This window comes from Erythrobacter sp. HA7-11, assembly GCF_055693605.1.
Window position 1 is genome coordinate 110388 of record NZ_JBVFUF010000002.1, and the last position, 55705, is coordinate 166092.

A 55705-nucleotide genomic window follows, 5' to 3' on the forward strand; every position below is an offset into this window, starting at 1 on the left:
CTGGCTGATCTAATGGCGGAGGCCGCCTATTCCGAGCGGCAGGTGCAACGTCTCGTCGAACGCTATTTCGGTCTTCCGCCACAAGCCTTGGCACGCAAATACAGAGCGTTGCGAGCCGCCGCTTTGCTGTCTTTCCCGCACCTCACGCCCGATTATGAAGCCGAACTGGCTGACGCGTTTTTTGACCAGTCGCACATGATCCGCGAGATTCAGAAGTTCGCCGGGCGCACGCCTGCGCGTTTGCGGGACGATGACAATCCTTTCCTTAGCGAAATGATCGATCCGAAGAATTTTCGCGAATTGGATTAAGACTGTTGCGGCGGAAGCGGCACAAACTATCCTCCTGCATGTTTTGCTGATCCGAGAATTAGGGGAGATCATCTATGCGCCGCATTGTCGCAGCTGCGTGTTCCATTGTTGCTCTGTCGTTGGCCGGCTGCTCGACCGCTGGAACGCCGCAGACGGTTGAAAGCACTCCATCGGATCAGAGATTTGTCAGCCCTGCTCCGGCCCCGACGCTGGGCGCGCTGTTCAAGCAATATGACGAAGCGCAGCTGGCGCTATCGCCCGAAGGCAAGGCCTATCGTGGTCGGCGAGATGACGATTATGGCAAATGGGATGATTATTCTGATACAGGCGCTGCAGCCGAGCAGGAATTGCTGCAAAAATATGCTTCCGGAATTGAGTCGCTTTATGATGGCGTGCCTGTCAGCGCTTCGGAGGCGTTGTCGCTTCGGCTTTTCAAGGCAATGGCTGAACGCAGCGCGCGCACCTACAAATACCGCGACAATGTCTTTCTCTTCAATCAGATGCGCGGGGCTCAGAGCACTCTTCCGGCCTTCCTGATCAACATTCACCGCGTCGACAGCGTCGAGCATGCCGAGGCCTATGTGCAACGCATTGCGGGGCTTGGCCCCGTCATCGACACCCTCACCGAAGAGGCGCGCGAGCGCGCCGAGAACGGGGTCATGCCGCCGAAGTGGGTCTATCCCTATGTGATTTCGGATATCGAAAACCTGCTCAGTGCGGGAAGCGACAATGCTGTGCTGCAGGACTTTGAAGCCAAGGTGATGGCCCTGAAAGCGGACGAAACCAACATTCTCGAGATGGCAGGCGCTGCCACCTATCTGCTGGGTGCCGCCGAGCAACAATGGAACACATCAGCAAGGCCCGCTTACGAGCGTTTGCTTGCCGAGATGAAACGGCAACAAGCCATCGCCCCCACCGATGACGGCGTTTGGCGGCTGCCCGACGGTGCGAATTATTACAGTGCGCTCCTGAAAAACTACACGACAACCGATCTGACAGCCGACGAGATTCACAATATTGGCCTTCGCGAAGTCGAGCGCATTCACGGCGAAATGCGGGCTATCATGGACCAGGTTGGTTTTCAGGGAAGCTTGCAAGATTTCTTCCAATTTACCCGGACCGACGATCGCTTTTTCTATGAGACGCGCGCAGCTTACCTTGCCGATGCCAATGCAGCGCTGCGCAAAATGGAAGCCAAGCTGCCGGAATATTTCGGGCGGCTTCCAAGAGCACCAATGGTGATCAAGCCGGTCGAGGCTTTCCGCGAAAAGAGTGCGGGCAAGGCCTTCTACCAAAGCCCCGCGCCTGACGGTTCGCGCCCCGGCACCTATTACGTAAATCTCTACAATCTGCGCGATATGTCCAAGAATGAGCTGGAGGCGCTCGCCTATCACGAAGGCTCACCCGGGCATCACTTGCAACGCGCGCTGCAAACCGAGATGGGCGATCTTCCGCCGTTCCGCCGCTTTGGCGGGGTGACGGCCTACACCGAGGGCTGGGGGCTGTACTCCGAAGAGCTGCCAAAGGAGATGGGCTTTTACACCGATCCCTATTCCGACTTCGGAAGGCTCGGCATGGAGCTGTGGCGCGCATGTCGTCTTGTCGTCGACACCGGAATTCACCACAAGCGCTGGAGCCGTGAAAAGGCGATTCAGTACCTCACCGATAACACGCCCAATCCCGATGGCGATATCCGCAAAGCGATCGAGCGCTACATCGTCTACCCGGGCCAGGCGACCGCTTATACGATCGGAAAGCTTAAAATCATGGAGGTGCGCGAGAAGGCGCGCGCTAGATTGGGTGACAAGTTCGACATTCGCGGGTTTCACGATGCCGTGCTGGAAAGCGGCCCAGTGCCGCTCGACGTGCTGGAAGAGAACATTGACCTCTGGACCGAGAGGGTTCTGGCAAGGCAATAGGCGGGTCAATATGACGTCTGCACTATGCATTTCCTCCGGTTGATGTCGCTAGAATACAATGTGCTATGATCGAACCCGACTATCCTGATGATGAAGGGCCGAACGCGAACGGCCCTGCAGCGCCTATCGCAGAGGCACTGGGGGTGGTTCAGCCGAAGGGTCGCACTGGTTCAGCAGGACCGCCCCAACTTCGCGGTGTTGACGCCAGCACAGAGCATTTCAAGCTGACCTACTTTGATCCGCCACCCGGGCTTGAAAAGTATATTCTTGCGCTGTTCTATGCCCGCTGGGATCAGGAAAAGATTGTTGACCGCCATCCTGGCGCGCTTGGCCAATTGTTTCTTTGCTTGCGCGGCAAAGGCGCGATTCATTTCGACACTCACACAGATTACATGGACCAGGCGCCGGTCTTGTTCAGCGGATACGACAAGGCCGCCCCATTCGAGGTTGAGGGCCCCTGGCGCACGATCGGCGCTTCTTTATCGCCGCTCGGTTGGGCAGCACTGACCCAGCGCCCAGCCAGTGAATATCGCAATCGGTTTCTTCCCGCTGCGGAGTTGCTGGGTGAGGGGGTCAATCAATTCGGCAGCAGCATTGTGGAGCGCTATGCGGACGGCGTTCTAAGCGGTCACGATGCGGTCTTAGAGCTTGCGCAATGGATTGAGGCGCGCCTGCATCCGGTCCCGAAAGAACATGAGGAGCTGATTGGCAAAACCCTCAAATGGCTCAGCACGTCACTGAACCCAGACGTTCAAGCGCTGTTCGATCAGTTCGATTACTCGCGCCGTCAGGTCGAGCGGTTGGTTGCCCGCTATTTTGGCAACACGCCCGCGGCAGTTGCACGCAAGATGCGCGGTGTTCGCGCGGCAAACTTGCTAGCCCAGCCCGACCTGACCGACGCAGCGCAGGCAGAGATTGCAGCCGCCTTTCACGATCAACCGCACATGATTCGAGAGATCCGGTGGTATTGTGGGTACACACCGACCCGGCTGGGCGGTGAGGGCGAGCCGATGCTTTTGACAATGCTGCGAATGCGCAATCTTGACCGGCTGGAGCAGTTCCGGCTGGTGGGTGAAGGCGACGATGCTTGAAATCGGAGCGATCTGCGCGTATTTAAAATAGGACCGATTCAGTCGGATTTAAGAATCACTCGCAACAAGAAGAATTTCGAGCCCGCGTATGCGCCTGTCCAACCTTGCAGATTATGCCGTCATTACGATGAGCCAAGCCGCGACCCATTGCGGCGATGGGCGGGTAAGCGCGGCTGAACTGGCGAGCGAAACCGGCCTGCCGGTGCCAACCGTTCAGCGGTTGGTGTCCAAACTGACTGCGGCTGGTTTGCTGCGCTCGGTGCGCGGCGTCGGCGGCGGTTTGCAGCTCGCGCGGCCTGCGGCGGCGATCACTGTCGCGGACATTGTCGAGGCGGTCGAAGGGCCGATTGCGCTGACCGCCTGCGTCGAGGCGCAGGATTGCGATTACGAAGCGGACTGCAAGATGAAGCCGCATTGGCCGATTATCAATCAAGCGTTGCGCGGCGCGCTGGCGGACATTCCGCTCACGCAGCTGGTGCACGCGAAGGAAGTGGCATGACCGAAAATCTTGACCTCAAAGAACAGCCTGAAATGGATCAGGACGCCAAAGACGCGGCACGCGGCCGCTGCCGAGTACGAACATGGCTGGTCTGCCGACATCGAGACCGAGTTTGCCGAAAAAGGCCTGACCGAAGATACAGTGCGGTTCATCTCGGGCAAAAAGGGCGAGCCGGAATGGATGCTCGATTGGCGCTTGAAGGCGTTTCGTCTGTGGCAGGAGATGGAAGAGCCCGATTGGGCCAAGGTCGGCTATCCCAAGATCGACTATCAAGACGCCTATTACTACGCTGCGCCGACCAAGAAGGTTGAGCTGGACTCGCTCGACGATCTCGATCCCGACATCAAGGCTGTCTATGATAAGCTCGGCATTCCGCTGGGTGAGCAAGAGGTGCTCGCCGGGGTCAAAGGCGCGAAGAAAGTTGCGGTCGATGCCGTGTTCGACAGTGTTTCTGTGGCGACGACTTTCCGTGAAGAGCTGAAGAAAGCGGGCGTGATCTTCCTCTCGATTTCAGAGGCGATCAAGGAATACCCCGAGCTGGTCAAAAAGTGGCTCGGCAAGGTCGTGCCTCAGCGCGACAATTACTTCGCGACGCTCAACAGCGCGGTCTTTTCCGACGGCACCTTCGTCTACGTGCCAGAAGGCGTGCGCTGCCCGATGGAGCTGTCGACCTATTTCCGCATCAATGCCGAGAACACTGGCCAGTTTGAGCGGACGCTCATCGTTGCCGAGAAGGGCTCTTACGTCTCCTATCTCGAAGGCTGCACCGCGCCGATGCGCGACGAGAACCAGCTGCACGCCGCTGTGGTGGAGCTGGTTGCGATGGAAGATGCCGAGATTAAATATTCGACCGTCCAGAACTGGTATCCAGGCAATTCCGAAGGCGTGGGCGGGATCTATAATTTCGTGACCAAGCGCGGGCTGTGCCAGGGCGATCGCTCCAAGATCAGCTGGACCCAAGTCGAAACCGGCTCTGCTGTGACGTGGAAATATCCGTCCTGCGTATTGAACGGTGAAGACAGCGTCGGCGAGTTCTACTCGGTCGCGGTTACAAATAACCACCAACAGGCCGATACGGGAACCAAAATGGTTCACAACGGCAAGGGCTCGCGCTCGACCATCATCTCGAAAGGGATTTCGGCGGGCAAGTCGAACAACACCTATCGCGGGCTGGTGCGGGTCGGGCCGAACGCCGATGGCGTGCGCAACTTCACCCAGTGCGACAGCCTGCTGCTCGGAGATGAATGCGGCGCGCATACCGTTCCTTACATCGAGGTGAAGAACCCCGGCGCGCAGATCGAGCATGAGGCAACCACCTCGAAGATTTCTGACGAACAGATGTTCTACGCGCAGCAACGCGGACTGGACGAAGAAGAGGCCGTGGCGCTGATCGTCAACGGCTTTGCCAAGGACGTGCTGAAAGAGCTGCCGATGGAGTTTGCTGTTGAAGCGCAGAAGCTCTTGGCGATCAGTTTGGAAGGGAGCGTGGGGTGAGCGATTTCTGGCCCGTTCTATCTATTGCGCTTGTCACTTGGTTCTTTGTCGCTTGGCATACAAACTATCGCTTCCAAGCCTTCGAGCGTCGCATTGATGAGCAATTCTCTGCCCTGCAAGAGCAATTTGAGGGGCTTAGGGAGTATTTGTACGAGAACGATCCTCAGTTCGATGAAGAGAGGGATTTGCTCAAAGGCCTCCACAGCGAAGCCAATTCTCGGATATTCGATGGGATGCACCTCATGGAATTGGAGAAAGCTAAGAAAGAAGAAGCACGGCGAACGTTGAATTCCAGATTCTGGGAGCGTGGCTTTAGGTCGCCGCGAGAACGGGGATTCGAAAAATGACCGACCGGAAAACAAATCGAGCGACTTTGGGCCTTAAAGACACCTCCGACACCGCGCCCGCTCTCAACAAGAAGGGTCGCGGGTGGAAGATTTCGGATAAGCGCCTCGACGCGCTCCATGACCGTGCGCGCGAGATGAAGCGCTTTGCTTCGCCCGCCAACAAGGCGCTCGCCAAAAGGTTCGCCGAAGCCGACATGGGCAAATACACCTTCAAACGCTTCGCCGTCGTCGGCAGCGCGATTGTCGACTTCAACTGCCACAATCTCGGCATGGCGATCATCATCGAAGAGGAAGGTGACGATCCCGTCATTTCCAAGCGCCGCGACAAAAGCCTCGAGGAAGTCGGCATTCGCGTGATGCGGATCAAGGCGGCACACATCCTCGAAAACATGGATCAGGTGCTGGAGCGGATCACGATCGGCATGCGGATGCGCATTGGCGACAAGAAAGAAGCTTATCGCGCGCACCGCGAGGCCAACCCCAATCAGGATTACCCGACCCGCCGCGATTCCGGCGATCAGGACCGCAAGTGAATTTGAAGAGAACACGCCAATGCTAAAGATCACAGACCTTCACGCCACCGTTGGCGAGGACAATCCGAAGGCCATCCTCAAGGGCCTCAGCCTTGAGGTCGCGGCTGGCGAAGTTCACGCCATCATGGGCCCAAATGGCGCGGGCAAATCGACGCTCGCCAATGTGCTGGGCGGAAAGCCGGGCTACGATGTAACCGGCGGCTCGGTCGAGTTCGCAGGCGAAGACCTGTTCGAGCTTGATCCGCACGAGCGCGCCGCATCAGGCCTGTTCCTCGGCTTTCAGTATCCGGTTGAGATCCCCGGTGTTTCCAACGTGCAATTCCTGCGCGAGGCACTCAACGCACAGCGCAAGTTCCGCGGCGAAGAAGCGCTGTCGGGCGGCGAATTCCTCAAGCTCGCGAAAGAGAAAGCCGCGCTGCTCAAGATGGATATGGAAATGCTCAAGCGGCAGGTGAATGTCGGTTTTTCCGGCGGCGAGAAAAAGCGCGCGGAGATGGTGCAGATGGGTATTCTCGATCCGAAATTCGCGGTGCTCGACGAGACCGACTCGGGCCTCGATATCGACGCTCTGCGGATCGTGGGCGAGGGCATCAATTCAATCATGCGCGCGCCTGACAAAGGCGTACTACTGATCACCCACTATCAGCGTCTGCTCGACGTGGTGAAGCCCGACAAGGTCAGCGTGCTGGCCGATGGCCGGATCGTGCAGACCGGGGGACCGGAACTGGCACTGCGCCTCGAAGATGAAGGCTATGACGCGGTCATGGCAGAGGCGCTGGCGTGAGCGAGCTCGCGACCCTTCCAACCCGCCATGATGAAGCGTGGCGCTATGCCGATATTTCGGCAGCTGAGGCGCTGGGCGTAGAAGCGCTCAATTCGTGGCGCGAGATCGCCGTCGCGCCCGGCGAGACCTATCGCGAGATCTTTGTGCTCAGCGGCGATGCTGCACCGATAACGCGGCTGCGAGTGGCTCTGGGCGAAGGCGCGCGAGCGGAATTCTTCGCCGTGAACGCGAGCGAGGGATCGGCACGGCTGGAGATCGAAGTGACGCTTGCGAGGGCTGCGCATTTTGAGTTCGGCGGCGTCACCATTGGCGGCGGCGAGGTGACCCGCGAGTTTGTGACCAAGACTATTCACGCAGAGGCCGAGGCCACTAGCAACCAGATTGTCCGCGCTGTCCAGTGGGGCACGGCCACGGGCAATTTCCTTGGTGAGATCAAGGTTGTGCGACACGCGCAAAAGACCGACGCCGCGCAGGATTTCAAAGGCCTGCTGTTCGAAAAGGGCGCGAGCGCCAACGCTGTGCCGCAGCTCGAAATCTTCGCGGATGACGTGAAATGCGCGCACGGCGCGACCGTCGGCCAGCTGGATGAAGCGGCGCGCTACTACATGGCTGCGCGCGGGCTCTCGCCTGAGCAGGCGCAGCGCCTGTTGGTGCAGGCCTTTATCGGCGATGCCTTTGTAGAGCTGGATGACGAAGCGGCGCGCGAAGAGCTTCTCGAAGCAGCGCTGGAAGCGTTGGAGGGGAGCGCGCTTTGAACGCCCCCGCCGCCTTGATGCGCGATCTGCGCGCTGACTTTCCCGGCCTTGTCACGGGTGAGGGTATTGCATGGCATTATCTCGACACCGCTGCGACGTCGCAAAAGCCGCAAAAGGTGATCGACGCGATGGCGCGCGCGTTGGGTGAGGACTATGCGACGGTTCATCGCGGGGTCTATGCGCGCTCGGTACGACATGACGCGGGCTTACGAAGCGGCGCGGCGCACAATTGCTCACTTTATCGGCGGACAAGAGGACGAGATCGTCTTTACGCGCGGCGCGACCGAGGCGATCAATCTCGTCGCCAACACCTGGGGGCAAGCGAATATCGGCAAGGGTGACCGCATCCTGCTTTCGCAGCTGGAACATCACTCTAACATCGTGCCGTGGCAGATGCTGGCCGAGCGTGTCGGCGCACACATTGATGTCTGCCCGCTAACCCAGAATCACCAGATCGATTTGGATGCAGCAGAGGCGATGCTGACAGAGCGGCACAAGCTCGTTGCGTTCGGCCATGTCTCCAACGTGCTGGGCAGCGTGCTCGATGCGCCGCGCGCGGCGAAACTCGCGCATAATGTTGGGGCAAAGCTACTGCTCGATGGCTGCCAGTCCGCGCCGCATATGCCGGTTGATGTTGCGGCGCTCGATTGTGATTTCTTCGTCTTCAGCGCGCATAAACTCTATGGCCCGACTGGGATCGGGGCTTTGTGGGCGCGCAAGACCATCCTTGACGCCATGCCTCCGTGGGAAGGCGGGGGCGCGATGATCGACCGCGTGACTTTCGGGAAGACCACCTATGCGCCTGCGCCTCAGCGATTTGAGGCCGGCACGCCTGCGATAACCGAAGCAATCACCTTTGCGGCGGCTGCAGACTATGTGAGCGAGGTTGGCCTCGATCAGATTCACGCGCGCGAAAGCGTGTTGGTTGAGCGGCTGCGCAAAGAGCTTGGCGCGATGAACGACGTGACCCTGTTTGGTCCTGCTGACAGCGCCGGGATTGTGAGCTTTGCCATTGATGGCATCCATCCACATGATTTGGGCACGATCCTCGATGAAGCGAACGTCGCGATCCGCGCCGGGCATCATTGCGCCCAGCCATTGATGGACTATCTCGGCGTGCCGGCGACCGCGCGGGCCAGTTTTGCCCTTTATTCCAATGACGATGATATTGATGCGCTGCTTGATGGCATTGCGCGCACTCGGAGGCTGTTCGGATGAACAAACCGCACGAAGATAAGGAATTTGTCGCAGCGCCCGCGCCTAATGACGAGGTGGTGAAGCCACCCCGCGCGCGCGTGCAGGATGCTGTCGATCCGGACGAAGGCGCGGATGCACCGCGTGAGCGCGATTATCTCGACGGGTTCCTCGCGAAAAAGCCCGAGGCGGACAGCGTCGGCGGCGCAGGCAGCGATCTGCAGCAAGCGGTCGTTGATGCACTCAAAGAGATCTATGACCCGGAAATTCCGGTCAACATCTATGACCTCGGTCTGATCTACGGTGTCGAGGTTGATGACGAGGCCGATGTAACCGTTACGATGACGCTCACCACACCGCATTGTCCGGTTGCCGAAACCATGCCGGGCGAGGTCGAACTGCGCGCGGCATCCGTGCCGGGCATTCGCGATGCCGAGGTTAATCTGGTCTGGGATCCGCCTTGGGGCCCGGACAAGATGTCTGACGAGGCAAGGCTAGAATTGGGGATGCTGTGATGAGCGATACGAAAGCTACTCTTCGCGAGCGCCCCGCCGCTGTGATCCTGACCAAGGCAGCCGAAGCGCGCATTGCCGAATTGATGAGCGGCGCACCGGACGATGCCATCGGCGTCAAACTGTCGACACCACGCAGGGGCTGTTCGGGCCTCGCCTATTCAGTCGACTATGTGACCGAAGAGGTCGCGATGGACGAAAAGATCGAGACGCCTGGCGGCATCTTCTACATCGACGGCGCATCAGTGCTCTATCTGATTGGTTCGACCATGGATTGGCGTGAGGACGACTTCACTGCCGGTTTCGTGTTCGAGAACCCAAATGCCAAAGGCGCATGCGGTTGCGGCGAAAGCTTTATGGTGTGATGCCTAAGACTGTCGAGCTGACAAGTCGGCTTGACTGCTCAGCGGACGAAGCGTGGGCGCACGTTCAGAAGTCGGCCCTTCTTCAGCACATCGCATCGCCGCTTATCCGGTTCGTGCCGAAAGCTGGTGAGCGGTTTCCGGAACAATGGTCGGAAGGCGAATATCGCGCCTGGATGCTCCTCTTCGGAATAGTGCCAATCGGATGGCAGGCGATCGTCATCTCTCATCCCGAGCCTGAACAGAATACGCGCTATTTGCGCGACAACGGGTTCGGCCCGATGATCCGGCGTTGGGATCACTGGATTGAGATTTCACCCGAAGGGCCAGATACGACAAGATACGTCGATCGAGTGACAATCGACGCAGGCATTCTCACACCTTTGATCGCTGCCTTTGCCCGCGCATTCTACACTCACCGTCAGAAGCGCTGGCGAGCGCTTGCGAAATCAAATTTTGCAGCGCTACTGACCCGTAATTGAATTAAGTCTAGCGCTCAGTGTGTTAGTGTGGTAATGCACTTAGCATGACCAGAAGCACATCACGACCGCAAGATGGCATAGGCGCAGCGATAGCTCTCGCGGTTGGCATCGGTGTGCTCGCGACTGCTGTCGGTAAGGCTTTGGGTGAGGCGAGGGTCAAACCAACGCGCAGACCAAAAGCTGCAAGCGCGAGCTTTCAGCAATGGATGCGGGACAGCAGGCCGCCAAACCGCAAACCTCCCGAAGCGGGAATCGCAGTTCCTGCGGTGCCGCCTAAAGGGCCGCTGCCAATGCAGGGCGGAGCCGGAGCTCCGCTCGATTTCGACGCTTAAAGGTCGCCGTCTTCGGCAAGGCGATCGATCAGACGCTGTTCGATCGGATCGATTTCGCCATCAGCATCGACCATGCCGTCGAGCCATGATTGCTCGCCGGGGGTGACAACATTGCCCTCGGTTGCGCGGCCAGCAATCGTGTGGCCAAGCGGCTTCTTCTTGCCAAAAACGACGCCGAGAGCGTTTGCTACATCGGGCTTTGAATTCGCCATCTTGGCCAAGAATCCGCGAACGCTGGTTGAAGTATCGGCGACGAAAGCCTCCAACTCTTTGGCACGCTCGTGGCTGATTTGCGCATGCGCGAAGTTGAAGCCCTTGAGGTAATTCGCGACGCCATCGACGAACAGGTCGGCCCATTCCGGCGCATTCGCCTCGGCTTTGGTCGCATCCTTGATGCGGAACAGCATTTCAGCGTCGAACCGGCTCACGGTACCGCAGTGCCCATTCCGCCGCTCGCGAAAATAAGGCGGCGCAGCAATTTGGATTCTGCAGCGGTGACATGGGTGTCGGAAAGCTCGCCTCCGCAGCGGGTTGGGCCCACGCCAGTTAGAACTTCGCTTTCGAGCTGCTTCAGCGCGTATGATTTCAGCTTTTCCGGTACATTCTGCGCGCGTTCGACGATCCGCACCACCGCCTCCAGCTCGGCCATGCTTTCGACTTTGCCATCATGGTCGATCTGCCCGATCAGCCAGTCTGCCTCTTCATCGCTGCACATTAGGCGCGGCTCCGTGCCGTTGAGCACGAATTCGCCAATCGCTTCGACGAAAAAGTCGACCCAAGCGGGATCGCGATCAGACAGAACGTTATTGATCGCAAAAATCGCTTCGGCTTCGCCGCGGTGGATTTCCCCATCGCCCCAACCCAGCTGGCGCAATGAAAGCAGCTCATCAGGTGAAATTAGTCCATCTTCGCTGACGCGAGCGGCGAGATCGGCAAACATATGGCTCATAGCGTTTTGGGTCCCTTCCCAGTTCACGCGCGAAACTAGCCAAAGATGCTTAAAACACGGTTACCACCCGCGAGGTCGGCGCTGGGAGACTAACGCGAGCCAAGTTGGCGGATGCAGCTTGCCTCATCGACCTTCGCGCCGTTGGCTGGATCGCGTGCCTCGACGTAGGTGGCGGTTGGTGTCGCCCCGGGTTCTAGCGGATACAGGAAGACATCGAGCACGCATTGATCGCTGGCGAATTGCAGTTTGCGCGCGTCTCCCTCGGACAGATCGAGCCTCGCATCGCCAAAATGCCGGGTGAGCCTGTCCGGTCCGGCGCCGATAAGGCCGCTAACACCTGCGATATTTTGAACCGGTGGTGCCTTGAAACCGCCCTCTGATCTCACCGTAGTGGTTAATCCTCCGGTGCGTGTGACGCCAGGCTCCAGCTTGGTGCCCGCGCGCGGCCCTGTGGCGCAGGCGCTCACCGTCAGCAGTGCGATCATGACAAGGCCGGCGCGCTTCATGCAGCCGTGGCTCGCCTAGCATTGTGGGTCAAATGCGTTCCCGCAGCAGCGCCCAAAACCGGCGCGAGGAAATTCACGAATGGAACCAGCATTAGTCCTGCAATCACTCCGCCCAGCGCCAATCGCTGCAAAGGGCTAACCGGCGAGGTGAGTTCATCGGGTGCCCGATGCCTCAGCCACGCCATGTCGGTCAGCTCGCGGCCCAATAGCACCGCGTTGACTCCAATGAAAACAATCGCCGGACCAATAGCGGTGAAAAACAGCACGACTGCCACCGGCAAGGCCAAAGCGTTGAGCAGCAATGCCCGCCAGGTTCCGCGCAGCGAATTGCTCAAGTCTTCGCGAAACGGCAGGTCACGCCGCGACCTCGCCTGTTCAGGGTAGTGGCGCTGTTCGACTGCGCGCACGATGTCATCAGCAAAGAATTGCAGCACGGCGAGCGCGACAATGCGGAACAGGATCCACATCGCAAACACTGTGATGATAATTGTTGCGAGGAATGTCCCGCTGAACCCGGCAAACAAGCCAGCTCGCGCGAAGATCGCATCGAGCGTCAGATACAAGACGACCCCAAGTCCCGCGAAGATCGCCAAGGTCACCAGCAAGCTCTTGCCCAGCACTTTCAGCACGGTACCGGGTCGCCGAGCTGCGCCAATGCCTTGGACAATGCTGCGAAAACGGCTCCCATGTTTGCCGCGATGGCGACTCAGCGCGTTCAAGTCAAACGTGGATCGTACTTGGCGCGCGGACCGATCCTCGCTAGGCGCTGACGCAACATTCTTTCTCCCAAAAACAGGAACACCCAGTGAGCGAACCCACCACCGAAGCCCGTTATGATGTTATCGCGATCGGCAATGCCGTCGTCGATGTGATCGCCTCTTGCGGAGAGGAACTGATTGACGAGCTTCAGCTCAATCGTGGCGGGATGACGCTGGTTGATGAGGCGCGCGCCGATGAGCTTTATGGTGCGATGCCGCCTGCTCGCGAAGTTTCTGGCGGATCGGCGGCGAACACGCTCGCTGGCCTGTCGACATTGGGCCTGCAATGCGCCTTTATCGGCCAGGTTGCCGACGATCAGCTGGGAAAGGTTTTCCGCCACGACATGCGCGCGACGGGCATAGATTTCGATACGCCTGCGCGGGAAGGGGAACCGGCGACCGGGCGCGTGCTGATCTTCGTAACGCCCGATGGCGAGCGGACGATGAACACCTTTCTGGGTGCAGGCCAATATTTGCCTGCCGAAGCCTTGGACGAAGAGCTGATCGCGAGTGCAAGCATACTCTATCTCGAAGGCTATCTGTGGGATCCCGAAGAGCCGCGCAAAGCCATGCGCCGCGCCATCCAGGTGGCGCGCGACGCCGGGCGCAAGATCGCATTCACGGCTAGCGAAAGCTTTGTGATCGACCGCCACGGAGACGACTTCCGCGAAATGATCGACGGAGGCCTGATCGACATTCTATTCGTCAATGAGAGCGAGCTGGCGACGCTGACTGGTGAAGACGATTTTGAAGCGGGTATCGCGGCGGTTGCGGGCAAGGTTCCGGTACTGGTCGCGACGCGCAGCGAAAAAGGCGCGGTTGCGATTGCGCATGGAGAGCGTGCGGAGACCGCCGCGATGCCGATCGAGAAAGTGGTCGATACGACCGGCGCGGGCGACCAGTTTGCTGCCGGCTTCCTCTCCGGCCATGCGAAAGGCGAGCCGCTGACGAGCTGCCTAAAGCGCGGCGCAATTGCCGCCGCGGAAGTCATTTCGCATTACGGTCCGCGCCCCGAAGCGGACATGAAGAAGCTCATGGAAGAGCGGTTATAGGGTTGAGGTTTGGGTTCTCCCATCCGGGCTAACGTCCTCGCTAAGACATGCAGCATAGCTGCGCCCGCTGCGGGCGGACGCATGCCCTTGCGGTCCGCTCCGCGAAGCGTTTATCGGGCTGACCATGTTGGCTATTCAAGCGGTGCGTAATCTGCGCGCTTGAGGGTAAGCATGTGCTCCGCGATCAACTCGACCTGGTCGGCGTCTAGATCGAAATCCATAACTTCCGGGTAGTTGTGCGCATCAGTTAGCCAGCTTGCCAGCGTGCCTTCGTCCAACCCTTCGCGATTGGCGATAGAGGCAAAAGTTGGCGCCATCGGATTGGGCGAAAGCGCGGGGTATTCGACTGCGTGGCACCCGCCGCAAGCCGCCTGACTGAATGTCAGTGCGCGCTCGTCTGGCGCGGCGGAGGAGGCGACACCGGGCGGCGTGCCATAGGTTTGGCAAGCGGCGAGCGAGAGCGCGATGGGAAGAGTGGCGGCGAGCGCGGCGAAGCGGGTGAGTGTTTTGACCATGCTCGCCTTTGAGCACGGCTTTGTCGCCCACGCTTTGACCGAGATCAAATCGAGCGTTGATTAGCTGCGCGCTTCGCGTGAACCATCTCGGATCATGGTGAGTATTCTTCCAAGCAAATTGTCTCCGCGCCAGCTATCGGGCCTCTGATTATTGGGGTCATCGATATGCAATCCATTTCCCCAGTTCCAGTCACGCGGATTGGCTTCAACCAGCATGCTTGGCGAGGTGTTACACAACTGACGCATCGCCCCGTGATTCTGTTGGAACTTTGCTCGGTTTCCTTCGAACACAATGTGGCAGCGCCACTTGTGCCAAAGCACATCGTCAAAATTTTTCACTTGGGCGCCAAGGCGCTTATGAACAGCAGGATCATCGGTAGTTATGATTTTTCGAGCGACCTCTTGGTCCTCGAAAAGTGCTGCTTTGCACGCCATCATATATTGTTCGGCGCAAACAAATTGCTCGCCGAACAGCTCAAAGGGCGTCGGATGCCATTGGCTGAACACCCCTTTGATAAAAGGGTGAAATTTGGAGTAACTGGAGGGGCTCGGAAGATTTGCTTCTGACAATGAAGGGTTTGGCGGAAACTCAATCATCTATGCGGATTGCCTTGCTTCACGGTCGACTTCTTTCTGGCCGATGTCGCGGCGGCAAAAGCCGCTGGGGAAGATGATCGCATCGACAGCCTTGTAGGCGGCCTTTTGCGCGGCGGTGACGCTTGCGCCGGTGGCGGTGACGTTGAGCACTCGCCCGCCGCTGGCGACCAGCGCGTTGTCTTTGATTGCGGTGCCCGCGTGGAAGACCTTCGCATCGCCCTCCTCAGCCGAACCCAAATCAATCGCGCCGCCCTTGTCAGGCGTGCCGGGATAGCCCTTAGCCGCCATTACTACCGTGAGTGCAGTGGCGTCCGCGAATGTGGCTTCGACACCGGCTAATTCACCCTTGGCGCAGGCGAGCATGATCGCGGCCAGATCGCTTTGCAGCCGCGTCATCAGAACCTGGCATTCGGGATCGCCAAAGCGGCAATTGTACTCAATCAGCTTCGGGCCATCCGCGGTCAGCATCAGCCCGGCATAGAGCACACCGGAATAGGGGATGCCTTCGGCGCGCATGGTCTCGACCGTGGGTCGGATGATTTTGTCCATCACCTTCGCTTGAAGCTCTGACGTCAGCACTGGTGCAGGCGAGTAAGCACCCATGCCGCCTGTGTTCGGCCCGGTATCGCCTTCACCCACGCGCTTGTGATCCTGCGCGGTGCCAAAGGGGAGAATGGCGGTTCCATCGGTGAGCGCGAAGAAGCTCGCTTCCTCGCCCACCATGAATTCCTCGACCACCACCTCTGCGCCCGCCTCGCCAAAGCGTCCGCCAAACATGTCGGCGAGCGCAGCATTGGCGTCGGCTTCGGTTTCTGCGATCACGACGCCCTTGCCAGCCGCCAGGCCATCGGCCTTGAGAACGAAGGGTGCGCTGAACTTGGCGAGCGCGGCTTCGGCCTCTTCTAGCGAGGTCGTGCGGACATAGCCCGCAGTGGGGATGTTCGCGCGGTCGCACAGCTCTTTGGTGAAGCCCTTCGACCCTTCCAATTGCGCCGCCGCTTTGGAGGGTCCGAACACGGGGATGCTCTCGCCGCGCAGACTGTCCGCGAGGCCATCGACCAAGGGGGCCTCAGGGCCAATCACGACCAGGCCGATTGCGTTTTCCTTGCAAAATGACGCCACTGCACCGTGATCGCCTGCGTCGAGCGACACCAGCTCTGCATCCTCGGCGATGCCCGGATTGCCGGGGGCAGCGTAGAGCTTTGTGCAAGAGGGGGATTGCGCCAGCTTCCACGCCAGCGCATGTTCGCGCCCGCCAGACCCAAGTAGAAGGATATTCATGGCTTCCCCGCCGCAAAATGATGATGACAATCCCGGCCTCGTAGCGCGAGAGCGGCAGGGCGACAACGCGCAACCTTTGTCGATCACCGAGATTTCGAATGCGCTGAAGCGGACGGTGGAAGACCGGTTCGGCTATGTCCGTGTGCGCGGTGAGATTTCGCGGGTGTCGCGGCCTCGCTCGGGTCATGTCTACACCACGCTGAAGGACGAGAAATCGAACCTTGATGCGGTGATGTGGAAGGGGAATGCCGCCCGCCTCAACTTCAATCTCGAAGAGGGTTTGGAGGTGATCGCGACAGGTAAGCTGACCACCTATGCGGGTCAGTCGAAATACCAGATCGTCATGGATTCGATGGAGATTGCGGGCGAGGGCGCTTTGCTGGCGCTGCTGGAGAAAACCCGCGCGCGGCTGGCGGCAGAAGGCTTATTCGCCCCTGAGCGAAAGCGCGCGCTGCCGTATCTGCCGCGCACGATCGGCGTGGTGACATCGCCGACAGGCTCGGTCATCCGCGACATCCTGCATCGGCTGGCGGATCGCTTTCCCAGCCACGTTCTGGTTTGGCCAGTGCTGGTCCAAGGGCAGGGCTCTGCGGCACAGGTTGCGAACGCCATTCGCGGGTTTGATGCATTCGAGCATGGCGGCGATCTGCCGCGCCCTGATTTGCTGATTGTCGCGCGCGGCGGCGGCTCGATCGAAGATCTGTGGGGCTTTAACGAGGAAGAAGTGGTTCGTGCGATCGCAGAATGTTCCATTCCGGTTGTTTCTGCCGTGGGCCACGAAACCGATACGACCTTGGCAGATTATGCTGCGGACCAGCGCGCGCCGACCCCAACCGCTGCAGCGGAGATGGCGGTTCCGGTGCGGGCGGATCTCGCTGCAACGCTCGCCGACCTTGCTATGCGACAGCGCCGCGCGGTGCATCGCCCGGTCGAGCTTGGTCGCGAGCGGCTCGACGCGCGGGTGCAGCGTCTCCCAAGGCCTGAAAATCTGTTGCAGGCGCAAACCCAGCGGCTCGATGATCTTGGTGAACGCCTGCAGCGCGGGCTGATGACGCGAGCGGGGCAGGGGCGCGAGGCGCTGGCGGGTGTGTCGTCTCGTCTGTCTCCGATAGTGCTCCAGCGTCTTGCTGGTGATGCGCGATCACGATTGGAGCGGGTGCGTTTTACGCCTGCATTGGTCGAGCAGCCTTTGGCGCGCAAATCAGAGAAACTCGCAGCGCTCGCGCGGCTCGCCAGCCAATTCCATCCCGAAAAACCGCTCGAACGCGGCTATGCGATTGTGCGCGACGCCGCGGGTAAGGCATTGACCGGCAAAGCGCAGGCCGAACGGGAAAGCGCGCTTAAGCTTCAATTCAAGGACGGCACGCTAGACATTGCTGCAGGTGGTGCAGATCAGCGTGAGCATCCCCTCGCGCCTGCATCGCCTACCGCCAAGCCTGCTGCAAAAAAGCGCCGCACCCCGCCGAGCGAAACCAAACCTGAGCAAACGGATTTGTTTGACTGAACCCACATGCTAGAGAGTGAACCATGTTGATGTCATCGGGCGATAAAGCCGCCAAACTCCAATACGGCCCCTCAACCTTCCGGGTGATCCGGCAGGGCCAGCATGTCTTTTGCGCCGTCACCGAAGAGGTGATCCCGCTGGAAGAGCTGCGCTATTGGAGTGCCGAGCGGCAAGAGGCTTATGCAACCTGCGAGATCTCGACCAAGCGTTTCTTGGGCGAGATATGATCGCGGCCTTTTATGGCATCCGCGCCGCTGGCTTGGCCGCGGTTTTAGGTCTTGCCAGCTGCGCATCTGGCGAAGCGGCGACACCGGAAACGGCGGCATCAGACCCCGCAAAGTCTGAGGCGCCCTATACGGCCACGATCAAGGACGCGCGACCCATTCCCAAGCCCGCCAACGAGCGGATCGGGACCGCGCCTTTGTCTGATCTCACCATGGCCCGCGCCCAGCTTCAATTCGCCGGAGAAATGACCCAAGGCGGCTTCATCCGTGGGCGTGTGCCGCAAGGGACAATCTCTGCGATGCTCGGTGAGCAACCCTTGAACATTGGCGCGGATGGTTCTTTCTTCGCCGCATTCGACCGCGACAGTCCGGGCAAATTGACAGTCTCAGCCACCTTGCAAAGCGGGGAGACCGTCAGCAAGGCGATCAATGTCACTCCGCGACAGTGGAACATTCAGCGCGTTAATGTTGCTCGCGGCACTGGTCGGTCGAGCGAGGCCTGGTGGAAGAAGCGCGAGCCGGAATGGCTGGCGATCAAGGAAGCACGCGAGAAAGTCACCGGCGCTGAAGGTTGGAAGCAGGACTTTATCTGGCCGGTGAAGGGCCGCATTTCTGGCCTTTTCGGGCGCCAGCGGATTTATCGCGGCGAACCGGGTTCCTACCACTCGGGAATCGATATCGCGCCGGGTGCGGGTGTGCGCTTTGTCGCTCCTGCCGATGGCGTGGTGGTACTCGCACGCAGCGGGTTCAGCCTTGAGGGTAATTTGATCATAATTGATCACGGTGCAGGGCTGAACAGTGCGTTTCTGCACGCGTCCAAGATTGCGGTGCGCGAGGGGCAGACGGTCAAGCAGGGCGATTATATCGGCAATGTCGGTGCGACAGGACGTGCCAGTGGCCCGCACCTTCACTGGGGCCTCAAATGGCACGATACGCGGCTAGATCCGCTGTTGTTTACAGGCCCACAGTAAAGCGCGTCACAAGCGCAAGGACACCTGGCCGATATGGGGCGCAAATTCCTGATCATCGCGGTTGCACTCGGCCTTGCGCCGGGCACATTCGTGCGCACCAATTTGGCGCCGCTTGCTGACGCTCCGATCGCCTTTGTGGCGATTGAAACTCGCAAGGGCATTGAAGGGCCGCTGACGGTCGAGAACGTCTGGCAGATCCGTTCAGATCATCCTGATATTGGCGGCTATTCCGGCTTTGTTGCGCAAGGCGACGGGCTGTTCTTTGCGGGCAGCGACAGGGGGCGCTTCCTAGATTTTGAATTTGCCGATGATGGCGCAAGGGGCGTGGTCAATCGCCTGGGCTATCTGCCGTGGCGATCTCCCGCTCAGCCATTCCTTACCGATCTGGAAGCGCTGACCAGCGATCCGAAGACGGGTGCGCTGTGGGCGGCTTACGAACACGGCAATGTGATCGACCGGATCAATCCTAATGGCAGCGTGACCCGAGCAAGGCCGAAGGAGATCTCTTCATGGTCGTCCAATAGCGGACCCGAGACACTTTTGCGTCTAGCTGATGGTCGGTTTCTTGTGCTGGGAGAAGCGCCGGAGCCCACTGGTGGTCGGCGCGATCGGCCCGGCGTGCTTTATTCCGGTGATCCGGTGGAGGGAGCCGACGCCATCCTATTCCGCTACAAAAGCACGCCGCGTTATTCTCCAGTTGATGCCGCGCAAGTGCCAGGTGGCGATGTGCTCATTCTCGAACGCCGCGTGCAATACCGCTTGCCTGACGCTGAATTTGACGCACGGATTGTGCGTGCCGACCCCGGTGCAATTGTTGAAGGCGAACAATGGTCAGGTACAGTTGTGCAGACCTTTAGTGGCGAGATGTTCGGCGAGAATTTCGAGGGATTGGATTTCGTCCCCGACAACGACAATCCTAAGGCTGGCTGGCTTTATATGATCGCTGACAACAATTTGTCCGCGTTCCAGCGGACATTGCTGGTCAAACTGCGTTGGCCTGCCGGTGGACCGAAAGCGAAGCAGGATTCTGCCGCTAATCCTAAGCAGACAAAGGAAAAGGCGCGCGAGTAGCACCCGCACGCCTTCCGAATTCTTTTGAGGTCAGATGACCCGAAAGCTCACGCCTGATTAGGCGGCTTTTTCAGCCTTCTTAAGCTCACGCTTCACTTTAAGAGCGCGGGCCGACAGCTTGTCGTCCTTGGTCTTGAGCAGCCAGTTGTCGAGGCCGCCATTGTGCTCAACCGAGCGCAAACCTTGTGTCGACACGCGGAACTTGAAACCACGATCCAGCTTCTCGCTGAGCAACGTTACGTTCTGCAGGTTGGGCAGAAAAACACGCTTGGTCTTGTTGTTGGCGTGGCTGACATTGTTCCCAACTTGGCGACCCTTGCCGGTCAGTTCGCAGATGCGCGACATGATATCTCTCGTTTCGTTCACAATTACGGGCCGCGCGATTCGATTCGGCGCCCTGATTAGACGGGTTATCCCGGAAAGCGGCGCGCATAGCGGGGGTGGGCGAATCGTCAAGCAAAGTTGCGCTGTGCCTGCGTCGTCGCTAGCGCGGCAATATGACGAGATGGCCTGTCCCGCAAGCGATGCAAACAGCTCTCGCCGCTGCGCGTGAAGCCGCTGGGGTTGGCGAAGTGCCCGTGGGCGCTGTCGTTATGCGCGGCGATGAGGTTCTGGCAGTTGCCGCCAATGCGACGCGAACCCCACCTGATCCAACCGGGCACGCGGAGATACGCGCGCTGAGAATGGCAGCGGAAAAGCTTGGCGATGAGCGGCTCACTGGCTGCGATCTCTATGTGACATTGGAGCCTTGCGCGATGTGCGCTGGCGCGATCAGCCACGCACGGATTGCGCGGCTTTACTACGCGGCAAGCGATCCCAAGGGCGGCGCGGTCGAGAATGGCGCGCGGGTATTCGAACAGGCGCAATGCCTGCACCGGCCAGACGTCTATTCGGGCATGGGCGAAGCAGAGGCGGCGGAAATATTGCGCGCATTCTTTCGTGTGCGCCGGTGAAAGAACGGGACAAAATCGCCACCCAAACGCCGCGGTGATCGGCGCAAGCACAAGCCGGTTTGTCGCGCATCCGTTTGATACACGCGATATGCTGTTACGCTGGTTTGTGGGAGGCTTGTCATGAAGACAGCGTTGCCGTTTGTGTTGCTTTTGTCGGTGGCCTGCCCTGCATTGGCCAACCCTGATAGCGTGGCACCTGAAGGCTGGGACCGGTCAGAAAACCGCTCTTTAACAGTTTATCAGTCGAACCCGCGCGGCGAAGTCATGGTGTTTCGTACCTTTGAAAACACCAGTAATATTGCCAACGGCGTGGAGCAATTCGCGAGCACGATGACGGGCAATGCAGACCGAGTGGTGATGGCGCGCGACCGCATGTCTGGCCCTTTGTATGTGCAAGACATTGAATACATCCAACGCGGCGTGACCATGCAGGCGCAGATCATTGGTGTTCAGCAAAGCGGCAACAGCGTGCTTGTTATGGCCTATCTTGCTGCCAAGTCTGCTCCCAATCTCAATCAGCGGATGGAGGGAGCCAAGCAGCGGATGGCGGCGCTCGCCGATCCCGATGCGAACGCTTCCGCGGCATCTTCCAGTGCGCCTGCAGCGCGCCCAGCACCTCGCACTGTTGTATCCACTCCCGCGTCTGGCCAAAGCGCGCAGCGGATCATGTTCGAGCTGAAATACAGCTATGGCGTCGGCGGGGCGGTTTACCCAACATATGATCTCGTCGCGCTTCTTGATGGAGGCACGGCAGCAAAACTCGGAAGCTATGCCGTGGATGCGGTTGATGTCGGCGCGATCCGAAGCGCCAAAGCCTCTCATGTTGGCACGTGGAGAAATTCGGGCCGCAATGTCCAGGTGCGATGGTCCGATGGCGACACGTCGGAGCTCAAACCCACCGTCGGCCCGCCAACCGCTTTGCCCGCTTCACGCTTCCTCTCTGGCACCTATCAAGCAATTGGAGGGGGAGGGAATACGGCACTGGGCGGCCAGGTACTGACTGCGCAGGTCAAGCAGTTCACCTTTCGCAGCAATGGCACTTTTAGCCAATCGAGCAGCAAGTCAGCTAGCTCTGGTGCCGGTGCAGCAAGGTCGCGTTCCGGCAATTCTGGGCGATGGTCGCTCGATGGTTCGACCCTGACCCTGCGCTATGGTGATGGTCGAACAGTGCGCACTTCGGTGTTTTACAGCGGGTCTGCCAAGCCACGTGGCAAGTTCGTACCGATATGGCGTGCTTTGGATTGGCGGCGAGGATTACAAGCGGGTGCGCTAGCGATTCTTCTACGCCGTCTCCAGCCACGCAATCGCATCATCCTGATCGTCGAGGTCAAACGCCTTGATGTCGGCATCAACGAGGATGCTGGTGAATTCGGCATAGCGACGGACCCATTTGGGGCCACCGACGACGGCGTAGCGTTCAAGCTTGCGTGCGATCTCGAGCTTTCCTGACAGCACCTCGCGGCTCAACAATCGATCCAGATCAAAACCGTGCCAATGTTTGATGACCAGCATCAAGCGCTTGCAGTTGGGGTCCTCCAATCGCGCGCGGACCATGGCGATGCCGCGCTCCGATTCTTGGCGGTCGAGCCGACCAGATAACTCGTAGGCGGCGATATGGGGTTTGCCCAAATCCAGCTCGTGGATTGCACCGGTGTGCGGAGCATCAGCTTCTTCCAGAATCCATGCGCGGGCAGCATCAGCCTCATCATCGTCGTAGACCTCGTAATTGATGCCGGGCAGCAGCGCGCTCTCAAGCCTTGCCGCAGTCCGCACCCAATCATCGTCGGAAATGACCGCTATCCGATCGAGGCCATAGACCCATTTCATCAAGCTCGGGATATACGCCATTTCCACGCTGACCGCTGACAGCGAAACATCGCCCAGCGCGGTTATGTCTATCAGCAGGTTGCCGCCGCCGCCTGCTTCCAGCTGTTCCTTGGCGAATTTGGCCATCCGTTCGGCATCGGCTTGGCGGAATTCTTCGATTGCCACCATGCGATGGGCCTTGTCTGAGATTTGTTCGATTTCGATCATGCGGAAAGGCTGACAGGATCGCCAGAGATCTGCATTGATCGGGATCAAACAGCGATCACATCCCTCGCCAGATTTTCGCTTTCACTCCATCGCGCGCGCCAAAGCGGCCTGCATCGCAGCGGGTCGGGCGGAAGCGTGTGTTGTAGCAGATGCGCAATTCCTGCAGCCATCCGCGCGAATTGAGCTTTACGCCAACAGCGCTCGCCTGAATGCCGCCATTGGCATCGGCAAAGGCTTGGCGAATGCGGCCTGCGGTCAGGTCATCCTCGCGGCTGATCCGGTCAAAATCGGGGATGCGATAACTGTCCCACAGGATGCGTGTGACCTCGAAATAGGTCTCCGGACGCCTGGTCATGCAGCTGCCGTGCTTGGCCCATTGCCGCGCGATTAGCCGGGTCGATGGCATCATGCACATATTGCGACGCGCCTCTGCCGGTGTCAGGCGACCGCGCGTCGGGCACCATTGCGGCCAGCGGCCATTGGCGCTTTGCGGCCAGAGGCCATGAACGACGAGGCCAAAGCGTCCATTGTCGCCCGAGCATTGGGTGCGATGCGCGCGCTGTCCCTCGCGCGGCTTGCAGAACTCCGGCGACCAGCTCAGCGCCATAGTGTAGCCGGTGACGGGCGTGGTGCGGGTCTGGCCGTTGGGCGTGACCGGCGGAACAGTGGAGACTTGCGGCGCGCGGCATTGATAGGCTTGCGCGTGGGCAGATGCGGGCACGATGATCGCAAGAACGGCAAGCGTGGAGCCAAACCCTCTAGTCAAACTCATGCGCATCAACCCCTTTCCTGCTTGCGAACCAATCATTCGCGCCTTGCGTGAACAACAGCGCCACGGCGCCCAGCGAGATCAGCTGCCCTGTGAGAATACCCGGAAATGCATAGAGCATTGGTAGATTGGTGATGACAAGCGCCACTTTCACGGCTGTCATGCCGACAATGAGCCAGCGGGCGAAGGGGCTCGCGATCAGCCAGACGAGCGCAATGGGGATCAACTCGATCGTGAACCATGCTGAGCTCGCAACAATCGTCCAGTCCCGGTTCCATTCCAGGCCCAGGCCGAGCGCGGCCAACGCCTCTTGCTGTGCGGGCAGATCGAACAGAGCCGTTACGAGGTTCCATGCGGCGAGGCCTAACAGAATGGCGGCAAAAGCATTGATCCCGGCAGGGCGCGGCCCTTTCTGGATCATCATAGCGGGGTGAAATCCAACCCGATATCCGCAGCAGGCGCGCTCTGTGTCAGCCGCCCGACTGAAACGTATTTGACGCCCGTCGCAGCTTTGGCCTTGATGGTATCGAGGTTGATTCCGCCCGATGCTTCGCACGGCACGCGGCCATCGACCATCGCGACCGCCTCGCGCAGAGTATCCGGTTCCATATTGTCGAGCAGCAGGTGGTGTGCACCTGCCTGCAAGGCCGGTTCGATCTGGTCGAGCCGGTCGACCTCGCAAATGATGTGCTCGACGCCTGCTTCTGAGGCGCGGCGCACTGCCTCACCCACGCTGCCTGCGACAAGGACGTGGTTGTCCTTGATCATCGCAGCATCCCACAGGCCCATCCGGTGATTGTTGCCGCCGCCCATGCGTACAGCGTACTTTTCAAGGTGACGCATGCCGGGGATGGTCTTGCGCGTGTCGAGCAAGGTGCAATCGGGATTGTCCATCGCGGTCACATATTCGCGCGTCATGGTGGCGATGCCCGAGAGGTGCTGCACCGTGTTCAATGCGCTGCGTTCTGCGGTCAGCATGGCGCGGGCATTGCCAGTGAGGCGCATCAGGTCCGCGCCCGGCTCAACCGTGTCACCATCGCTGACGAGCAATTCGATTTCCATATCGGGCTGGAGCGCACGGAAGAACGCTTCGGCAATGGGCAGGCCCGCAACCACGATCGGATCGCGGCTGTCCATCACGCCGGAGAAGCGCGCATCGGCCGGGATCACGCTCTCGGATGTGACATCGCGCCCGCCGCCAATCATGCCCTCGCCAAGGTCTTCCGCAAGTGTGTCGCGGACAAATGCGTCGAGATCGAAACCAGTTAACTCGAATTGAGACATTGGAGCTGTGTGAAGCAGTCCCTTGTTTTCCGCAAGCGCATCCGCGCTCGCGATGTCCTCGCTCATGCGATCAAAGACCGCATCGCTGTGGGCGGGCAGAAGGCCCTTGCGGTTCGCTGCGCGAACCGAGCTACCGCCACCAAGTCATTATAAATAGGCTGGTCGGAGCGAATGCGCAGCGCCGAGGATGAGGGCGCCGATGCGCCCTCACACAACATCAATGCACAAAGCGCGCCACAACGTCACGGTAGCTGCGCGACACCTTCACCTCTGCACCACTATCCAGCACCAGGAAGCATTCGCCATTGGTGTGCGGCTTAACCTGACGCACTTGGTCGAGATTGACGATCGTCGAACGGTGCACGCGCTGGAAGGTGCGCGGGTCGAGTCGGCGCTCCAAATCTTTCATCGTTTCGCGCAGGATCAGCGAATTGTCGCCGGTGTAGATGCACATGTAGTCGCCCGCGGCCTCGATATGCTCGATCGAGTCCACCTCGACGCGGAAGATCTGCCCGCGATCCTTCACGTTGATCAGCTTCTCGAAGCGCTCGGTGTTTTCGGCTGCCGCTTCACAGAACTCATCGGCCTTGTCTGGCGCAACTTCAGCGAGCACATTTTTGAGCTTGTCAGCCTCGTCTGCCGATTTCTTCTCGGCAATGCGCTGACGCACACGCTCCATAGTATCGGCGAGCTTGTCCTCATCGACTGGCTTCATCAGATAATTGACCGCATTGGCTTCGAAGGCGCGGATGGCGTGCTCCTCGAATGCCGTTACGAACACGATCAAAGGCGGTTCGATTTCCATGATGCCTTTGACCACGGAAAATCCGTCAAAGCCGGGCATCTGGATATCGAGAAAGACCAGATCGGGCTTTTCGGTTTTGATCTTGCGGATGGCTTCGCGTCCGTTCGAGCAGGTGTCGATCACTTCGACATCCTCGAACGCCTCGAGCCGTAATTGGAGGCCTTGCGTGGCAAGTTTCTCATCATCGACAAGGATAGTGCGGATAGTCATGTAGCTGGTCCAATGGCGCGTTGGGGATTAATGCGAATCGCCGACGCTGGCTGGGGGTTGGTGCCGGGGGCGGCAGTATCGGCTTCCGCGGGGTCGGAGCCGATTCGGGGGTCGCCTTGCGCTGCGGGGGCAGTCACAGGCTGATCTTCGGTTTGAAACGGTATGTCGATCGTCACGATAAAACCGCCATCAGGCTGCGATGTGGTTTCGAACTTGTGATCCGCGCCATAGGCCTGAGCCAAACGGTTGCGGATATTGGCTAGGCCGACGCCGGTTGAAACGGGCTGATTGGCTTTGTCGAGCTCATATTCGATCAACGATTGCTGCACGGGCGTGTCCGCGCCCGGTCCGGTGTCTTCGACCATGATGCGCAACCGCCCGGCCATAATCCGGGCAGACAACGAAATCTTCGCACCTTCTTCTTGCGGACCGACTGCATATTTGATTGCATTCTCGATCAGCGGTTGCAGCAGCATTGAAGGGAGCAGTGCGTCCATTGCATCATCTTCAATGGCAAATTCGGTGCGCAGTCGGTCTTCAAACCGCATCCGTTCGATATCGAGATAGAGCTGCAGCGTCTCGACCTCTTGCGCGAGAGTCACCTGCGCGCCCGGCTCGGAAATGAGTGTGTGCCGCAAAAAGCTCGACAAGCGCGTCAGCATCGCATTGGCTGGCTCGGTCTGCTTGAGCAGCACAAGAGTGCTGATCGAATTGAGCGTGTTAAACAGGAAATGCGGGTTGAGCTGGTAGCGGAGCATCGCAAGCTGAGCGCTGGTCGCCTGTGTCTCCAATCGCTCAAGCCGGTCAGCCTGTTCCTCGAGCGTCAGGAAGTAATTGATCGCGTAATACAGCGCGCTCCACCCGCCGAGAAAAGCGAGCGGAATAAACGACAGGCCGATCATCCGCTGGATGAAGGAGGTGTCGCTGGCCCCGCCAAGGTAAATGCCCTGCACCCATGCATCCACTGTCGCATGGACCAACACTGCCCCCAGCAATGCCAGCGCTGTGGTAACCCAGGTGACATAGGCGTTGCGATTGATCAGCTGCCGGTAAATTACCGAGAGAATAAGACTGATCGAAAATCCGGTAATGGTGGTGACTAAGATGATCACGAGCAGATCAAGCGGTTGGCCATTCGCCAATGCAATCATCGCGCGCAGCAGGAACGCGCCGCCCCAACCCGCCAATTGCAGGTTCCAAAACGCCCGGTTCTTGCTGGCAAAGAACGGTGCAGGCTTGATCGGAAGCATTGCCATCACATGGGTTCTAACTCATTTCGTCGCAAGTTGGCAGGTGCTTTTGCCTGCGAGTGATCGCGCCCGCCGCACCATTTGGCCCAGAAAACGGCGGATTCTCTATGTTCGCGAGCGCTGTTGGGGTGATGTTCGGCAGGTTAGCCAACGGCTTCAAGGCGCCTTTTTGAGCCCATCGACGTCTATTTCGCGGCGGAAATGCGTGCGCCAGTCTGCCACTTCGGCCTCTCGCGATGCGGCCATTAAGGCCTCGATCTGTTCGATCTCTTCCATGATGAACTCGGCGCGCTCGTCCCATCCGTCATGCGTGCGCGCCCTGAAGATACCGGCATCGTGGCGCGGCCCCCACTTGGTCATAAAGCGGTGCGCGGCACGCGGATCATAGCCCGCATTGGCGAGCAACCATGGCATCAACCGGTCTGCTTCACGCTCTGTCAGGCGGACGTTTTTGCGCTTGCGGCCCTTGGCATCAAGCCAAGCGCGGTGGGCGAGGACGTTGTGTGCAAGCTCATGCGCGATGGCCGCGGCAAATTCCTCTTCGGGATAGGTGAAGCCAATAAACTTGCTGCCGATCACCACCCGCGACCCTTCGGCAAGCGCGCGTCTGCTTCCCGCGTCGAGCTCGAAACGTGTGGCGCAGACGGTAACGGGTTCAAGCGTGTACTCCTGCCCATCGGCAGCCGTGATGCGAGCCTCGCCTGTCGTCTCCAAAGCCGCGTCGATATAGTCGTGCGCGCGGGTGAGGCGCTGCCAATGCGAATGCTCGCCAGCAGGCCAGTCGTTGATCATCTGACCATCAAGCGCGCTCACTTCGCGCCCGAACACCAAGCCGCCAATCGCGCTAGCGGGTGAGCGAGCGGCGACTGTCTGAATGGCAAAGTCACGCTCGAGTCCGATCGCTTTGCGCACCACATCAGGCTGGCGGAATGTCACCATGTCCTGAAGCGTGAGCCCAATCGACGGCACAGTCTCCGCGCAATGATCGGCATTGCCGCGCGCGAGCCTCCAGCCGACATTTTGCAGCTTTTGGTCAAGTCTGTGAAAATCTTCGAGTGCGCTGCGCGCTTCGCTTCCTGCATCAATTGGCGGGATTGCAGCCACGCTCGATGGAGACTGCACCGCGAACAAGGCCGCGCAGCCAGCTGCAAAAAGCCGCAGACTTTTGAGCATTATGCGTCGGACGCCTCATCGCCATCAGCGTGATCGGCTTCGACGCCGGCCCGTTCGATCGCCTGTTTTAGGACATCGTAGCCGACGAGACCGTTGAACAGCTCTTGCCCGGTGACGAATGCCGGAGTCCCGATACCCAATCGTTGCGCAATCGCATTATTTCGCGCCAGCTCCATGGTGACTGGATCGGACACGGCATCAGTGCGCGCCTTTTCCAGGTCCAGCCCAGCCTCGAGTGCGGCGGCTTCAACCGTTTCGGGAGTAACTGGACCCAAGCGGAACATTGCCAAGTGGAAGTCTTCGTATTTGCCTTGCAGCGCTGCGGCCAGGCCCATGCGCGCCGCAATTTCGCTGCCGGGCAGGATCGACCATTCGCGCATAACGACTTTGAGTTCGGGGTCTTCCGCGATCAGTCGTTTGACGTCGTCGACAGCCTGCTTGCAGTAGCCGCAATTGTAATCAGCGAATTCCACCAACAGCTTCGAGCCATTCGGATTGCCCAGATATGCCCCTGCGAAAGCTTCGACCACGTCCGAACGAACCGAAGCCAATTGCTTCTCGTTTTCGCGGGCCTGAAAGGCCTCGGCCATTTGCGGGAGCAATTCGGGATTATCGAGCATGAAAGCGCGGGTCTGGCTGTTTGCAAGGCCAGAGTAAGACCAGATCGCCGCCCCAAGAAAGCCGAAGACAAGAGCCATAAAGGCGGTTGCGAGATTTCTAACCACTGCAAATTCCCAAACTGTGTGAGCGCTCTGGTTTAGCGGCTATCGCGCAGCCGTTCCAGTTCTGCGCGCGCTTGCAAGGATATGTCTTGTGCGCGGATCCAATCTGGCGAACCGACGGGCAAGCCAGCTTCTGCAGCTTGTGCGCTTCGCAGTGCCGCAGGGTATTGGCGCGTCATCACTTGCTGCTCCGCGCTCGCAAGCCGGGCACGCGGTATGTCGCCGCGCGCGGCATAAACGACGCCAAGCTGATACCACGCGAACGGATTCAACCGGTCCCGCGCCACAGCTGCGCGCAGCACACGTTCGGCCTCTTCGAAATTGGCCTCATCTTCGGTGGCGATCAGCGCATGGCCGAACATCGAAGCGATCAGCGGTTGATTGAGCGTGATATCGGTCGCTTTGCGGAGCGGGACGAGCGCTTCATTCGGCTGGCCAGATTCCAGCAAGACCTGACCTTTCAGCTCGAGAAAATAGGGGTTGTCGGAATCTGTTTCGAGCAAGGCATCGGCCTCTGCCAGCGCGTTGTCGATCTGCGCGTCCTTGTGAAATGCATAGGCGCGGGCATAGCGCGCCGCGATGCTCGTATCGCTGTTCGGATAGCGGTTGAGCGTGCGCTCTGGATCTTGCAAAAACCCGAAGAGCTTGGCTTTTACGCGTTCAAACCGCGCCTGAAGCTCGGGATCGTCGGGCGCCTCCCATGCGGGATCGGCAGCATAGGTCTCGCGCAAACGTGCGATACGATTGCTCGAAAGAGGGTGCGTGCGGGTGAACTCGGCTTCGTCATCGCGGGCATAGCCATAGCGACGCGCCTGATTTTGCAGCTTCTCAAAAAAGGCGATCGAGCCGCGGCCAGAAATGCCGGCTTCTGAGAGATAGCGCGCACCGGCGGCATCCGCCGCGCTTTCCTGCACCCGGCTGAAGGCGAGAAAGCGGCCAAGCGCAGCGCGCTGACCAGCCATGATTGCGCCAATCGCTGCATCGCCTGCGCCCGCCAGGGCGGCGCCAACACCGATCAGCAGCGACAACAGCGATATGTTGCTCGCCGCGCTCGCGCCTTCGCTGAACCGGACGATATGCCCGCCGGTGATGTGGCCCAATTCGTGCGCGATAACGCCTTGCACTTCATTGGCCGTATCAGCTGCGTCGATCAGCCCGGAATGGATGTAGACGATCTGGCCGCCGGCAACGAAAGCGTTGATCGACGGGTCGTTGATAAGGACAATATCGACATTGCCCCCTTCGAGCTCGGACACCTCAACCAGCGGCGCGGCCATATCGAGCAGCAAAGCTTCGGTCTCCGCATCGCGCAGGATCGATTGCGCGGCGGCTGACTGCACAGCCAGCGCGAAGCTGGCGAGAAGAGCAATCAGCGCAGCGAGCGCGCGAGGGGCCATTCGGCCCGAGGGATGCAAAAGTGTGCGCATGGTGCGTGTGCTAGCGGGATTCGTCCTGAACTGGAACTGAAGCTTAGCGTCGAGAGGTTACTCTTTTGGCAAAGTCGGCAATTCTGTCGTCAATATCGCGCGATTCGCGCCATGGCGCAGCGAGCGATATCAGCGGCTGATTATGGTCCTTTTCGGGATAATAAATCGTTTCCACCGGTGCGCCTGCTTTTTGTAGGCGGTTGGCGAGCTCGCGAGTGTTGCGCGGATAGACGAGCGTATCTTTTTCGCCGTGCACCAAGAGCATGGGCGGGGCGTCGCCGTGCACATGATTGATGGGCTGCGTCTTTTCGGGCTGTTCAGCCGGTCCGAAGGAATTGATGGTCGACTCGCTGTCGAAGGGATAGAAATCATAGGGTCCCGAGAGGCCAACCACGCCGGCTATGTCGCTGGTGGCGTGCCCGAGGCGTTCGAGCCACTGCTCTTCGAGTGCGGTCATCACCACGTTGTATGCGCCCGCCGAATGGCCCGCGATTACGATCTGGTCGGGATCGCCGCCATACTCCGCGATCTGCGCCTTGGTCCAGGCGATTGCACTGGCTGTGTCCTCCAGCATTGCTGGGTAGACCGCTTCCGGATGCTTACGGTAACCCGCGAGCACGACGACGAACCCTTTCGGCACAAAAGACCGCCCGAAAAACCCATAATCAACCGGATCACCAGAGCGCCAGCTGCCGCCATGTGCGAACAGCAGGACCGGCAAAGGCTCGGCATTCTCTTCGCGCGTTTCCGGCCCCCAAACATAGAGCTTTTGCGCCGCGTTATCGCCGGTCTCGATCTCAGCTTTGAGCGCCACATTGTCAGCATCGCCTGTCAGGCGATCAACCGCGGACAACACCGCCGGACCATTTTGCGAAATCGCAAATTGCAGCGCCAAGCCTGCTAGAACGATCAGTCCCAAGATGATTCCAATAGCCCAAGCCATGCGCTTCCAAGCCTTCCGCGTCATTTTCTACTCTTGATCCCGCTTTTCGACAGAAGCCACAATCTTTTCCGCTTCTCCGTCCGCAGACAGCCCAATCGTCGCGAGAAAATCCTCGCCGGTATGGTAATCATCGCCAAGCCAAAGCGGGACGCCTGCAGCCTCCATAATTGCCTGCGCGTTCTGCTCTTCAGCGCTTAGGTCTGCGCCCGCCGCGCGGCGAATGAAGACCGCTGCGATGCGTTCGGGATAGCGCTTCACCGTGTCGCCGAACGCGGCGAAATCGCCCTGGGTGTCATCGCCAATGAGCGCGAATTTCAGGTCGGGGTAGGAACTCAAGATGCGCTCAATCGCCGCGCGTTTATGCGCGCCATGCCCGGCAGAACCGAGAGTTTCGCGGCTGAGGCTCCAATCGCGCAGCATGATCGGACCGAGCGGCAGGCCGCGGCTGCGCTTGAAGGCAACGAGATAGGAATAGAGGTTCCACGGGCTCGACGACACATAGAAGAACGGGCGTTTGGTGGCTGGCAGGCGCTTGCCTGTGCTCGCCGACTGGGGTGCGAGCGGCGCGCCGCCGCCCAGCGCGCCGTAAAAGACATCGGCCCCGGGTACGGCGATGCGCTCATCTGGCAATTGCGCGATCACCCGCTTGAGGTTGCGCAGTAAATTGCCCATCCCGCCTGTGATTCCGGTCTCGAGAATGGTGTCGTCGATGTCGGAGATAATGCCGAGTTCAGCTTGCTCGCCGGGCGTCAGCACGTGGCCTTCGATGCAGTGATCGTCTCCCTCATGCTGCCAATGCAGCGCCACGACTTCCCAATCGGTATCACCGGTCAGCGACCAATCGCCTTCGAGAGGTATGTCGAAATGGACGAAGCCTTCTGCGTCGGTTTCTGCGCGATGGGTCACGCGCTCGCCATCCAGGCGTTCGGCCTCAAGTCGCACCGTCAGACCCTCAACTTCGCGCGACGCGAATTGCGACATCATCGTGCGGATCGCGCGCCAGCGGCCAGTGCGGCGGAAGTCGGCCTCTTTGCCCTTGAGCGCGCGGGCAGAGATAGTCAGCCTGCTCTCGTTGCGGAAGCCGAAATAGGGCTGAACGCGGACGAATGAGTTTCCAAAATCTAGGGGCATGCGCGCGCGTTAACGCGTGAGCCACTGTTCGCAAAGGACTATCCGCCTGCGCGGCGAGCGCGGCGAATGTATAATGCAGCGGTGGGCAAGGCCCGATCTTAGCCGACGAGCTTGCGCGCTGCCTTCTCGATCATCGGGATGTCTTGTTCGATCTCGCCGAGCACTTCGACCATACCCGCTTCGTTGCGGCGGATCATGACCAAGCCGAACTCCGGACCTTCGCCATCCAGCGCCTCAATCAGCATCGCGTCGAGTTCGCGCAGCTTTTTAGCGAGCGCTTCACGCGGACCGTCTTTGACTTCGACTTCCTTGCCGGCCTCTTCGCGGCGCATTTTCCGTTCGGTCTGCACAACGCCTTTAAGGCCGCCTTCCGCTTCGCCAAGGAACCCGGCGAGGCCGCCGCGCTCGATACCGACGCGGTGTGCGTGGCTGAGGACGGCCGCATATTCGGTCAGGCGTGTCTTGTCGTAATCGGTGCCAAACACGAGCTTCACGACCGGTGTCATCGGAGCGCGGTCCTGAATAGTCAGGCCGTTTTCTTCGATCAGCTCATTATAGTCTTCAGGCTCGTCTTGAGCGGCGAGCGAGAAGTCGTAGGCGCGGCCAACCGCTGCGTAGAGCGCCTTGCGGCTGCGATCTTCGCTGGCACTAGCGGTTTGTGCGAGCTCGCGTGCGGATGCGAGAAAATCATAAAGTCCAGCGTCCTCGGGAAGCTCATCGCTGACCTCTTCCATAAGATCACCAGCAAGAGCCACGGGCACCGTCTCCACTGGCTCGGTTGGCACAGGCTGAGCCGTTTCAGGCTCCGGCGCTGGTTCAACCTCAGGCTCGACTTCCGCCACAGGCTCCACCACCGGTTCCTGCGAAGGAATAGGCTCAATTACGGGTTCATCCGCCACTGGATCTTCGAGCGGCGCATAGTCCGGCACCGCGTCCTCATCGCCAGCAGCAGATTCACCATTGTCATAATCGACATTCTCGAGCTCGGCTGGATCAATATCGAGCGCCTGCGTCTTTTTCGCCGGAGCTTCGATGTAATCGGTCAGCGATGCGAAATCGTATGAGCCGCTTTCCTCTTCGCCTTCTTCTTCGTCCTCGCCGAAGTCGTCGAGCGCGTAGTCGCCGAAACTCGGCATTGGCATGTCATCGAGTTCGGTATCGGTTGCAGGCGTCGCGTTTTCTTCGGCCTCGCCAATTGGCGTCACGTCAGCGTAGTCGCCCAGATCGAGCGGCTCTTCGCTGTCCTCTTCGACCGAGGCGAGTTCAGGTTCGCGTGCAGCTTCGTGATCGTGCGCAGGTGAGTCCGCCCATTCGGTCACCGGATCAACCGAGTGCTTCTGCGGCTCGTGCCGCTTCGGCTTCGATGTCTTCTTCGCTTTCGAGCGCCTGATCGATCTCAAGCAGCAGCTCATCGGCTGTGACCTGGTCTGCCATCTCTTTCCAGTTGATCACGCCGTAAATGAAATCAATTGTCTCATCATCGCTCGAAAATGGCAGCAAAATTCCGCGATAGAGGATTTCGATACCGCGCTGATTGACGAATTCCGCTTCAAAACCAATCGGGGCCTGATTGGCGAGAATTTGCATGTAGTGATCGGTAATGCGGCTCAACAGGGAGCGTGGCGGGACGTCCGAAAGTCTGCTGATGTGGCCTTCTGCACCACATTCTTCTGCGAGCGATCCGCCGAGGAAATAAACGGCCGGATCATCAATGCCGTCGGAAAAGTCGAGCACGACTGAAAACGGCCCGAAATCGGGCAGATTTGCAGGTTCCAGATCCTCGATCGAGGGGTAGGTGCGCTCGCCCAGAAGGCTGGCCCAGTGATTGTAGGCGCGCACCTGCATGCGGCGCTCGTCCTGACCGATGGAGTCAGGGGGCACGTCGCGAGCATCATGCTCTTCGACAGCATCCCAGTCCTGATTGTCGTCGGCTGATTCCGAAGAATCGAAAGCGCCCCGCAGATTGTCCATGGCCCGAATTTGCCCCTTTTTGAACGGTTCTTCGGGCTGTTTTGGCAATGCATGGTAAACATGTCGTTAAGTGACGCGAAAAGACTTCACGGCGCTAACGAACAAAATCAAACTGCGAACGGTAGAGCGGATTGGCGTGGTGACGTCGCCAGCCATCATGGCATTGAGTGTGCTAGAGAAAATACCGCATTTTGATGGTAAGCGCCTCGTTCTCGCCGGCATAGTCAAACACCGCGTCTTTGAACTTTGGCGGTCCCATGCGCACTTTGGCGTCACGGGAAAATCCGTAACCTTCTTTGGGCATCATGCCGAGCGCGCGATCAGCCTTGCCATTGTCATTTTCGTCATGCAGCAGAGCGATCGCATATTTGCCCGGTTTCACGCCGGTGAAGCGGATTGTGACGGTACCGCTGGCGGGCACGACGGTGCGGTGCGCGTTCGGATCCTTGCGGCATTTGGGGAAAATGCTTTCCTTGGTTGTCATGCACGCGCGAACCACACCCTTGCTAGAACGGATGTCGGTGACCGTGATCACAACCTCGCCAGCGCTCGCAGGGGTGGCGATTGCGCCCAGCGTTCCGCCAGCGATCAGGGCTGCGGCGCTCGCCTTGATCCAGCGTCCGCCACGATGCGGTGCGAGAGGCCGCGGTCGGTTCCGCACAGCCTGTCCCAGACGCGAAAATAGAGCCCGAAATTGCATTGATATTCCTCATGATGCCGCTCGTGATGGCTGGCTGTTATCACCCAATTCCCCAACGCGGAATGAACAATCCAGCGCGGAAACATCTCCCAGCCCATGTGATTGGTCACGCCCATCACCGTCGCCACTGTCAAAACCACCGCCAGCATGGCGATATGGATCGGGATCACGAACAGTAGAAGCGGGATGATGATCGCGCCGGTCACCGATTCAATCGGGTGAAAGCTCATGGCTGTCCACGCTGTGGGAGGCTTGCTGTCGTGATGGACGCGGTGCGCCAGCTTGAACCAGCGCGGGCGATGCATCAGCCGGTGGGTCCAGTAAAACCAGGTGTCATGCGCAAACAGGTAGATCAGGACCGAAAGCGGCGCATACCAGATCGGATAGGCGCCCAAATCTGTGTAGAGCATTGTCCACCCCAAGTGGTTCCAGCTCCAGATCGCGAATGCAGCGGGGACGGCAAAAATGACCGCTGCGATGAGCGACCAGCGGATCTCGCGCGCAATCTGCGAGGTCTGCTCTTCGTAGAGGCCAGGCCGGAGACGCCGCGTGATGAAGTCAAACAGTCCGCTCGTCAAAAAGTAGCGCATGGCGATGATCACGCTCACCGCCGCGCTCGCTATCGCGAGCGTTACCGGGATGCTGAACCCTTCAATCACGTGCAATGCCTCATCCGGCACTTATGACAACGCAATCGCGCTTTGCCTATCACCTCATCGCCAAATCGCGACAATCGGGATCGAGCAGCGCGGTGTGCCGCCGCATCGCAGCGCGCGCCAATTGCTCAATCTGTGCCTTACGCCGGGCGGCAACCAGCGGGGCGAGCGGAGCGTGGCGAATAATTTCCGCGTCATAGGCATCCGCGACGATGACGCCGCAGGTCTCAGGCTGAAATGCTTCGCCTTCAAGCGGGCTGCGATCGAGATCAGGTGCAAGCCCCCAGAAGAACCGGTCGCAAAAATCGAGATAATCGGGCCATTTATGATCGCCGAGCAGATCGCCGCGCGCGACCTTGATCTCGACAATCACGATCTGACCCTTTGCATCCACGCCCATCAGATCGGCGCGCCGACCGTTTTTCAGCGGCATTTCCGGAATGCACCAAATGTCGTTGCGGGCAAACAGCCGCATGATCCCGCGCGCAACATCACCCGACGTGTGTTTCGGCGGACAATCCTGTGCCGGACAATCAGCAGCGGGCATGGTCGCTTGAGTCATGCGAATAGTTTGGAACATAGCGCGAACGCGGTCAAGCGTTTTGCGCGACAATCAGGGTCAGGCGGCGCTATCCAGGTGGCTTGCGGCAAGCCTCAACAGGACCTCTCGAGCGCGGTAAAACTCGCGCCACAGCGCCATCGCCGGAATGCTGGGGTCCTGGCCCCTAGCTGTGATTGTTCGCAGCGCCACCAGTCCGGGCTGCAGCATCGCGTCGAGATCATCCATACCCTGCCACGCGAGCGCTCGCTGATCAGGACTGCTTCCGAACAGGCGCTCGGGAAAAGTCGAAAGCGATTCGCTACGAGGTTCCTGCGCAAGCCCTGCCAGCTTGGCGAGCTCGTCGGCTTGGTCGTGCAACCGGCGCCATTGATGCTCGAAAGCTTCGACCGGGCGCTCGCAGGCGGCGGTGCTGGCGGCAAGGTTCATGGCGCGGACTTGGTGAGGAGGTAGAGCGGACATGGCGCAGGGCTTAAGGCGAGCCCGTTGCCGATCGGTTAATTGCGCCCTTGGGGCGTTAGATTTTGGGTGGTGTGGCAAGCAAACGCTTGCTAGAGGCGCTCGCGCTAGGCCGCATGGCGGCTCGATTGGCACCCGTAGCTCAGCTGGATAGAGCGCTGCCCTCCGAAGGCAGAGGTCACAGGTTCGAATCCTGTCGGGTGCGCCAGTCAACTGCGTTAGCGCTTTGTTTCTGCGCGGTTTCCAGAAAAGCCGAAGAATACGTTCCTACGATTGGCCCCACATAATGTGCGGGCTTGAATGGTCTTTTCGGGGCCGCTGCGGGATAATCCGACACTGCGATACAATCTGAGGGCCTTGGAATTCGAGCATCTCGACTGCGTAGTAGATGTGGAGGATCGGTCCAGATTGCAGCCACTTAGGTCATTGGGTGACGGCACTCCAGTCTAACCCAAATTTGGCGAGGTATTTCCGCAGGCGATCAGAGTCATTGGTCGATCTGCGCTGTTCGCGTGAAGCGGCAAAGAGGGTGCGTCCTGCGCCAGAAAGACTGGCCGAGCGTCGGCACACCTTCACCACAAACTCCAATTGTACTCGGTCGAACGGATCAATCGTCTGCGCCCGCTCCTTGCCAAGCAAGTCGGTCAGGCTCTCACTCTCCGCCTTGTCGCCGGACCATAGCCGTGCAAGTCGGCCCGTTTCGAAGTCCACTGCCTCGCGGTCGATCCGGCCGGTAGGGCAAAGTGTCGCCATGCGGGTTACGCTGGCGGCGAGGTCGCGGAAATTGCCTTGCCACCGTGCAGACTGGCTTTCGGCAAATCCGAGATAGCGGTCCCGCGCTTCCTTATTGAATGTAACACGCGTGCCTTCACGTTCGGCGAAACGCTCAAGTTCGTAATCGAGGTTGGGTTCGATATCTTCGCGTCGCTCGGCCAAACCGGGCAGAGCAAAAGTCCATAGGTTAAGTCGTGCGAACAGGTCTTCGCGGAAATTCCCGGCGGCGACTTCATCCATAAGATTGCGGTTGGTGCCGGCGATCAGCTGGAATTCGCTCTTTGCCTCGCTATCTGCGCCAACCGGAAGGAAGCGCCCCTCCTCGATCGCGCGCAGGATCATCGCCTGTTCGTCAAGCCCCAGTTCGCCAATTTCGTCGAGGAACAAGAGGCCCTTGTCAGCACTCTTGAGCAAGCCGGGCCGGTCCTGCAACGCACCGGTGAAGGCACCCTTCTTGTGGCCGAAGAGGGCAGACATGGCGCTGTCGCCCTTCAGCGTCGCACAGTTGACCTCCACGAATGGCCCTTTGACCTGGTGGCGCAGTTTCTTGAGCTCGTAAACCTTGCGCGCGAGCTGGCTCTTGCCTGCGCCGGTCGGGCCCATGAGCAAAATCGGCGCGCGGCTGCGGACAGCGACCTGTTCGATTTCCTCGATCATGCGGTTGAAGGCCGCGTTGCGGGTTTCGATCCCGCTCTTGAGGAAGCTGGTGCTTTCCGCGCTCGCCTCAGCGAAGCGGCTAGCGATGGAATCATAACGGGAAAGGTCGAGATCGATCGAGGCCCAGGTGCCTATCGGCTGCGGCGCTCCCTTGTGAGGCTGTGTCTGCAAGAGCTTACCAGGCAGATAGCGCGCCTCTGTAAGCAAGAAGAGGCAGATCTGCGCCACATGCGTGCCGGTGGTGATGTGTATCAGGTAATCATGGGCGTCTGGATCGAATTCGAACTCACGCGCGAAATCGAGCAGCTTTCCATAAACCTCTTCGAAGTCCCATGCGTCTTCAAAATCCATGACGTGGGGGACGACCTCGGTCTCGGGTGAGACGTCGCGGATATCCTGCATCACGAATTCTGCGAGGCGGCGGTGATAGCTGCCGTGAATCAACACAAACCGATCCACCCGCAGGTCCTCCTGCATGCAGATGCTGACCGTGGGCCGCCACTTGTTCCAGCGTGACGGACCAAACTTTGCGGCATCGAGCGTTGAGCCGAGAAAACCAATGACAGTGGTGGGCTTCATGCTCTTGGTGATAAATTTTTATCATAAGCGATACAAGAGAATAGATTTCTCGCAACTTCACGATGTGTTGTTGAGAAGATCGAGTCTAAAGAATCGTATATATTTCAGCACACTATATGAAATTCGCAGCGCGCGGCTCAAAATTGGCACGCCTCATGCTCTATCCAAACCGTCGGGTAAGTCGAACACCCGGCGAGACGCGGGAAACGGGCGGCCGGAATGGGCCTACCGCCCAAAGCCCGATGAAGTTTCATGATGGAGTTGGACTATGGCCAACAAGACGCTTTTTTCCTCGGCGCTGGCGAAGTTCCTGCCGAGCACGGACACGGTCAACCAGGCAGGCGGTAACGCCTATGCCTATGGCCCCGAAGCCCTGCTCGCGCAGTTAGTCGCAACCGGCACGTTGTCGGACGGTTTCTACGCCGATGCGCAGGACCAGCTTGCCAAGGCGCTCGAAGCTGCCTGGGCGGTGGACGCTGAATGGGTAGCCAAGTGTGCGATCTATGCTCGCCAGTCGGGCGCGATGAAGGATATGCCAGCATTGCTGACTGCAGTGCTATCGATGTCCGATCCGGACCTGATGGTCCCGGTGTTCAAGCGCGTGATCGATAACGGTACCGTATGCTGCGCAACTTCGTGCAGATCATGCGTTCGGGCCAGACCGGGCGGACTTCGCTCGGTTCGCGGCCGAAGCGGCTGGTGCGTGAATGGCTGGAAAGTGCCTCGACCCGTCAGCTGATGCAGGCCGCAACGGGCAACGATCCTAGCCTCGCGGATATCGTCAAGATGGTTCACCCGGCTCCGGCTTCGGCCGAGCGGCGCGCCTTTTACGGCTGGCTGATCGGCAAGCCCTATGATGTCGCGGCGCTGCCGACGGAGATCGCCGAATTCGAGGCGTGGAAGGCGGACCGTTCGCGGCCCTTGCCCGATGTGCCCTTCGAATGGCTGACTGCCTTCGAGCTCACCGCAAAGCAGTGGGCTGTGTTGGCAGAGCGCATCGGGTGGCAGGCGTTGCGGATGAACCTCAATACTCTGGCGCGCAAGGGTGTGTTCCAGATCGACGGCGTGACCGAAATGGTCGCGGCACGGCTGGCCGATCCCGATGCCATCGCACGGGTCAAGCCGATGCCCTACCAGTTGATGACTGCACTGACCCAGGTCGGTGACGGCGTTCCGCTGGCGGTGCAGGCCGCTCTTGAAAAGGCGCTGGACCTGTCGCTTGCGAAGGTCCCGCTGCTTGAAGGCAATGCGGTGGTGTGTCCGGACGTGTCGGGCTCGATGGGCTCGCCCGCGACCGGTTACCGCAAGGGCGCGACTTCGGTCGTGCGCTGCATCGATGTCGCCGCGCTGGTTTCAGCCGCGATGCTGCGGAGCAATTCGCAGACCCGCGTGCTGCCGTTCGAAGTGGACGTGGTGAAGCTCAAGCTTGATCCCCAGGCGCGCGTGGCGGTGAATGCCGCAAAGCTGGCGGGGGTCGGCGGTGGCGGAACCAACGTCTCGGCCCCGCTTGCCTTGCTGAACCGCGAGAAGGCGATGGTCGATTGCGTAGTCATCGTCTCGGACAACGAGTCCTGGTTCGATGCGCCACGTCCGTGGTCCTATGGCGATGCTTCGGCGACGATGAAGGAGTGGAACAAGCTGAAGGCCCGCAACCCGGGCGCGAAGCTGATCTGCATCGACATCCAGCCTTACGGCTCGACGCAGGCGAAAACCCGCGAGGACATCATGAATGTCGGTGGTTTCAACGACGCGGTGTTCGACGCAATGGCACGTTTCGCCAACGGCGATGCGAAAGATTGGGTCGAGATCGTCAACGAAGTGAAGGTTTGAACAAGCGCTCAAGCAGCGACGCGATAGCGCAGGAAGGAGTATAAAGGTCACGGCGAATGCCGGAAGGACTACATCGACTTGTAATCGCCAGGTCGCGGGTTCGAATCCCGCCAGGTCCACCAACTATGGGCCTGTAGCTCAGCGGGTAGAGCAGGAACGTCTTTCCAAAACCTCGTCGCCGTGAACCTGAATACAAATCGCTGGCGGATGCCGGTGGGACTACATGGGTAGAGCGCCTTCGAAAGAAGTGAGGTCGGCGGTCCGAATCCGCCCCCGGGCAACCGGAGTAGCTCAGTAAAACGTCTCATCAATCACTCGCCGCCGGCACCCTGCGCTCACGCAGCGAAGCGATAGAGCAGAATTACATCAGCGCTGGCGAATGCCGGTCGGGACTACATCGGTAACCAGGCGGTTCGAACCCGCCCCCGCATGGCAACGTGCGGAGAAGTCTCGCCAAAACTTGTCGCCAGCACCTTGTGCTCAAGCAGCGAAGCGGTAGCACGAATAACATTAGGAGGTCGCCATGACCCAGACGACGTATGAATACAGGCAAGTGGAAGGCGGGTTGCCGATCAAGATGTGGACCCGCGGTGTTCCCGTTGACGACAAGGCGCGCGAGCAGCTGACCAAGGCAGCGAAGATGCCTTTCATCTTCAAGCATGTTGCGGCCATGCCCGACGTGCATGTGGGGATTGGTGCAACCGTGGGCTCAGTAATCCCGACCAAGGGTGCGGTGATCCCGGCTGCGGTCGGCGTTGACATTGGTTGCGGCATGATGGCTGCGCGGACCTCGCTGATGGCGAGCGACCTGCCGGATAATCTTGCGGGCATTCGCTCGGCGATCGAAGCTGCGGTTCCGCATGGCCGGTCTGCCGGTCGGCGTCGGGATAAGGGCTCTTGGGGCGATCCCCCCGCGTCTGTTGTGGACGCATGGGCTGGTCTCAAAGCGCGGTTTGATGCGCTGTGCGCCAAGTACCCGCGGCTCAAGAACACGAACAACCTCGTGCATCTGGGGACGCTGGGAACTGGCAACCACTTCATCGAGCTGTGCCTCGATACTGAGCAGCGCGTTTGGGTTATGCTCCACTCGGGCTCGCGCGGTGTGGGTAACGCGATCGGCACGTTTTTCATCGAACTGGCCAAGCAGGACATGCGCAAGTGGCATATCAACCTGCCTGATCAGGACCTCGCCTATTTCCCGGAAGGGACCGACCATTTCGACGACTATGTCGAAGCGGTCGAATGGGCGCAGGACTTCGCGGCGCTCAACCGGCGCGTGATGATAACGCATGTGCTCGATGCACTGCGCAGCCAGATCGCCAAGCCGTTCGATGCGACAAGCGAAGCGGTGAACTGCCATCACAACTATGTGACGCGCGAGAACCACTTCGGCGAAAACGTGCTCGTCACTCGGAAGGGTGCAGTGCGGGCGGCGAAGGGCACGATGGGCATCATCCCCGGATCGATGGGGGCGAAAAGCTTTATCGTGCGCGGGCTGGGCAATGCCGAAAGCTTCGACAGCTGCTCGCACGGCGCGGGGCGCGTCATGTCCCGGACCGAGGCTAAGAAGCTGGTGACGCTCGACGAACATATCGCCGATACCGCCGGTGTCGAATGCCGTAAGGACGAGGGCGTGATCGACGAAACGCCCAAGGCCTACAAGCCGATTGAAGCCGTGATGGCCGCGCAGGCCGATCTGGTTGAGATCGTCCATACCTTGAAACAGGTGGTGTGCGTGAAGGGTTAGTGCCCTTCACGCCGCTACCGTCAAGAGACCAAAGTAACTTCTATGCAGGATACACGAACCATCGCGCCCGATGTGCGCGCCGATATCGAAGCTCGTCTCGCCCGTGTGGCGAGCGAGGATGGCGTGCGCCTGCTGATGGCAGTGGAATCCGGTTCCCGCGCATGGGGTTTTCCTTCGCCTGACAGCGATTACGACGTGCGCTTTCTCTATATACGGCCTCGCCGTGACTATCTCGCGCTCAAGCCGGTCCGCGATGTGGTCGAACGGCCCATTGTCGATGAGATCGATCTGAACGGCTGGGATCTTCGCAAGGCGCTTGGCCTCATGCTCAAGCACAACGCAGTGCTGTCGGAGTGGATCGAAAGCCCGATCCGATACATTGCCGATGATCCGGTGGTGGAGCAGCTTGCAGCCCTTGCAAACCGCCACTTTAACCCTCGTGGGTACGCGTTGCATTACGCGAGCCTTGGCAAGGGTACAGTGGGACGCTGGCTTGGCCCGGACGGCGAGATCGCCGTGAAGCGCTATTTCTATGCGCTGCGAACGGCGCTGTCCGTTCGTGCGCTGCGCCTCGATCCGTCGAGGCGCCCGCCGATGAGCATGGTGCCGCTGATGCAGGCGGCTGACTTGGATCGGGTTCTGGTGGATCAGGTCGATGAACTGATCGCCCGAAAGGCGATAACCAAGGAAGCGGGAAACACCATCAGGCTGCCCGATATCGAGCGACTGGTAGTAAGTGAGCTCGAATGCGCTGGCGAAGTGCCAGAGCGCAAGGAGAACACGAACTTTGCGGAAGAGGCGGAAGCGCTCTTCATTGAATTGGTAGAGAGAGAATGATCACAATTGACGGCTCTGAAGGCGAAGGCGGTGGGCAGGTCTTGCGGTATTCCGCAGCCCTTTCGCTGCTGACCGGCGAGCCATTCACCATCCGGAACATTCGCGGGGGCAGGGCCAAGCCTGGCCTGATGCGACAGCATGTCACCGCGCTGGAAGCGGCCTGCGCCATCGGAGGAGCGGAATGCTCCGGGTTGGCAGTTGGTGCCAGTGAGCTGATCTTTCGGCCAGGGAGCGTCACGCCGGGCGAATACCATTTCGCCGTCGGCACCGCCGGTTCTACCGGCTTGGTCCTGCAGACCGTTCTGGTGCCGCTGATGCTGGCCGATGCGCCGTCACGGCTGGTGATCGAGGGAGGGACACATGCCTTGGCCGCGCCGCCTTTTGAGTTCCTCCAAAAAACGCTGCTGCCGGTCCTGGAGCGGATGGGACCACAGATTTCCATCACGCTCGAGCGTCACGGCTTCTTCCCGCGCGGCGGCGGGCGCATTGTCGTGGACATCGATCCAGCGCCGCTGCGCCCGATCGAATGCGTTGATCGCGGCGATTTCAAGGCTGGCAAGGTAGAAGCACTAGTTGCCGGAATTCCGTTCGACATCGCTGACCGCGAACTGAAGGCGGCGCGCAAGGTGCTGGCCGATTGGCCCGACGAGGTCTTCGCGCCTGTGCAACTCCCGGCTGAGAATGGCCCGGGGAATGCCCTGCTCATGGAAGCCGAATTCGAACATGTCACCGAAATCATGTCTGGCTTCGGCAAGCTTGGCATACCTGCGGAGCGCCTGGCAAAGACAGCGGCCAAGCGTATGGCGGGCTATCTGGCGTCGCAGGCCTTTGCCGGACCTTACCTCCAAGACCAGTTGCTGCTGCCCTTCGCAATGGCGGGCCGTGGAGCGTTCACCACAGTCAAGCTCAGTGAGCACACCCGCACCGCAGTGAACCTGATCGAACGATTTTCGGGGAGGGGTTTTCGCTTCTCGGAAACCGTCGATGGAGCACATCTTGCAGAGGTTTGCTGACCGGCGCGAATGGGGCCGATCGCAGTATGTTTGCTTAGGGATTAGGACAGCCTGTTTGCCGGATCGCTGGCCGACAACATCGCTTTGTTCGATGACGAGGTGGATATGGAGCGGGTGGTTGGCGCCGCTGTCGCTGCGTCCATTCACGAAGACATTGCCCGCATGCCGTTGCAATACGAATCCTTGATCGGCGATATGGGATCGACCCTGTCAGGTGGTCAGAAGCAGCGCGTCCTGCTTGCCCGGGCGCTTTACCGTGCGCCCAAGATCCTGCTGATGGACGAAGGCACGGCGCATCTCGATGCCCAGCACGAAGCAGTCGTGAACCAAGCGATTGCAGCGATGGGGATCACGCGGATTATTATCGCGCACCGGCAGGAGACGATTGCAGCCGCAGATCGGATTTTGGTGATGGAGGGCGGCAAGCTGGAGAGCGAATTTCCAAGGCGGGTGTTTAGGTTTTGGTGGCCTAGCTTCCCAGACTACCCCAGCCATTCTCCAGAAATTCAAGTGCGCATCCGGCCAAAGCGGCGGAGCCCATCGGGAGCGCCTTTTCATCGACATGCATGCGCGGGGAATGGATGGCGCAACACGCGCTCCAGTCTTCGCCTTCGGGCGCGACACCCAGGAAGAACATCGCGCCGGGCACTTTCTCAAGGACGTAAGAGAAGTCTTCCGCACCCATGATTGGGTTGGGCAGGTCGCGCCAAGCACCCTCTCCGCCGAGCGCGCGCGAAACCTTCGCGCCAAGAGTGACTGCACGCGGATCGCAGACCGTCACGGGAAAGCCTTGTTCAATCTCGCATTCAGCGCTCACTCCATAGGCAGCAGCGGTAGTCGCCGCGACCTCTGCAATAAGTTCATGCACCTTGGCCCGGTTTTCAGCTGTCAGCGTGCGCATCGTGCCGGCGACCATAGCTTCGTCAGGGATGACGTTGTGCGCCGTCCCAGTGTGGATCTGCGTCACCGTCACGACCACCGCGCTCGCCGCGTTAAAGCGGCGCGTGACCATCGCTTGCACCGCGCCAACAATGGCGGCGGCAGCGGGAACAGGATCAATGCAATCATGCGGCATCGAGGCATGACCGCCCTGACCCTTCACCGTGATCGTGAATTGATCGGCGGCAGCCATGAGCGGCCCCGCGCGTCCGCCAATCACGCCGAAGGGCGCGTTGGGCATGATATGGAGCGCGAAGGCCGCATCGGGCAGAGGGCGGTCGTCACCCCCGCCCAGCAAGCCATCGTCGAGCATAAAGCGCGCGCCGTGATAGCCTTCCTCACCCGGCTGGAACATGAAATCGACCTCGCCCGCGATCTCATCACGCCGCGCGTTCAAAAGCCGCGCTGCGCCCACCAGCATCGCAGTGTGGGTGTCATGCCCGCAGGCGTGCATGCGTCCGGGAATGGTCGAGGCGAAATCGAGCCCGGTTTTCTCGTCCATCGGCAGCGCATCCATATCGCCGCGCAGCAAAACGCGCTCTCGGCCCGCCGCTCCTGGCTTTGCGCCTTTGAGCGTCGCAATGGCGCCGGTGCAGGATGTGCCGATCCGCCATTCGAGGTCGATATCGGCCAAGGCCTCACGCACTTTAGCGAGCGTTTTGGGTGTCTCCAGACCGAGTTCGGGTTCAGCATGGATCGCGCGTCGCAACGTAACGATGTCGGGGGCGAGGTCGCGGGCGGCATCAAGGAGGGCAGTTTTGAGCATAAACGCACTGTAGCGCCGCTTTGTGGAAACGGAACAGCGCGAATTGCGCTCTCATTTGCTCCGACCCGCCCAATTGCGCCGTTCAGTCGCATTCGCGAGGCTTGCAAACGCAATATTGCCCCCGATGTAACGCTTCGCGCTGTCCGAGCGAAAAGCACAAATATGAGAAAATACTGGCAGTGTTAACGATGTTGCCGCTAGGAGCGCCCCATGGCCACCCCGATTTACGAATTCAGCCAAATGCCTCAGCAGGCTGCAGCGCGTGGCGCAGTGCGGCGGGCAGAGCGTGCGCGTGTGCCGGGACAGGCGCCGACCGTGGGCGTAATTTACAATCCGCGCAGCCACCGCAACAAGGGTGTGGATTTCGATTGCGGCGTATGCCCGCATGTCTTCATTGCGCAGCCGGGTAACCGCGATCAGCTGCCGCAAGCGCTGGCAAGCCTTGCCGAGCGCGGAATCGATTTGCTCGTCATCAATGGCGGCGATGGCACGGTTCGCGATGTTCTCACCTGTGGGCAAGCGATCTTCGGCGACGATTGGCCGCCGATTGCTGTGCTTCCCAAAGGCAAAACCAACGCCCTGACGGTTGATTTGGGAGTTCCGCTCAGCTGGTCGCTGCAAAATGCAATTGATGCGCTAGATGATGGAGGGATCACTCGCCGTCGCCCGATCAAGGTGACCGCACTTGATGGCCCGCGCTCGAGCGTGATGGGCTTTATCCTGGGTGGGGGCGCCTTCACACTCGCGACGCAATCGGGTCAGAGCGCGCACCGCCTCGGCGCCTTCAACTCGATGGCGGTCGGTGTGACCGTGTTCTGGGGCATGCTGCAAATGTTCCTGGGATCGCGCGGCAATGCGTGGCGCAGCGGAACCGAGATGGACATTCGCCTTGGTGCGAGCGGCGCTCCGATGGCGCATAGCGGCGTCGGTGATCCGAAGCGGCGGCAATTGCTGTTTGCGTCCACACTTGAGCGGCTCCCTGCGGGCCTCAAGCCTTTTGGAGCGCTAAAGAGCGGCCTGAAACTGCTGGCGATTGATCAGATCTCGCGCCGCACCACGGCGATCATGCCAGCGGTGGTGACCGGCATGATCACGCCCAAGAACCTGCGCGAGCGCGGCTATCACACGCTGAGCGCTTCGCGTTTTACGCTCGAAACGGCTGACCCGTTCATCCTTGATGGCGAAGCCTTCCCTGCGGGCAAGTACCGCGTCGAGCAGGGGCCAGAGCTGGAATTCGTAACCCCGTGAGTGAGCATGCGGCGGCGCCAGCGGCGCTTGCCGAGCGCATCGCAGCCCAATTGGCGGCTCCTGTAAGCGATGAGGTGCGCGCCTTTGCGGCGGCTCTGGGCGAAGCGGCAGGCGCGCGCGCCGTGCTCTTCTATGGATCGAACCTTCGCACCGGCTCACTTGAAGGCGTGCTCGACTTCTATGTCCTGGCACCCGGTGAGCAGGTCGAGAAGATCTGGCCACGCGTCAGCTATCACGAGCGAGCGGCCGGCGACATCACCTTGCGGGCAAAGGTGGCGACCATGTCATTGAAGGCTTTTGGGGAGGCCGCTGCCGGGGAGCTGCTCGATACGACGATCTGGGCGCGGTTTGTCCAGCCGAGCGCACTCGCATGGACCGGCGATAAGGCCGCGAAGAGTGACGTCACGACTGCGATTGCCGATGCTGCGAAGACGGCAGCGCGGCTGGCAGCTGCGCTAGGGCCAGAGAGCGGCACGGCTGAGGACTACTGGCGCGCGCTGTTCCAAGCGACGTACCGAGCAGAATTCCGCGTCGAAAAATCGGGGCGGGAGAATGATATTCTCGCCGTCAACGCGGGTCATTTCGCCGGATTGCTGCCGCTTGCCCTGGAGGCGCAGGGCATTGCCGTCTCGCGCGAAGGTGAGCGTTTGACGCCGCAGCTTCGCGATGCCGAGCGATCAAATATCAAGGACTGGTGGGCCAAACGGCGGCGCATGGGCAAGCCGCTCAACTTCGTGCGCTTGCTAAAGGCGAGCACCACCTTCGATGGCGCGACCCGCTATGCCGCATGGAAGATCGAGCGGCACACCGGAATGCCGGTTGAAGTCACGCCCTTTCGAGAGCGCCACCCAATTCTGGCCGCGCCCGGCGTGCTATTTCAGCTATGGCGTCACCGACGCCGCAAAGCTTAGCTGAAATACTTCATCTGCATGGAAATCTTGCTGACCCCGGCGCCCGCGTTGAAGCGAGTTTTGGTCACACTTGGCTTGCCGAGATTGAAGATATTGATCGAAGGGTTACGCGACATCGCGCCGCCATCTTCGCGGATGTCGGTCTTGCCATTGCCATTGGCGTCGTGGCGCACGGCAATCGCGTAGGAGCCGCTAGCCGGAACCGGCACACAGAAGGTCATCGTGCCCTGACGCGCAGGCACTTCGATGCGGTTGAGCCAGCGACCCGATTCCAGCCAATCGGCTTTGGTACCTTTGTAGACCTGCACGCGAACCTTGCCCGCAGAGCTCTTTACGCCGCTGACAGTAACGCGCACCGCCGGACCTTTGCCCGGCGCACATTTGCGCATGTCATTGCTGATCTTCTGGCGATATTCGCTTTGCGCTGTGGCGGGCGCCGCGAGCGTAAACGCGCCAGCAGCAGCCAGCCCAATCGCGCCCAATCCTGTGAAAAGTGCTTTCATCACGTCCTCAAAAAATCTCATCGGGCAGGAAAATTGCCTGATCCGACCACCGATCGTGTGGTCGATCAAAGCATGCGCCCCTCAAATATGCTCACCATATGGCATTGGCGCGCTGAATTTTGGCTGAATTTGCGAATTTGGCTGCGTTCAGACTGCCAAACGGCTCGGTTTGGCCCGCAATCGGTTCGACTACCGTGGAAAAGGCTGCGCGCGTGGTTGTGAGGCGATTCGCTCGCCCTTACGTCCTGAAAAAACGCGCCCCTGCTCCAAATTGAACAGCAGAGCGCCAGGCAACGGACCGACAATGGCTGCACCGCTGATTTCCCCTCTATTCTTTCGGCTGATTTCTCGCAGCTTGGCGCAGAAGTGCGCGCCGTCGATGCAGCCGGTGCGGACTGGATTCACATTGATGTGATGGACGGGCATTACGTACCGAATATCACCATCGGGCCGGATGTGGTGAAGGCGCTGCGTCCGCACACAGAGAAGACGTTCGATGTGCACCTGATGATTGCGCCGGTCGACCCCTATCTCGAGGCGTTTGCCGATGCGGGGGCGGATATCATCACCGTACACCCGGAGGCCGGGCCGCATTGTCACCGCACGCTGCAAGCGATCAGATCGCTCGGCAAGAAAGCGGGCGTGGTGCTGAACCCCGGCACACCGGTCGAGGCGCTCGATAATCTGATCGACCTTGCCGACCTGGTTCTGGTGATGAGCGTCAATCCCGGCTTTGGCGGGCAGAGCTTCATCCACTCGCAGCTCAAGAAGATCGAGCGAATTCGCGCGATGATCGAGCAAACCGGGCGCGACATTCACTTGGAAGTGGATGGCGGGGTGAATCCTGAGACCGCGCGGCTGTGCGTGGATGCGGGCGCGGATGTGCTGGTGGCTGGTTCTGCGACCTTTAAGGGCGGTCCGGATCATTATGCGGCGAATATTGCCGCGCTGAAGGGTGAGGGGTGATGGACTCGCTGTTTCGCGAAACAGACAATGAACGAGAGCTTCAAGCGGACGGACAATCGGGAGAGGTCGTCACCGATGACCGGCAGGAAAGTCTCGCGATTCCGCTCGCGCACACAGATACGCAGCCTGTCACCAGAGCGGAGCCTGCCTATGGCGAGACGCCAGCGCCGCTAGCCGCTGACCGCGCACTTGCGCTCACCGATGTCATCGCGCCGCGCGCCAATTTCGGCGAGGCCATGCTGCGCTTTGCCTATGGTCTGGGAATCTCGGGCCATGCGCTGTCATCGCCGTTCAGCCGCCCGCCTAAAACACGGGTGCTGGCAACGGTTGAAAGCCCGCTCAAGGGTGACCGGATGGCAGGTGTGGCCCTGCGCGCAGGGCACTTCCTCATCAACGGCGCAAAGCTGCCGATCGCCAAGGTCGAGTTCGACAGCTCGGCCAAGCTTGGGCCGGTGTTTGATCGCATGGTCCACGGCTTTGGCTGGCTGCGCGATCTGGCCGCGAGCGCGCCGCGCGAGGACTGCGTGCCTGTGGCAGAACGGATTACTGCCGCATGGCTCAAATCCTGTCCGCAGCAGGGTAAGGGGCGCGCATGGGATGTCGAACTAACCGGTCAGCGCCTACTTGCGTGGATGGTCCACGCGCCATTGGTGCTCGCGGGCAATGATCCGGCGCTGAAATCGCAATTGCTCGTCACCATTGAAGACACCGCGCGCTGGCTCGACAAAAAGGTGTCGCGCGTCAGCGCTCAGGGAGAGCTGGGGCGTGTTGCTGGTTGGTGCGCGATCACCGCAGCAGGGCTGTTGCTGCCGGAAGGCAAGCCGCGCCGCCTCTATGGCGAGGCAGGGCTGATCCGTGCGCTTGGCGATCTGGTGGCCGAAGATGGCGGTGTGCTGTCGCGCTGCCCCGATGCGCAAATGCTTGCGCTCGCGCTGCTGACCGATCTGATCGCGTGCTATGAAGCGACCGAAGTCGAAGCGCCGCAAGCCTTGAGCGTAATGCGCGAACTGCTTGTTCCGCCGCTCTTGAGCCTGCGCCATGGAGATGGCGGACTGGGCAATTGGCAGGGCAATGGCGCGATTTCTGCAGACCGTGTGTCGGCCTTGATCGAGGCGACTGGAGTGCGCGCAAGGCCGCTCGCTGATGTCAACAATTGGGGTTTTCACCGCCTGCGCGGATCGCAGACGATTGTGCAGTTTGACGCTGCGCCGCCGCCGCGTGCGCGCCATGCCCGCACGGGCTGTGCATCGACGCTGGCGTTTGAGATGTCGGACGGGCCGCAGCGCCTGATCGTCAATTGCGGCGGGTCTGCGCTCGCGGGCGGACAGATTCCAGCGCATATCCGCGAAGGGCTGCGCGCCACCGCTGCGCACTCGACCCTGGTGCTCAACGATGCAAATTCGACCGCGGTCAATCTCCACGGCAAGCTTGGCAAAGGGGCGGAACTGGTCGAGGTCGAGCGCCGCGTGATCGGCGAGGCGGGCACGGGCGCGTTCGTGATAGAGGCGAGCCATGATGGCTATGCCCAGCGCTTTGGCCTGACGCATCGCCGAACGCTGGCTTTGCGCAAGGATGGCAGCGAGCTTTCGGGCCAGGACATTCTGCTTCCCGCTGCCCGCAAAGGCAAACGCGGCAAGATCGCATTCGCGATCCGGTTCCATCTTGGACGCGGAGTCGAAGTGCATCTGTCCGAGGACAAGAAGGGCGCGAGCCTGCTGTTGCCGGGTGGCGGCTTGTGGCAATTCCGCATGCGCGGCGATCGGTCCGGCAACGACAGCGCAACGCTATCCTGCGAAGACAGCCTATGGGTTGATGGCGCGGGAATGCCGCATGCAACCGAGCAATTGGTAATCGAAGGTATGACATCGCGCGGCGGGGGCGAATTTGCCTGGCTGCTCAAGAAAATGGGGTAAGCCCCAAGGGATTTGCACAGATGAGTGATTTGGCGATCAAGCGGGCGCTGCTTTCGGTGTCCGACAAGAGCGGTTTGGCGGAATTGGGCAAGGCGCTTGCCGCGCGTGGGGTAGAGCTGGTCAGCACCGGCGGCACTGCCAAGGCGCTCCGCGATGCGGGGCTGGAAGTTCGCGATGTGTCGGAACTTACGGGCTTTCCTGAAATGATGGACGGGCGGGTGAAGACGCTGCACCCTAAAGTTCACGGCGGCCTGCTAGCGCTGCGCGATAACGACGATCACGTCGCCTCGATGACCGAGCACGAAATTGGCGCGATCGATCTGGTCGTAGTCAATCTCTACCCGTTCGAAGCTACGGTCGCGAAGGGCGCGAGCCGCGAAGAGATTATCGAGAATATTGATATTGGCGGGCCTTCGATGGTGCGTTCGGCGGCGAAGAACCACGGCTTTGTTACGATCATGACCGACGCATCTGACTATACCGAGCTGCTCGAAGAGCTGGACGCCAATGATGGCGCGACCAGCCAGGCCTTCCGCATCCGCATGGCGGGCAAGGCTTATGCGCGCACCGCCGCTTATGACAGCGCGATTGCGAACTGGTTTGCCTTTGGCGATGCCTTCACCAACCCACTCGGGCCCGAAGCGCTCAATGCCACGCCGTTCACTGACACTATGCCGCTCGCATTCAAGCGCTCGGACACTTTGCGCTATGGCGAGAACCCGCATCAGTCCGCAGCGGTCTATGTGCCGCAATCGGTCGGGGCGGCAGGTGTACCGCAGGCCGAACAATTGCAGGGCAAGGCGCTCAGCTACAACAATTTGAACGATGCCGATGCGGCGCTCGAACTCGTCGCCGAGTTTGCAGGCCAGGACCCTGCGGTGGTGATCGTGAAGCATGCCAACCCGTGCGGCGTGGCGCAGGCGAACACGCTTTCCGAAGCGTGGGATGCGGCGCTCAAATGCGACAGCGTCTCGGCCTTTGGCGGGATCGTGGCGGTCAACACTGAGCTCGACGCGGCCACTGCCGAGCAGATCGCGAGCATCTTCACCGAAGTGATTATCGCGCCGAAAGTGAGCGAGGATGCGCGTGCAATCTTTGCCAAGAAGAAGAACTTGCGCGTGCTTGAATGCGGCACTCTGCCCGATCCGCGCCGCGGCGGCTTCTTTATGAAAACGATTGCGGGCGGCATGCTGATCCAGGGCCGCGACAATGGTGCGGTTGTGCGTGATGACCTTAAGGTGGTGACCAAGCGCGAGCCTACGGAACAGGAGCTTAGAGACTGCCTGTTCGCATGGACTGTTGCGCGGCATGTGAAATCGAACGCGATTGTCTATGCAAAAGATGGTGCAACCGCCGGGATCGGCGCGGGCCAGATGAACCGTCGCGATTCGGCGCGCATTGCTGCGATTAAGGCAGCTGAAGCGGCGGAGACATACGAATGGGCTGAGCCGCGCACCGTCGGCAGCGCGGTTGCTTCCGATGCGTTCTTCCCCTTCGCCGATGGTCTGATCTCTGCGGCAGAGGCAGGCGCAACGGCAGTGATTCAACCGGGCGGATCGATCCGCGACGAGGAAGTGATTGCGGCGGCGGATGAAGCGGGCCTCGCCATGGTCTTCACCGGTATGCGGCATTTCAGGCATTAGCATTTTTCGCAGCCCATCCGGGCTGCGATTTCCTCGCTCACGCGACCTGAAGGTCGCATCGCTGCGGGCGGGGGCAAGCCCCTTGCGGACCCTAACGGGTCCGAACCATTCCAAGCCATCTGAGTTAGTCGCGGAGCACGGTCAGCGCAGCTGACCGCAAGCCTGACTAGGCGCCCGCAGGCGATCCGTAGCGAAGCGGAGGAGTATCGCAGAGGATAAAGACGCGGATGCGTCTTTTCGCGATCCAAAACGTAACTTTTCGCGACTTTCAAACGAAACACAATCTGACTGCGCCGTTCACCACTTCGAAAGCGGTTGGCGTTAATAAGCCTGGTAAAGAGACACTAGACATCACGAGTACGCCCCATGGGACTGTTCAAATCTGACCTCTATCGCAATTTCGCCATCGGTTTTGCCGTGGGCGCTGCTGTCGTCGGATGGAACGCGTCGGGTGGATGGGAAGGCGAATTCGCCACCCCTGCTAAAGCGGTACGAGATGCCGGTGTTTGAAACCGTCGAGCCCACCAGCGAGTTCATCATCGCCGCTGATTAAGCTGGGGCTTGCTGACACTCCTAAACCCGACATCTGGCGAAACCCGCGCGAGCCGACTATATGGCTCGCATGGCGAGCGCACATAACGATCACACCCATCACGAACATTCCGGCGACGATTTGATCGCAGCTGCCCGCGCGGCTCTGACCGAAGCGGGCGAGCAATGGACCGGCATGCGCGAATCCGTCTTTGCCGAACTCGCGCGGCACGAACGCCCGGCTTCGGCCTATGACATTGCCGACAATCTTTCAGCAGCGCGCGGAAAAAGGGTTGCGCCTAACAGCGTCTATCGCATCCTCGACCTGTTCGTGAGCAACAATCTCGCGCTGCGGGTCGAAAGCTCCAACGCCTATCTCGCCAACACCCATCCAGGCTGCGCGCATGACTGCATCTTCCTCGTCTGCGACGAATGCGGCGATGCGGTGCATGTCGATGATGACGAGGTGAGCCGCACCGTGCGCCGGATTGCCAGCGACCAGTCGTTTCAGGCGCGCCGACCCGTGCTGGAGATTCGCGGATTGTGCCGCGCTTGCACCTAAGCGCGCTTTGCAAGCGACAATGCCCCAGGCCGGTTTGGCTTGCATTACACGCATCTTTTGTCGACAAGCCGTGCTTCACGAGCGACGAAACGTTCATCGACAGTTTTGTTTTTGAGGTGTAAGGCCTCTGTCATGACAACAAAGCCTGACACTCCACTGCTCGACACTGTCAACAATCCCGCACAACTTCGGGAGCTTAAGACCGAGCAACTCCGGCAACTCTCCGATGAATTGCGCGCAGAGATGATCGACGCGGTCAGTGTATCAGGCGGGCATTTGGGATCAGGACTCGGCGTGGTCGAGCTGACGGTGGCAATCCATTACGTCTTCAACACGCCAGATGACAAACTCATCTGGGACGTCGGCCACCAGTGCTATCCGCACAAAATCCTGACCGAGCGGCGTGACCGCATTCGCACGCTTCGCAGCGGCGGCGGGCTGTCCGGCTTCACAAAGAGAGCCGAGAGCGAATACGATCCGTTCGGTGCGGCGCACTCCTCGACCTCAATCTCCGCTGCGCTCGGCTTTGCGATGGCGAACAAGCTCAATGATCAGCCCGGTCGTGGGATCGCGGTGATCGGCGACGGGGCGATGAGCGCCGGCATGGCCTATGAGGCGATGAACAACGCGGCCCAGGCGGGCAACCGGTTGGTCGTGATCCTCAACGACAACGATATGTCGATTGCGCCGCCGGTGGGCGGGCTGTCGGCCTATCTCGCCCGTATGGTCTCTTCGAGCGAGTATCTCGGCCTGCGCAGCCTCGCCTCAAAAGCGGTCAAGAAGATGAGCCGCCGGATGCACGAAGGCATTCGCAAGGCCGAAGAGTATACCCGCGGCATGGTCACCGGCGGGACGCTCTTTGAAGAGCTCGGCTTCTATTATGTCGGCCCGATCGACGGCCACAATCTCGACCACCTGATCCCGGTGCTCGAGAACGTGCGCGACACATCGGAAGGTCCGGTGCTGATCCATGTCGTCACCACCAAGGGCAAGGGCTACAAATACGCTGAGGAAAGCGCCGACAAATATCACGGCGTGCCCAAATTCGATGTCATCACCGGCGAGAAGAAGAAGGGCGCGAGCGGACCGCCCGCCTATCAGAACGTGTTCGGGGACACGCTCGCCGACCTTGCCGAAACCGACAAGCGCATCTGCGCGATCACCGCCGCGATGCCATCGGGCACGGGCATTGATCGGTT

General features: G+C 60.0%; 58 protein-coding genes, 1 tRNA gene and 4 pseudogenes (2 of these 63 only partly in view). 35 read left to right on the plus strand and 28 right to left on the minus strand.

The window, feature by feature from the left end; genetic code table 11:
* The 14 genes and pseudogenes from ACZ1GU_RS00710 to ACZ1GU_RS00775 form a co-directional block, all read left to right on the plus strand.
* Window positions 1-309: the 3' portion of a helix-turn-helix domain-containing protein gene (locus ACZ1GU_RS00710; RefSeq protein WP_472646231.1), read on the plus strand. 36 nt of this gene lie to the left of the window's left edge; 309 of the gene's 345 nt are visible here — the last part of the coding sequence; its start codon lies beyond the left edge, outside the window; its stop codon occupies window positions 307-309.
* Between the two features lie 74 nt (window positions 310-383).
* On the plus strand, window positions 384-2228 hold the full coding sequence (locus tag ACZ1GU_RS00715) for a DUF885 domain-containing protein (protein WP_472646232.1): 1845 nt from the start codon (window positions 384-386) through the stop codon (window positions 2226-2228).
* A gap of 65 nt (window positions 2229-2293) precedes the next feature.
* Window positions 2294-3319, plus strand: coding sequence for a helix-turn-helix domain-containing protein (locus tag ACZ1GU_RS00720; protein ID WP_472646233.1), 1026 nt, complete (start codon window positions 2294-2296; stop codon window positions 3317-3319).
* A gap of 88 nt (window positions 3320-3407) precedes the next feature.
* A complete protein-coding gene (locus tag ACZ1GU_RS00725) occupies window positions 3408-3818 on the plus strand; it encodes an SUF system Fe-S cluster assembly regulator (protein ID WP_472646234.1) in 411 nt (136 codons plus the stop codon).
* Window positions 3815-5312 (plus strand): annotated as a pseudogene (sufB, locus tag ACZ1GU_RS00730) (Fe-S cluster assembly protein SufB). The gene ACZ1GU_RS00725 and the pseudogene sufB overlap by 4 nt, the downstream one beginning before the upstream one ends.
* Window positions 5309-5659, plus strand: a complete 351-nt coding sequence (locus ACZ1GU_RS00735) for a hypothetical protein (RefSeq protein WP_472646235.1) — start codon at window positions 5309-5311, stop codon at window positions 5657-5659. The pseudogene sufB and the gene ACZ1GU_RS00735 overlap by 4 nt, the downstream one beginning before the upstream one ends.
* Window positions 5656-6192 (plus strand): DUF559 domain-containing protein, encoded by a 537-nt coding sequence (locus ACZ1GU_RS00740; protein WP_472646236.1) that lies wholly within the window; start codon window positions 5656-5658, stop codon window positions 6190-6192. Before ACZ1GU_RS00735 ends, ACZ1GU_RS00740 begins: the two co-directional genes overlap by 4 nt.
* Window positions 6193-6211: 19 nt before the next feature.
* Window positions 6212-6976 (plus strand): Fe-S cluster assembly ATPase SufC, encoded by a 765-nt coding sequence (gene sufC, locus ACZ1GU_RS00745; RefSeq protein ID WP_472646237.1) that lies wholly within the window; start codon window positions 6212-6214, stop codon window positions 6974-6976.
* The gene (locus tag ACZ1GU_RS00750) at window positions 6973-7731 is read left to right on the plus strand and encodes a SufD family Fe-S cluster assembly protein (RefSeq protein ID WP_472646238.1); all 759 of its coding nucleotides are present in this window, start codon (window positions 6973-6975) and stop codon (window positions 7729-7731) included. The genes sufC and ACZ1GU_RS00750 overlap by 4 nt, the downstream gene beginning before the upstream one ends.
* Window positions 7732-7748: 17 nt before the next feature.
* Window positions 7749-8949, plus strand: a pseudogene (locus ACZ1GU_RS00755) (aminotransferase class V-fold PLP-dependent enzyme).
* Window positions 8946-9440 carry an SUF system Fe-S cluster assembly protein gene (locus ACZ1GU_RS00760; RefSeq protein ID WP_472646239.1) on the plus strand — a complete coding sequence of 165 codons (495 nt, stop codon included), beginning with the start codon at window positions 8946-8948 and terminating at the stop codon, window positions 9438-9440. The pseudogene ACZ1GU_RS00755 and the gene ACZ1GU_RS00760 overlap by 4 nt, the downstream one beginning before the upstream one ends.
* Window positions 9440-9802, plus strand: coding sequence for a HesB/IscA family protein (locus ACZ1GU_RS00765; protein ID WP_472646240.1), 363 nt, complete (start codon window positions 9440-9442; stop codon window positions 9800-9802). Before ACZ1GU_RS00760 ends, ACZ1GU_RS00765 begins: the two co-directional genes overlap by 1 nt.
* Window positions 9802-10281, plus strand: a complete 480-nt coding sequence (locus tag ACZ1GU_RS00770) for a hypothetical protein (RefSeq protein ID WP_472646241.1) — start codon at window positions 9802-9804, stop codon at window positions 10279-10281. The genes ACZ1GU_RS00765 and ACZ1GU_RS00770 overlap by 1 nt, the downstream gene beginning before the upstream one ends.
* A 44-nt stretch (window positions 10282-10325) precedes the next feature.
* Window positions 10326-10613 (plus strand): hypothetical protein, encoded by a 288-nt coding sequence (locus ACZ1GU_RS00775; protein WP_472646242.1) that lies wholly within the window; start codon window positions 10326-10328, stop codon window positions 10611-10613.
* On the opposite strand, the gene ACZ1GU_RS00780 is transcribed toward ACZ1GU_RS00775, so the two are convergent.
* The 4 genes from ACZ1GU_RS00780 to ACZ1GU_RS00795 all read right to left on the minus strand — a co-directional run bounded on the left by ACZ1GU_RS00780 (window position 10610) and on the right by ACZ1GU_RS00795 (window position 12787).
* Window positions 10610-11041, minus strand: a complete 432-nt coding sequence (locus ACZ1GU_RS00780) for a hypothetical protein (protein WP_472646243.1) — start codon at window positions 11039-11041, stop codon at window positions 10610-10612. The genes ACZ1GU_RS00775 and ACZ1GU_RS00780 overlap by 4 nt on opposite strands.
* Window positions 11038-11562, minus strand: a complete 525-nt coding sequence (locus tag ACZ1GU_RS00785; RefSeq protein WP_472646244.1) for a hypothetical protein — start codon at window positions 11560-11562, stop codon at window positions 11038-11040. The genes ACZ1GU_RS00780 and ACZ1GU_RS00785 overlap by 4 nt, the downstream gene beginning before the upstream one ends.
* Before the next feature lie 89 nt (window positions 11563-11651).
* Window positions 11652-12068: a hypothetical protein gene (locus ACZ1GU_RS00790; protein ID WP_472646245.1), complete on the minus strand. Its 417-nt coding sequence runs from the start codon at window positions 12066-12068 to the stop codon at window positions 11652-11654.
* Window positions 12065-12787 (minus strand): EI24 domain-containing protein, encoded by a 723-nt coding sequence (locus ACZ1GU_RS00795; RefSeq protein WP_472646246.1) that lies wholly within the window; start codon window positions 12785-12787, stop codon window positions 12065-12067. The genes ACZ1GU_RS00790 and ACZ1GU_RS00795 overlap by 4 nt, the downstream gene beginning before the upstream one ends.
* A gap of 86 nt (window positions 12788-12873) precedes the next feature.
* Here ACZ1GU_RS00795 and ACZ1GU_RS00800 point away from each other — a divergent pair, with 86 nt between their 5' ends.
* Window positions 12874-13878 carry an adenosine kinase gene (locus tag ACZ1GU_RS00800; RefSeq protein ID WP_472646247.1) on the plus strand — a complete coding sequence of 335 codons (1005 nt, stop codon included), beginning with the start codon at window positions 12874-12876 and terminating at the stop codon, window positions 13876-13878.
* Between the two features lie 131 nt (window positions 13879-14009).
* Here ACZ1GU_RS00800 and ACZ1GU_RS00805 read toward each other — a convergent pair whose 3' ends face one another.
* The 3 genes from ACZ1GU_RS00805 to purD are packed head-to-tail and all read right to left on the minus strand — an operon-like array spanning window position 14010 to window position 16271.
* A complete protein-coding gene (locus ACZ1GU_RS00805) occupies window positions 14010-14393 on the minus strand; it encodes a hypothetical protein (RefSeq protein WP_472646248.1) in 384 nt (127 codons plus the stop codon).
* A 60-nt stretch (window positions 14394-14453) separates the two neighbouring features.
* Entirely contained in the window at window positions 14454-14990 is a 537-nt protein-coding gene (locus ACZ1GU_RS00810; RefSeq protein WP_472646249.1) for an NADAR family protein, read from the minus strand.
* Window positions 14991-16271 (minus strand): phosphoribosylamine--glycine ligase, encoded by a 1281-nt coding sequence (gene purD, locus ACZ1GU_RS00815; protein WP_472646250.1) that lies wholly within the window; start codon window positions 16269-16271, stop codon window positions 14991-14993. It abuts the gene before it with no gap.
* On the opposite strand from purD, the gene xseA reads away from it, so the two are divergent.
* From xseA to ACZ1GU_RS00835, 4 genes are read left to right on the plus strand one after another with little or no spacing between them, the layout of a single operon-like run.
* Window positions 16270-17775, plus strand: a complete 1506-nt coding sequence (gene xseA / locus ACZ1GU_RS00820; protein ID WP_472646251.1) for an exodeoxyribonuclease VII large subunit — start codon at window positions 16270-16272, stop codon at window positions 17773-17775. The two genes, purD and xseA, sit on opposite strands and share 2 nt — an antisense overlap.
* Before the next feature lie 23 nt (window positions 17776-17798).
* On the plus strand, window positions 17799-18002 hold the full coding sequence (locus ACZ1GU_RS00825) for a DUF2093 domain-containing protein (protein WP_472646252.1): 204 nt from the start codon (window positions 17799-17801) through the stop codon (window positions 18000-18002).
* Window positions 17999-18970 (plus strand): M23 family metallopeptidase, encoded by a 972-nt coding sequence (locus ACZ1GU_RS00830; RefSeq protein ID WP_472646253.1) that lies wholly within the window; start codon window positions 17999-18001, stop codon window positions 18968-18970. The genes ACZ1GU_RS00825 and ACZ1GU_RS00830 overlap by 4 nt, the downstream gene beginning before the upstream one ends.
* Before the next feature lie 33 nt (window positions 18971-19003).
* Window positions 19004-20041, plus strand: a complete 1038-nt coding sequence (locus ACZ1GU_RS00835; RefSeq protein ID WP_472646254.1) for an esterase-like activity of phytase family protein — start codon at window positions 19004-19006, stop codon at window positions 20039-20041.
* A 57-nt stretch (window positions 20042-20098) separates the two neighbouring features.
* On the opposite strand, the gene rpmB is transcribed toward ACZ1GU_RS00835, so the two are convergent.
* Entirely contained in the window at window positions 20099-20386 is a 288-nt protein-coding gene (rpmB, locus tag ACZ1GU_RS00840) for a 50S ribosomal protein L28 (RefSeq protein ID WP_472646255.1), read from the minus strand.
* A gap of 152 nt (window positions 20387-20538) precedes the next feature.
* On the opposite strand from rpmB, the gene ACZ1GU_RS00845 reads away from it, so the two are divergent.
* Window positions 20539-20994 (plus strand): nucleoside deaminase, encoded by a 456-nt coding sequence (locus tag ACZ1GU_RS00845; RefSeq protein WP_472646256.1) that lies wholly within the window; start codon window positions 20539-20541, stop codon window positions 20992-20994.
* A gap of 1281 nt (window positions 20995-22275) precedes the next feature.
* Here ACZ1GU_RS00845 and ACZ1GU_RS00850 read toward each other — a convergent pair.
* The 17 genes from ACZ1GU_RS00850 to ACZ1GU_RS00930 form a co-directional block, all read right to left on the minus strand.
* On the minus strand, window positions 22276-23028 hold the full coding sequence (locus ACZ1GU_RS00850; protein WP_472646257.1) for a SpoIIAA family protein: 753 nt from the start codon (window positions 23026-23028) through the stop codon (window positions 22276-22278).
* A gap of 55 nt (window positions 23029-23083) precedes the next feature.
* A complete protein-coding gene (locus ACZ1GU_RS00855; protein WP_472646258.1) occupies window positions 23084-23800 on the minus strand; it encodes a ribonuclease T2 family protein in 717 nt (238 codons plus the stop codon).
* Window positions 23787-24221, minus strand: a complete 435-nt coding sequence (locus ACZ1GU_RS00860; protein WP_472646259.1) for a hypothetical protein — start codon at window positions 24219-24221, stop codon at window positions 23787-23789. The genes ACZ1GU_RS00855 and ACZ1GU_RS00860 overlap by 14 nt, the downstream gene beginning before the upstream one ends.
* Complete coding sequence (gene nadC / locus ACZ1GU_RS00865; RefSeq protein ID WP_472648666.1) at window positions 24218-25081, minus strand: carboxylating nicotinate-nucleotide diphosphorylase; 864 nt, start codon at window positions 25079-25081, stop codon at window positions 24218-24220. Before nadC ends, ACZ1GU_RS00860 begins: the two co-directional genes overlap by 4 nt.
* 217 nt (window positions 25082-25298) lie before the next feature.
* Window positions 25299-26096, minus strand: coding sequence for a LytR/AlgR family response regulator transcription factor (locus ACZ1GU_RS00870; RefSeq protein WP_472646260.1), 798 nt, complete (start codon window positions 26094-26096; stop codon window positions 25299-25301).
* Window positions 26093-27352: a sensor histidine kinase gene (locus ACZ1GU_RS00875; RefSeq protein ID WP_472646261.1), complete on the minus strand. Its 1260-nt coding sequence runs from the start codon at window positions 27350-27352 to the stop codon at window positions 26093-26095. Before ACZ1GU_RS00875 ends, ACZ1GU_RS00870 begins: the two co-directional genes overlap by 4 nt.
* A gap of 150 nt (window positions 27353-27502) precedes the next feature.
* Window positions 27503-28519, minus strand: coding sequence for a M48 family metalloprotease (locus tag ACZ1GU_RS00880; protein WP_472646262.1), 1017 nt, complete (start codon window positions 28517-28519; stop codon window positions 27503-27505).
* The gene (locus ACZ1GU_RS00885) at window positions 28519-29244 is read right to left on the minus strand and encodes a DsbA family protein (RefSeq protein WP_472646264.1); all 726 of its coding nucleotides are present in this window, start codon (window positions 29242-29244) and stop codon (window positions 28519-28521) included. The genes ACZ1GU_RS00880 and ACZ1GU_RS00885 overlap by 1 nt, the downstream gene beginning before the upstream one ends.
* A 32-nt stretch (window positions 29245-29276) precedes the next feature.
* Window positions 29277-30668 (minus strand): M48 family metalloprotease, encoded by a 1392-nt coding sequence (locus ACZ1GU_RS00890; protein WP_472646266.1) that lies wholly within the window; start codon window positions 30666-30668, stop codon window positions 29277-29279.
* Window positions 30669-30711: 43 nt separating this feature from the next.
* Complete coding sequence (locus ACZ1GU_RS00895; protein WP_472646267.1) at window positions 30712-31611, minus strand: alpha/beta hydrolase; 900 nt, start codon at window positions 31609-31611, stop codon at window positions 30712-30714.
* Window positions 31612-31638: 27 nt separating this feature from the next.
* Window positions 31639-32742 (minus strand): App1 family protein, encoded by a 1104-nt coding sequence (locus ACZ1GU_RS00900; protein WP_472646268.1) that lies wholly within the window; start codon window positions 32740-32742, stop codon window positions 31639-31641.
* A 98-nt stretch (window positions 32743-32840) separates the two neighbouring features.
* On the minus strand, window positions 32841-34142 hold the full coding sequence (locus ACZ1GU_RS00905) for a hypothetical protein (protein WP_472646269.1): 1302 nt from the start codon (window positions 34140-34142) through the stop codon (window positions 32841-32843).
* The gene (locus tag ACZ1GU_RS00910; RefSeq protein WP_472646270.1) at window positions 34066-34713 is read right to left on the minus strand and encodes a PAS domain-containing protein; all 648 of its coding nucleotides are present in this window, start codon (window positions 34711-34713) and stop codon (window positions 34066-34068) included. Before ACZ1GU_RS00910 ends, ACZ1GU_RS00905 begins: the two co-directional genes overlap by 77 nt.
* Window positions 34714-34885: 172 nt before the next feature.
* Window positions 34886-35374: a DUF2141 domain-containing protein gene (locus ACZ1GU_RS00915; protein ID WP_472646271.1), complete on the minus strand. Its 489-nt coding sequence runs from the start codon at window positions 35372-35374 to the stop codon at window positions 34886-34888.
* Window positions 35302-36003, minus strand: a complete 702-nt coding sequence (locus tag ACZ1GU_RS00920) for a sterol desaturase family protein (RefSeq protein ID WP_472648667.1) — start codon at window positions 36001-36003, stop codon at window positions 35302-35304. Before ACZ1GU_RS00920 ends, ACZ1GU_RS00915 begins: the two co-directional genes overlap by 73 nt.
* A gap of 118 nt (window positions 36004-36121) precedes the next feature.
* The gene (locus ACZ1GU_RS00925; RefSeq protein ID WP_472648668.1) at window positions 36122-36616 is read right to left on the minus strand and encodes an MmcB family DNA repair protein; all 495 of its coding nucleotides are present in this window, start codon (window positions 36614-36616) and stop codon (window positions 36122-36124) included.
* 72 nt (window positions 36617-36688) lie between these two features.
* Complete coding sequence (locus ACZ1GU_RS00930) at window positions 36689-37090, minus strand: hypothetical protein (protein WP_472646272.1); 402 nt, start codon at window positions 37088-37090, stop codon at window positions 36689-36691.
* Between the two features lie 128 nt (window positions 37091-37218).
* Here ACZ1GU_RS00930 and ACZ1GU_RS00935 point away from each other — a divergent pair.
* A tRNA-Arg gene (locus ACZ1GU_RS00935) sits at window positions 37219-37295 on the plus strand.
* Between the two features lie 215 nt (window positions 37296-37510).
* On the opposite strand, the gene rtcR is transcribed toward ACZ1GU_RS00935, so the two are convergent.
* The gene (rtcR, locus tag ACZ1GU_RS00940; RefSeq protein ID WP_472646273.1) at window positions 37511-39097 is read right to left on the minus strand and encodes an RNA repair transcriptional activator RtcR; all 1587 of its coding nucleotides are present in this window, start codon (window positions 39095-39097) and stop codon (window positions 37511-37513) included.
* Between the two features lie 268 nt (window positions 39098-39365).
* Between rtcR and ACZ1GU_RS00945 the strand changes: the two genes are divergently transcribed.
* The 6 genes and pseudogenes from ACZ1GU_RS00945 to ACZ1GU_RS00970 all read left to right on the plus strand — a co-directional run.
* Window positions 39366-39836, plus strand: coding sequence for a hypothetical protein (locus ACZ1GU_RS00945; protein WP_472646274.1), 471 nt, complete (start codon window positions 39366-39368; stop codon window positions 39834-39836).
* Entirely contained in the window at window positions 39719-40927 is a 1209-nt protein-coding gene (locus tag ACZ1GU_RS00950; protein ID WP_472646275.1) for a vWA domain-containing protein, read from the plus strand. Before ACZ1GU_RS00945 ends, ACZ1GU_RS00950 begins: the two co-directional genes overlap by 118 nt.
* Window positions 40928-41450: 523 nt before the next feature.
* Window positions 41451-42674: an RtcB family protein gene (locus ACZ1GU_RS00955; RefSeq protein ID WP_472646277.1), complete on the plus strand. Its 1224-nt coding sequence runs from the start codon at window positions 41451-41453 to the stop codon at window positions 42672-42674.
* A gap of 42 nt (window positions 42675-42716) precedes the next feature.
* Window positions 42717-43511: a nucleotidyltransferase domain-containing protein gene (locus ACZ1GU_RS00960; RefSeq protein ID WP_472646278.1), complete on the plus strand. Its 795-nt coding sequence runs from the start codon at window positions 42717-42719 to the stop codon at window positions 43509-43511.
* The gene (rtcA, locus tag ACZ1GU_RS00965; RefSeq protein ID WP_472646279.1) at window positions 43508-44524 is read left to right on the plus strand and encodes an RNA 3'-terminal phosphate cyclase; all 1017 of its coding nucleotides are present in this window, start codon (window positions 43508-43510) and stop codon (window positions 44522-44524) included. The genes ACZ1GU_RS00960 and rtcA overlap by 4 nt, the downstream gene beginning before the upstream one ends.
* Window positions 44525-44629: 105 nt before the next feature.
* Window positions 44630-44806, plus strand: a pseudogene (locus tag ACZ1GU_RS00970) (ATP-binding cassette domain-containing protein); the annotation flags it as partial.
* 187 nt (window positions 44807-44993) lie between these two features.
* Here ACZ1GU_RS00970 and ACZ1GU_RS00975 read toward each other — a convergent pair.
* Complete coding sequence (locus tag ACZ1GU_RS00975) at window positions 44994-46229, minus strand: M20 metallopeptidase family protein (protein WP_472646280.1); 1236 nt, start codon at window positions 46227-46229, stop codon at window positions 44994-44996.
* A gap of 210 nt (window positions 46230-46439) precedes the next feature.
* On the opposite strand from ACZ1GU_RS00975, the gene ACZ1GU_RS00980 reads away from it, so the two are divergent.
* Window positions 46440-47477, plus strand: a complete 1038-nt coding sequence (locus ACZ1GU_RS00980) for a diacylglycerol/lipid kinase family protein (RefSeq protein WP_472646281.1) — start codon at window positions 46440-46442, stop codon at window positions 47475-47477.
* The gene (locus ACZ1GU_RS00985; protein WP_472646282.1) at window positions 47474-48388 is read left to right on the plus strand and encodes a hypothetical protein; all 915 of its coding nucleotides are present in this window, start codon (window positions 47474-47476) and stop codon (window positions 48386-48388) included. Before ACZ1GU_RS00980 ends, ACZ1GU_RS00985 begins: the two co-directional genes overlap by 4 nt.
* Here the strand turns inward: ACZ1GU_RS00985 and ACZ1GU_RS00990 are convergent.
* A complete protein-coding gene (locus ACZ1GU_RS00990; protein WP_472646283.1) occupies window positions 48385-48891 on the minus strand; it encodes a DUF2141 domain-containing protein in 507 nt (168 codons plus the stop codon). The genes ACZ1GU_RS00985 and ACZ1GU_RS00990 overlap by 4 nt on opposite strands.
* 304 nt (window positions 48892-49195) lie before the next feature.
* Here ACZ1GU_RS00990 and rpe point away from each other — a divergent pair.
* The 6 genes and pseudogenes from rpe to dxs all read left to right on the plus strand — a co-directional run.
* Window positions 49196-49857 (plus strand): annotated as a pseudogene (gene rpe, locus ACZ1GU_RS00995) (ribulose-phosphate 3-epimerase).
* On the plus strand, window positions 49857-51770 hold the full coding sequence (locus tag ACZ1GU_RS01000) for a heparinase II/III family protein (RefSeq protein ID WP_472646284.1): 1914 nt from the start codon (window positions 49857-49859) through the stop codon (window positions 51768-51770). Before rpe ends, ACZ1GU_RS01000 begins: the two are co-directional and overlap by 1 nt.
* Window positions 51771-51790: 20 nt before the next feature.
* Window positions 51791-53413 carry a bifunctional phosphoribosylaminoimidazolecarboxamide formyltransferase/IMP cyclohydrolase gene (gene purH, locus ACZ1GU_RS01005; RefSeq protein ID WP_472646285.1) on the plus strand — a complete coding sequence of 541 codons (1623 nt, stop codon included), beginning with the start codon at window positions 51791-51793 and terminating at the stop codon, window positions 53411-53413.
* 366 nt (window positions 53414-53779) lie between these two features.
* Complete coding sequence (locus tag ACZ1GU_RS01010) at window positions 53780-53923, plus strand: hypothetical protein (RefSeq protein WP_472646286.1); 144 nt, start codon at window positions 53780-53782, stop codon at window positions 53921-53923.
* Window positions 53924-54035: 112 nt separating this feature from the next.
* Complete coding sequence (locus ACZ1GU_RS01015) at window positions 54036-54506, plus strand: Fur family transcriptional regulator (protein WP_472646287.1); 471 nt, start codon at window positions 54036-54038, stop codon at window positions 54504-54506.
* 132 nt (window positions 54507-54638) lie between these two features.
* Window positions 54639-55705, plus strand: partial view of a 1-deoxy-D-xylulose-5-phosphate synthase gene (gene dxs / locus ACZ1GU_RS01020; RefSeq protein ID WP_472646288.1) — the 5' portion only. It continues 871 nt past the right edge of the window; only the first 1067 of its 1938 coding nucleotides appear in the window; its start codon is at window positions 54639-54641; its stop codon lies off the right edge, out of view.

Coding starts and splice junctions, on each gene's coding strand:
- ACZ1GU_RS00890 (WP_472646266.1), bottom strand. CDS start 30,668: ATGCGCACACTTTTGCATCCCTCGGGCCGAATGGCCCCTCGCGCGCTC.
- ACZ1GU_RS00805 (WP_472646248.1), bottom strand. CDS start 14,393: ATGGTCAAAACACTCACCCGCTTCGCCGCGCTCGCCGCCACTCTTCCC.
- ACZ1GU_RS01000 (WP_472646284.1), top strand. CDS start 49,857: ATGGACTCGCTGTTTCGCGAAACAGACAATGAACGAGAGCTTCAAGCG.
- ACZ1GU_RS00775 (WP_472646242.1), top strand. CDS start 10,326: ATGACCAGAAGCACATCACGACCGCAAGATGGCATAGGCGCAGCGATA.
- ACZ1GU_RS00975 (WP_472646280.1), bottom strand. CDS start 46,229: ATGCTCAAAACTGCCCTCCTTGATGCCGCCCGCGACCTCGCCCCCGAC.
- ACZ1GU_RS00990 (WP_472646283.1), bottom strand. CDS start 48,891: ATGAAAGCACTTTTCACAGGATTGGGCGCGATTGGGCTGGCTGCTGCT.
- ACZ1GU_RS00950 (WP_472646275.1), top strand. CDS start 39,719: ATGCTGCGCAACTTCGTGCAGATCATGCGTTCGGGCCAGACCGGGCGG.
- ACZ1GU_RS00930 (WP_472646272.1), bottom strand. CDS start 37,090: ATGTCCGCTCTACCTCCTCACCAAGTCCGCGCCATGAACCTTGCCGCC.
- rtcR (WP_472646273.1), bottom strand. CDS start 39,097: ATGAAGCCCACCACTGTCATTGGTTTTCTCGGCTCAACGCTCGATGCC.
- ACZ1GU_RS00790 (WP_472646245.1), bottom strand. CDS start 12,068: ATGAAGCGCGCCGGCCTTGTCATGATCGCACTGCTGACGGTGAGCGCC.
- ACZ1GU_RS00825 (WP_472646252.1), top strand. CDS start 17,799: ATGTTGATGTCATCGGGCGATAAAGCCGCCAAACTCCAATACGGCCCC.
- purH (WP_472646285.1), top strand. CDS start 51,791: ATGAGTGATTTGGCGATCAAGCGGGCGCTGCTTTCGGTGTCCGACAAG.
- ACZ1GU_RS01015 (WP_472646287.1), top strand. CDS start 54,036: ATGGCGAGCGCACATAACGATCACACCCATCACGAACATTCCGGCGAC.
- xseA (WP_472646251.1), top strand. CDS start 16,270: ATGGCTTCCCCGCCGCAAAATGATGATGACAATCCCGGCCTCGTAGCG.
- ACZ1GU_RS00740 (WP_472646236.1), top strand. CDS start 5,656: ATGACCGACCGGAAAACAAATCGAGCGACTTTGGGCCTTAAAGACACC.
- ACZ1GU_RS00980 (WP_472646281.1), top strand. CDS start 46,440: ATGGCCACCCCGATTTACGAATTCAGCCAAATGCCTCAGCAGGCTGCA.
- purD (WP_472646250.1), bottom strand. CDS start 16,271: ATGAATATCCTTCTACTTGGGTCTGGCGGGCGCGAACATGCGCTGGCG.
- ACZ1GU_RS00925 (WP_472648668.1), bottom strand. CDS start 36,616: ATGCCCGCTGCTGATTGTCCGGCACAGGATTGTCCGCCGAAACACACG.
- ACZ1GU_RS00720 (WP_472646233.1), top strand. CDS start 2,294: ATGATCGAACCCGACTATCCTGATGATGAAGGGCCGAACGCGAACGGC.
- ACZ1GU_RS00845 (WP_472646256.1), top strand. CDS start 20,539: ATGACGAGATGGCCTGTCCCGCAAGCGATGCAAACAGCTCTCGCCGCT.
- ACZ1GU_RS00810 (WP_472646249.1), bottom strand. CDS start 14,990: ATGATTGAGTTTCCGCCAAACCCTTCATTGTCAGAAGCAAATCTTCCG.
- ACZ1GU_RS00850 (WP_472646257.1), bottom strand. CDS start 23,028: ATGATCGAAATCGAACAAATCTCAGACAAGGCCCATCGCATGGTGGCA.
- ACZ1GU_RS00830 (WP_472646253.1), top strand. CDS start 17,999: ATGATCGCGGCCTTTTATGGCATCCGCGCCGCTGGCTTGGCCGCGGTT.
- ACZ1GU_RS00725 (WP_472646234.1), top strand. CDS start 3,408: ATGCGCCTGTCCAACCTTGCAGATTATGCCGTCATTACGATGAGCCAA.
- rtcA (WP_472646279.1), top strand. CDS start 43,508: ATGATCACAATTGACGGCTCTGAAGGCGAAGGCGGTGGGCAGGTCTTG.
- ACZ1GU_RS00785 (WP_472646244.1), bottom strand. CDS start 11,562: ATGAGCCATATGTTTGCCGATCTCGCCGCTCGCGTCAGCGAAGATGGA.
- ACZ1GU_RS00715 (WP_472646232.1), top strand. CDS start 384: ATGCGCCGCATTGTCGCAGCTGCGTGTTCCATTGTTGCTCTGTCGTTG.
- ACZ1GU_RS00920 (WP_472648667.1), bottom strand. CDS start 36,003: ATGCGCTACTTTTTGACGAGCGGACTGTTTGACTTCATCACGCGGCGT.
- ACZ1GU_RS00910 (WP_472646270.1), bottom strand. CDS start 34,713: ATGGACAATCTGCGGGGCGCTTTCGATTCTTCGGAATCAGCCGACGAC.
- ACZ1GU_RS00900 (WP_472646268.1), bottom strand. CDS start 32,742: ATGCCCCTAGATTTTGGAAACTCATTCGTCCGCGTTCAGCCCTATTTC.
- ACZ1GU_RS00770 (WP_472646241.1), top strand. CDS start 9,802: ATGCCTAAGACTGTCGAGCTGACAAGTCGGCTTGACTGCTCAGCGGAC.
- ACZ1GU_RS00760 (WP_472646239.1), top strand. CDS start 8,946: ATGAACAAACCGCACGAAGATAAGGAATTTGTCGCAGCGCCCGCGCCT.
- nadC (WP_472648666.1), bottom strand. CDS start 25,081: ATGTCTCAATTCGAGTTAACTGGTTTCGATCTCGACGCATTTGTCCGC.
- ACZ1GU_RS00875 (WP_472646261.1), bottom strand. CDS start 27,352: ATGGCAATGCTTCCGATCAAGCCTGCACCGTTCTTTGCCAGCAAGAAC.
- ACZ1GU_RS00960 (WP_472646278.1), top strand. CDS start 42,717: ATGCAGGATACACGAACCATCGCGCCCGATGTGCGCGCCGATATCGAA.
- ACZ1GU_RS00765 (WP_472646240.1), top strand. CDS start 9,440: ATGAGCGATACGAAAGCTACTCTTCGCGAGCGCCCCGCCGCTGTGATC.
- ACZ1GU_RS01010 (WP_472646286.1), top strand. CDS start 53,780: ATGGGACTGTTCAAATCTGACCTCTATCGCAATTTCGCCATCGGTTTT.
- ACZ1GU_RS00955 (WP_472646277.1), top strand. CDS start 41,451: ATGACCCAGACGACGTATGAATACAGGCAAGTGGAAGGCGGGTTGCCG.
- ACZ1GU_RS00855 (WP_472646258.1), bottom strand. CDS start 23,800: ATGAGTTTGACTAGAGGGTTTGGCTCCACGCTTGCCGTTCTTGCGATC.
- ACZ1GU_RS00880 (WP_472646262.1), bottom strand. CDS start 28,519: ATGCTCAAAAGTCTGCGGCTTTTTGCAGCTGGCTGCGCGGCCTTGTTC.
- ACZ1GU_RS00860 (WP_472646259.1), bottom strand. CDS start 24,221: ATGATGATCCAGAAAGGGCCGCGCCCTGCCGGGATCAATGCTTTTGCC.
- rpmB (WP_472646255.1), bottom strand. CDS start 20,386: ATGTCGCGCATCTGCGAACTGACCGGCAAGGGTCGCCAAGTTGGGAAC.
- sufC (WP_472646237.1), top strand. CDS start 6,212: ATGCTAAAGATCACAGACCTTCACGCCACCGTTGGCGAGGACAATCCG.
- ACZ1GU_RS00945 (WP_472646274.1), top strand. CDS start 39,366: ATGGCCAACAAGACGCTTTTTTCCTCGGCGCTGGCGAAGTTCCTGCCG.
- ACZ1GU_RS00895 (WP_472646267.1), bottom strand. CDS start 31,611: ATGGCTTGGGCTATTGGAATCATCTTGGGACTGATCGTTCTAGCAGGC.
- ACZ1GU_RS00835 (WP_472646254.1), top strand. CDS start 19,004: ATGGGGCGCAAATTCCTGATCATCGCGGTTGCACTCGGCCTTGCGCCG.
- ACZ1GU_RS00870 (WP_472646260.1), bottom strand. CDS start 26,096: ATGACTATCCGCACTATCCTTGTCGATGATGAGAAACTTGCCACGCAA.